This is a genomic window from Streptomyces sp. T12 (genome assembly GCF_028736035.1).
Lineage (GTDB): Bacteria > Actinomycetota > Actinomycetes > Streptomycetales > Streptomycetaceae > Streptomyces.
In genome coordinates this window covers 4,461,904-4,518,864 of record NZ_CP117866.1, presented here as the reverse complement: position 1 = coordinate 4,518,864, position 56,961 = coordinate 4,461,904, and the positions used below count along the sequence as shown (strand labels likewise).

At 69.2% G+C, this 56,961-nt stretch carries 49 protein-coding genes, 1 tRNA gene and 3 pseudogenes (2 of these 53 cut by a window edge); 27 read left to right on the top strand and 26 right to left on the bottom strand.

Annotated features, from left to right (window positions below; genetic code table 11):
* On the bottom strand, window positions 1–741 hold the 5' portion of the coding sequence (locus tag PBV52_RS20030) for a hypothetical protein (protein ID WP_274239900.1). 579 nt of this gene lie to the left of the window's left edge; only the first 741 of its 1,320 coding nucleotides appear in the window; its start codon is at window positions 739–741; its stop codon lies off the left edge, out of view.
* A gap of 124 nt (window positions 742–865) precedes the next feature.
* On the bottom strand, window positions 866–1,084 hold the full coding sequence (locus PBV52_RS20025; protein ID WP_274239899.1) for a hypothetical protein: 219 nt from the start codon (window positions 1,082–1,084) through the stop codon (window positions 866–868).
* A gap of 125 nt (window positions 1,085–1,209) precedes the next feature.
* Here PBV52_RS20025 and PBV52_RS20020 point away from each other — a divergent pair, with 125 nt between their 5' ends.
* The 3 genes from PBV52_RS20020 to PBV52_RS20010 all read left to right on the top strand — a co-directional run bounded on the left by PBV52_RS20020 (window position 1,210) and on the right by PBV52_RS20010 (window position 4,752).
* A complete protein-coding gene (locus PBV52_RS20020; protein ID WP_274239898.1) occupies window positions 1,210–2,205 on the top strand; it encodes an Lrp/AsnC family transcriptional regulator in 996 nt (331 codons plus the stop codon).
* A 73-nt stretch (window positions 2,206–2,278) separates the two neighbouring features.
* A complete protein-coding gene (locus PBV52_RS20015; RefSeq protein ID WP_274239897.1) occupies window positions 2,279–2,836 on the top strand; it encodes a hypothetical protein in 558 nt (185 codons plus the stop codon).
* A gap of 518 nt (window positions 2,837–3,354) precedes the next feature.
* A complete protein-coding gene (locus tag PBV52_RS20010; RefSeq protein ID WP_274239896.1) occupies window positions 3,355–4,752 on the top strand; it encodes an FAD-binding oxidoreductase in 1,398 nt (465 codons plus the stop codon).
* Between the two features lie 136 nt (window positions 4,753–4,888).
* On the opposite strand, the gene PBV52_RS20005 is transcribed toward PBV52_RS20010, so the two are convergent.
* Window positions 4,889–5,104 carry a hypothetical protein gene (locus PBV52_RS20005; RefSeq protein WP_274239895.1) on the bottom strand — a complete coding sequence of 72 codons (216 nt, stop codon included), beginning with the start codon at window positions 5,102–5,104 and terminating at the stop codon, window positions 4,889–4,891.
* A gap of 354 nt (window positions 5,105–5,458) precedes the next feature.
* Here PBV52_RS20005 and PBV52_RS20000 point away from each other — a divergent pair, with 354 nt between their 5' ends.
* The 3 genes from PBV52_RS20000 (at window position 5,459) to PBV52_RS19990 (ending at window position 7,588) form a co-directional block, all read left to right on the top strand.
* On the top strand, window positions 5,459–6,844 hold the full coding sequence (locus tag PBV52_RS20000; RefSeq protein WP_274239894.1) for an FAD-binding oxidoreductase: 1,386 nt from the start codon (window positions 5,459–5,461) through the stop codon (window positions 6,842–6,844).
* A 73-nt stretch (window positions 6,845–6,917) separates the two neighbouring features.
* Window positions 6,918–7,262 carry a hypothetical protein gene (locus PBV52_RS19995; RefSeq protein WP_274239893.1) on the top strand — a complete coding sequence of 115 codons (345 nt, stop codon included), beginning with the start codon at window positions 6,918–6,920 and terminating at the stop codon, window positions 7,260–7,262.
* Window positions 7,263–7,306: 44 nt separating this feature from the next.
* Window positions 7,307–7,588: a hypothetical protein gene (locus PBV52_RS19990; protein ID WP_274239891.1), complete on the top strand. Its 282-nt coding sequence runs from the start codon at window positions 7,307–7,309 to the stop codon at window positions 7,586–7,588.
* A 185-nt stretch (window positions 7,589–7,773) separates the two neighbouring features.
* Here the strand turns inward: PBV52_RS19990 and PBV52_RS19985 are convergent.
* A pseudogene (locus PBV52_RS19985) lies at window positions 7,774–8,786 on the bottom strand (IS5 family transposase).
* A gap of 302 nt (window positions 8,787–9,088) precedes the next feature.
* Window positions 9,089–9,415: a GYD domain-containing protein gene (locus tag PBV52_RS19980; RefSeq protein WP_306801492.1), complete on the bottom strand. Its 327-nt coding sequence runs from the start codon at window positions 9,413–9,415 to the stop codon at window positions 9,089–9,091.
* A 440-nt stretch (window positions 9,416–9,855) separates the two neighbouring features.
* On the opposite strand from PBV52_RS19980, the gene PBV52_RS19975 reads away from it, so the two are divergent.
* On the top strand, window positions 9,856–11,013 hold the full coding sequence (locus tag PBV52_RS19975) for a site-specific integrase (protein ID WP_274249460.1): 1,158 nt from the start codon (window positions 9,856–9,858) through the stop codon (window positions 11,011–11,013).
* A gap of 468 nt (window positions 11,014–11,481) precedes the next feature.
* Here PBV52_RS19975 and PBV52_RS19970 read toward each other — a convergent pair whose 3' ends face one another.
* The 5 genes from PBV52_RS19970 to PBV52_RS19950 all read right to left on the bottom strand — a co-directional run bounded on the left by PBV52_RS19970 (window position 11,482) and on the right by PBV52_RS19950 (window position 17,199).
* A complete protein-coding gene (locus PBV52_RS19970) occupies window positions 11,482–12,180 on the bottom strand; it encodes a polysaccharide deacetylase family protein (protein WP_274239889.1) in 699 nt (232 codons plus the stop codon).
* A 183-nt stretch (window positions 12,181–12,363) separates the two neighbouring features.
* Window positions 12,364–13,032, bottom strand: coding sequence for a glycoside hydrolase family 11 protein (locus PBV52_RS19965; protein WP_274239888.1), 669 nt, complete (start codon window positions 13,030–13,032; stop codon window positions 12,364–12,366).
* Between the two features lie 650 nt (window positions 13,033–13,682).
* The gene (locus PBV52_RS19960; protein WP_274239886.1) at window positions 13,683–14,249 is read right to left on the bottom strand and encodes a Uma2 family endonuclease; all 567 of its coding nucleotides are present in this window, start codon (window positions 14,247–14,249) and stop codon (window positions 13,683–13,685) included.
* A 503-nt stretch (window positions 14,250–14,752) separates the two neighbouring features.
* The gene (locus PBV52_RS19955) at window positions 14,753–16,021 is read right to left on the bottom strand and encodes an MFS transporter (RefSeq protein ID WP_274239885.1); all 1,269 of its coding nucleotides are present in this window, start codon (window positions 16,019–16,021) and stop codon (window positions 14,753–14,755) included.
* A 56-nt stretch (window positions 16,022–16,077) separates the two neighbouring features.
* The gene (locus PBV52_RS19950; RefSeq protein WP_274239884.1) at window positions 16,078–17,199 is read right to left on the bottom strand and encodes a DUF5937 family protein; all 1,122 of its coding nucleotides are present in this window, start codon (window positions 17,197–17,199) and stop codon (window positions 16,078–16,080) included.
* 326 nt (window positions 17,200–17,525) lie between these two features.
* Here PBV52_RS19950 and PBV52_RS51755 point away from each other — a divergent pair, with 326 nt between their 5' ends.
* Window positions 17,526–17,906, top strand: a complete 381-nt coding sequence (locus PBV52_RS51755) for an STAS domain-containing protein (protein WP_373922017.1) — start codon at window positions 17,526–17,528, stop codon at window positions 17,904–17,906.
* Window positions 17,907–18,144: 238 nt separating this feature from the next.
* Here the strand turns inward: PBV52_RS51755 and PBV52_RS19945 are convergent, their stop codons facing one another.
* The gene (locus PBV52_RS19945) at window positions 18,145–18,681 is read right to left on the bottom strand and encodes a GNAT family N-acetyltransferase (protein ID WP_274239882.1); all 537 of its coding nucleotides are present in this window, start codon (window positions 18,679–18,681) and stop codon (window positions 18,145–18,147) included.
* 21 nt (window positions 18,682–18,702) lie between these two features.
* Here PBV52_RS19945 and PBV52_RS19940 point away from each other — a divergent pair, with 21 nt between their 5' ends.
* A complete protein-coding gene (locus PBV52_RS19940; RefSeq protein ID WP_274239880.1) occupies window positions 18,703–18,951 on the top strand; it encodes a hypothetical protein in 249 nt (82 codons plus the stop codon).
* 1,083 nt (window positions 18,952–20,034) lie between these two features.
* The gene (locus PBV52_RS19935) at window positions 20,035–20,343 is read left to right on the top strand and encodes a hypothetical protein (protein WP_274239879.1); all 309 of its coding nucleotides are present in this window, start codon (window positions 20,035–20,037) and stop codon (window positions 20,341–20,343) included.
* 46 nt (window positions 20,344–20,389) lie between these two features.
* Here the strand turns inward: PBV52_RS19935 and PBV52_RS19930 are convergent, their stop codons facing one another.
* Entirely contained in the window at window positions 20,390–21,703 is a 1,314-nt protein-coding gene (locus PBV52_RS19930; RefSeq protein WP_274239878.1) for a sodium:proton antiporter, read from the bottom strand.
* 452 nt (window positions 21,704–22,155) lie between these two features.
* On the opposite strand from PBV52_RS19930, the gene PBV52_RS19925 reads away from it, so the two are divergent.
* The gene (locus PBV52_RS19925) at window positions 22,156–23,493 is read left to right on the top strand and encodes a hypothetical protein (RefSeq protein ID WP_274239877.1); all 1,338 of its coding nucleotides are present in this window, start codon (window positions 22,156–22,158) and stop codon (window positions 23,491–23,493) included.
* Between the two features lie 78 nt (window positions 23,494–23,571).
* Here the strand turns inward: PBV52_RS19925 and PBV52_RS19920 are convergent, their stop codons facing one another.
* The 4 genes and pseudogenes from PBV52_RS19920 to PBV52_RS19905 all read right to left on the bottom strand — a co-directional run.
* Window positions 23,572–25,803 (bottom strand): arylsulfatase, encoded by a 2,232-nt coding sequence (locus PBV52_RS19920; protein ID WP_274239876.1) that lies wholly within the window; start codon window positions 25,801–25,803, stop codon window positions 23,572–23,574.
* A gap of 563 nt (window positions 25,804–26,366) precedes the next feature.
* Window positions 26,367–27,803, bottom strand: a complete 1,437-nt coding sequence (locus PBV52_RS19915) for a DUF2252 domain-containing protein (RefSeq protein ID WP_274239874.1) — start codon at window positions 27,801–27,803, stop codon at window positions 26,367–26,369.
* A gap of 122 nt (window positions 27,804–27,925) precedes the next feature.
* On the bottom strand, window positions 27,926–28,204 hold the full coding sequence (locus PBV52_RS19910) for a hypothetical protein (protein WP_274239872.1): 279 nt from the start codon (window positions 28,202–28,204) through the stop codon (window positions 27,926–27,928).
* A gap of 344 nt (window positions 28,205–28,548) precedes the next feature.
* Window positions 28,549–28,923, bottom strand: a pseudogene (locus PBV52_RS19905) (N-acetyltransferase family protein); the annotation flags it as partial.
* A 428-nt stretch (window positions 28,924–29,351) separates the two neighbouring features.
* Here PBV52_RS19905 and PBV52_RS19900 point away from each other — a divergent pair.
* A complete protein-coding gene (locus tag PBV52_RS19900) occupies window positions 29,352–30,464 on the top strand; it encodes an endonuclease/exonuclease/phosphatase family protein (RefSeq protein ID WP_274239870.1) in 1,113 nt (370 codons plus the stop codon).
* Window positions 30,465–30,565: 101 nt separating this feature from the next.
* The gene (locus PBV52_RS19895; RefSeq protein ID WP_274239869.1) at window positions 30,566–30,772 is read left to right on the top strand and encodes a hypothetical protein; all 207 of its coding nucleotides are present in this window, start codon (window positions 30,566–30,568) and stop codon (window positions 30,770–30,772) included.
* Window positions 30,773–30,922: 150 nt separating this feature from the next.
* Here the strand turns inward: PBV52_RS19895 and PBV52_RS19890 are convergent, their stop codons facing one another.
* From PBV52_RS19890 to PBV52_RS19860, 7 genes and pseudogenes are all read right to left on the bottom strand, one after another.
* Window positions 30,923–31,144: a hypothetical protein gene (locus tag PBV52_RS19890; protein WP_274239868.1), complete on the bottom strand. Its 222-nt coding sequence runs from the start codon at window positions 31,142–31,144 to the stop codon at window positions 30,923–30,925.
* A gap of 113 nt (window positions 31,145–31,257) precedes the next feature.
* Window positions 31,258–31,330, bottom strand: a tRNA-Arg gene (locus PBV52_RS19885).
* Window positions 31,331–31,547: 217 nt separating this feature from the next.
* Window positions 31,548–32,975, bottom strand: coding sequence for a hypothetical protein (locus PBV52_RS19880; RefSeq protein ID WP_274239866.1), 1,428 nt, complete (start codon window positions 32,973–32,975; stop codon window positions 31,548–31,550).
* On the bottom strand, window positions 32,968–33,831 hold the full coding sequence (locus PBV52_RS19875; RefSeq protein ID WP_274239864.1) for a hypothetical protein: 864 nt from the start codon (window positions 33,829–33,831) through the stop codon (window positions 32,968–32,970). The genes PBV52_RS19880 and PBV52_RS19875 overlap by 8 nt, the downstream gene beginning before the upstream one ends.
* A 272-nt stretch (window positions 33,832–34,103) precedes the next feature.
* Complete coding sequence (locus PBV52_RS19870) at window positions 34,104–34,787, bottom strand: hypothetical protein (RefSeq protein WP_274239863.1); 684 nt, start codon at window positions 34,785–34,787, stop codon at window positions 34,104–34,106.
* A 280-nt stretch (window positions 34,788–35,067) separates the two neighbouring features.
* A complete protein-coding gene (locus PBV52_RS19865) occupies window positions 35,068–35,541 on the bottom strand; it encodes a hypothetical protein (protein ID WP_274239862.1) in 474 nt (157 codons plus the stop codon).
* A 394-nt stretch (window positions 35,542–35,935) separates the two neighbouring features.
* Window positions 35,936–36,418 (bottom strand): annotated as a pseudogene (locus tag PBV52_RS19860) (MFS transporter); the annotation flags it as partial.
* A 269-nt stretch (window positions 36,419–36,687) separates the two neighbouring features.
* Here PBV52_RS19860 and PBV52_RS19855 point away from each other — a divergent pair.
* From PBV52_RS19855 to PBV52_RS19830, 6 genes are all read left to right on the top strand, one after another.
* Window positions 36,688–37,587, top strand: a complete 900-nt coding sequence (locus tag PBV52_RS19855; RefSeq protein ID WP_274239861.1) for an NAD(P)-dependent oxidoreductase — start codon at window positions 36,688–36,690, stop codon at window positions 37,585–37,587.
* Window positions 37,584–39,044 (top strand): aldehyde dehydrogenase family protein, encoded by a 1,461-nt coding sequence (locus PBV52_RS19850; RefSeq protein ID WP_274239860.1) that lies wholly within the window; start codon window positions 37,584–37,586, stop codon window positions 39,042–39,044. Before PBV52_RS19855 ends, PBV52_RS19850 begins: the two co-directional genes overlap by 4 nt.
* Window positions 39,045–39,223: 179 nt before the next feature.
* A complete protein-coding gene (locus tag PBV52_RS19845) occupies window positions 39,224–40,723 on the top strand; it encodes an amino acid permease (protein WP_274239858.1) in 1,500 nt (499 codons plus the stop codon).
* Window positions 40,724–40,892: 169 nt separating this feature from the next.
* Complete coding sequence (locus PBV52_RS19840) at window positions 40,893–42,239, top strand: DegT/DnrJ/EryC1/StrS family aminotransferase (RefSeq protein WP_274239857.1); 1,347 nt, start codon at window positions 40,893–40,895, stop codon at window positions 42,237–42,239.
* A 110-nt stretch (window positions 42,240–42,349) separates the two neighbouring features.
* Window positions 42,350–43,564, top strand: coding sequence for a CdaR family transcriptional regulator (locus PBV52_RS19835; protein WP_274239856.1), 1,215 nt, complete (start codon window positions 42,350–42,352; stop codon window positions 43,562–43,564).
* Window positions 43,565–43,637: 73 nt separating this feature from the next.
* The gene (locus tag PBV52_RS19830; protein WP_274239855.1) at window positions 43,638–45,002 is read left to right on the top strand and encodes an L-serine ammonia-lyase; all 1,365 of its coding nucleotides are present in this window, start codon (window positions 43,638–43,640) and stop codon (window positions 45,000–45,002) included.
* A gap of 94 nt (window positions 45,003–45,096) precedes the next feature.
* Here PBV52_RS19830 and PBV52_RS19825 read toward each other — a convergent pair whose 3' ends face one another.
* The 3 genes from PBV52_RS19825 to PBV52_RS19815 form a co-directional block, all read right to left on the bottom strand.
* The gene (locus PBV52_RS19825; RefSeq protein WP_274239854.1) at window positions 45,097–46,557 is read right to left on the bottom strand and encodes an aldehyde dehydrogenase family protein; all 1,461 of its coding nucleotides are present in this window, start codon (window positions 46,555–46,557) and stop codon (window positions 45,097–45,099) included.
* A gap of 54 nt (window positions 46,558–46,611) precedes the next feature.
* Window positions 46,612–47,718, bottom strand: a complete 1,107-nt coding sequence (locus tag PBV52_RS19820) for an NAD(P)-dependent alcohol dehydrogenase (RefSeq protein WP_274239853.1) — start codon at window positions 47,716–47,718, stop codon at window positions 46,612–46,614.
* 180 nt (window positions 47,719–47,898) lie between these two features.
* A complete protein-coding gene (locus tag PBV52_RS19815) occupies window positions 47,899–48,783 on the bottom strand; it encodes an IclR family transcriptional regulator (protein WP_274239852.1) in 885 nt (294 codons plus the stop codon).
* Between the two features lie 104 nt (window positions 48,784–48,887).
* On the opposite strand from PBV52_RS19815, the gene PBV52_RS19810 reads away from it, so the two are divergent.
* The 8 genes from PBV52_RS19810 to PBV52_RS19775 form a co-directional block, all read left to right on the top strand.
* Window positions 48,888–50,228, top strand: coding sequence for an ABC transporter substrate-binding protein (locus PBV52_RS19810; protein ID WP_274239851.1), 1,341 nt, complete (start codon window positions 48,888–48,890; stop codon window positions 50,226–50,228).
* Window positions 50,225–51,001, top strand: a complete 777-nt coding sequence (locus PBV52_RS19805) for an ABC transporter ATP-binding protein (protein WP_274239849.1) — start codon at window positions 50,225–50,227, stop codon at window positions 50,999–51,001. Before PBV52_RS19810 ends, PBV52_RS19805 begins: the two co-directional genes overlap by 4 nt.
* Window positions 50,994–51,761 carry an ABC transporter ATP-binding protein gene (locus PBV52_RS19800; protein WP_274239848.1) on the top strand — a complete coding sequence of 256 codons (768 nt, stop codon included), beginning with the start codon at window positions 50,994–50,996 and terminating at the stop codon, window positions 51,759–51,761. The genes PBV52_RS19805 and PBV52_RS19800 overlap by 8 nt, the downstream gene beginning before the upstream one ends.
* A complete protein-coding gene (locus PBV52_RS19795; protein ID WP_274239847.1) occupies window positions 51,758–52,636 on the top strand; it encodes a branched-chain amino acid ABC transporter permease in 879 nt (292 codons plus the stop codon). Before PBV52_RS19800 ends, PBV52_RS19795 begins: the two co-directional genes overlap by 4 nt.
* The gene (locus PBV52_RS19790; RefSeq protein ID WP_274239846.1) at window positions 52,633–53,679 is read left to right on the top strand and encodes a branched-chain amino acid ABC transporter permease; all 1,047 of its coding nucleotides are present in this window, start codon (window positions 52,633–52,635) and stop codon (window positions 53,677–53,679) included. The genes PBV52_RS19795 and PBV52_RS19790 overlap by 4 nt, the downstream gene beginning before the upstream one ends.
* 4 nt (window positions 53,680–53,683) lie before the next feature.
* The gene (locus tag PBV52_RS19785; protein ID WP_274239845.1) at window positions 53,684–55,186 is read left to right on the top strand and encodes an aldehyde dehydrogenase family protein; all 1,503 of its coding nucleotides are present in this window, start codon (window positions 53,684–53,686) and stop codon (window positions 55,184–55,186) included.
* Between the two features lie 155 nt (window positions 55,187–55,341).
* Window positions 55,342–55,977 carry a TetR/AcrR family transcriptional regulator gene (locus tag PBV52_RS19780; RefSeq protein ID WP_274239844.1) on the top strand — a complete coding sequence of 212 codons (636 nt, stop codon included), beginning with the start codon at window positions 55,342–55,344 and terminating at the stop codon, window positions 55,975–55,977.
* A gap of 748 nt (window positions 55,978–56,725) precedes the next feature.
* Window positions 56,726–56,961 carry the 5' portion of a zinc-binding dehydrogenase gene (locus tag PBV52_RS19775; RefSeq protein ID WP_274239843.1) on the top strand. Its footprint extends 745 nt past the window's final position, so 236 of the gene's 981 nt are visible here — the first part of the coding sequence; it begins with the start codon at window positions 56,726–56,728; its stop codon lies beyond the right edge, outside the window.

Here is a 56,961-nt window from a genome sequence, read left to right as displayed (position 1 = left end):
GAAGTCGGCCTGCTCGGGCTCGTACAAGGCGGGCAGGTAATCCAGGTTCCGGGTGGGAACCGCGTTCTCCAGGTGGTTGATGGGCGCGGCCCGGTTGCCCAGGCGGCGGATGCCGTACTTCTGCCCGGCCTGAACGACCGCGTCGTACACGGCGCCGCCGATGTCGCGCGGGCCCTGCAACTCGAACCCGACCTCGCCGGCCATGCCCTGCCGCAGCGCCCAGACGCGGTGCCCGGCGAGGGTGGTGGGCACCGCATGCATGTACGGGGTGTCCAGCAGCCGCTCGTCGCCGGTGAGTTCCAGCAGCAGCGGGATCGAGGCGGGGCCGGAGACCTGGTACACGAACCAGTCCTCGTCCTCGGCGGTGGCCTTGAAGTCGCCGTGCTCAAGGTTGTACCGGGCCCAGTCGCCGCCCGGCCCATGGAAGACGTAGTCCTCCTCGTCCAGCCGGGTCAGGATGCCCTCGCTCATGACATGGCCGTGCGTGTTGGTATGCACGACGTGCTTGGAGGTGCCCAGCGGGAACTTCCGGAAGGAGTTGACAGAGATGCCCGAGAACAGCTCGGGCACGCCGGGACCGCGGAAGCGGGTCTGCGGCAGGAACGACCAGTCACCGATGTAACAGGTCTGCTTCCACGACAGGCTCTCGTCGAGCCAGTCGGTGTGCTCCGGCTGCCCGAAGAGCTTGGCGAGGATGTCGAACGGGGGTGTCGAGCGGAAGGCGTCGACGGTGAAGTGCACGGGGACGGATGCCTCTCTGGGGATCAGGCGCAGCTCGTGTGTCGTGGTGCGGTCGGCTCGTCGGCACAGCGCCGCTTCATGGCCCGGAGCGCCCGGGGGATGTGAGGAGGGCGCTCCGGGCCGGTCAGGGAGCGGCAGCGACACCCCGCCGGACAGCCGACCCGCAGACGCCCGCAAGCACCGCCGCCGGCACCGGAGCCACGTCACCGACAACCCGCTGGATGCGGGAGGCACCGGTGCGCGACGCCGCCTGGTGGGGTCGCCCCACACCCGCCGTGGTCAGGTGCATCAGTAAGACGAACGTGCCGAGGCAGGCCACCGCCGGTACCAACCGCGTGCTCATGGGAGTCACGTCCTTTCCCTGAGGACACGCCCCAGCATCCGCCTCACCGCCTCCGACCATGAACTTTGCAGCCCGAGACGAACAAAAACCTCTACACCGATCCCACTGGATGGCAGACTCTCTCCGTGAACGACGATGTGGACAGGAAAATCCTCCACGCACTCCAATGCGCGCCCCGCGCCCCGTTCCGGCGCATCGGCGAGGTGACGGGCGTGTCGGAGCAGACCGCCGCCCGCCGCTACCATGCGCTGCGCCGCAGCGGGGTGATGCGGGTGATCGGCCTGGTCAACCCTGCGGTGTACGGGCAGGCCCATTGGGTGGCCCGCGTCCGTTCCCGCCCCGACCGGGTCGGGCCCCTGGCGGACTCCCTGGCCAAGCGGCCGGACATCGCCTACGCCAACCTCGCCTCCGGCGGCTCGGAGATCATCTGCATGATCCGCTCCCCCGTCGAGGCTCAGCGCGACGACGTCCTGCTGCGCCAGCTGCCCCGCTCGGCTTCCGTCCTCGACGTCAGCATCGACCTGCTCCTGCACCCCTTCGGCGAGACCGGCACCAGTGAATGGACCGGCTACGGCGCCGGCCTCACCCCCGACCAGGTACGGCAGCTCACCGGTGACCGGCCACCCACCCCCGCGGGGCCGCCGCGGCCCCCTACGGACGAGGACACCCCGCTGCTGGACGCCCTCGCCGAGGACGGCCGCACCACCCACACCCGCCTCGCCGAGCTCACCGGCTGGTCCAACGCGCGCGTCGCCCGTCGCCTGGAGGCCCTGGAGACTTCCGGCACGCTCTTCTACGACGTGGAACTGCTGCCCGAGCGCCTGGGCCACGCCCTCAACGCCACCCTCTGGCTGCGCGTCGCCCCCGCCCGCCTCAAACAGGCCGGCGAGGAACTCGCCCGGCACGCCGAGGTCGCCTTCGCCGGCGCCATCAGCGGCCGGCACAACCTGATGGTCAGCGTCATCTGCCGCGACGCCGAGGACTTCTACCGCTACCTCACCACCCACGTCGCTGCCATCGACGGCATCGACGCCTACGAGGTCAGCATCCGCGTCCGCCGCCTGAAACAGGCCGCCTCACTCATCTTCCACGGCCGCCTCGTACATCCGACGCCCGGGTAGGAGCCGACACAGCGGGTGGGTCGCACTCCCGCTGTGCGGCGTGTGGCAGGCCGGCTCGTCCTGCGGGCCGCGCATGGACAGCCCGGGCCTGCGCGAGGATGACTGCCTGTACGCACTGTTCCACCTGATCGCGTTCCGCGGACTGCGACGGGGCGAGGCGTGCGGGCAGAAGTGGACCGACACCAACCTGGACGCAGGTCTCAACACCGTCGCCAAGCAACTCGTCGTGGACGGCTGGGAGGTCTACGAGGACGACCCCAAGACCGACACCGGCGCGCGCACCATCGCGCTGGACTCCGACACGGTCCGGGCCCTGCGACGGCACCGCGCCCAGCAGGACAAGGACCGTAGTGAGTGGGAGAGCGCCTGGGTGGAGACCGGCCGGGTCTTCACCCAGGAGAACGGCGAGCTGCTCCAACTCGCCAACGTCACACGGCGGTTCATCGAGCTGTACGAGGAGATCGACCTCCCACCGGTCCGGCTCCAGAGACGGATCTGGCGATCGCTGAGGCCGCTGCTCGGCTCGTCCGCCGCCCGCCCGCGCCACCTCCGAGAGCGGCGCCCCGGAAGCGGAGCCAGAGCCCGACGACAGGTAGAGGCCCGGCCCGGAGGCCGTGTCGGATGGTCCTGAGCCGTTGGGCGATATTCGGGAGATCAACTCTCCGTCCGCTCACGCGAACGGCCCCGGACGAGGAGTCCGAGGCCGAAGTGCCCCGGCAGGATTCGAACCTGCGACACCCGCTTTAGGAGTGGGATCGAATCCCTGACGGGAGGTGCTCGTGTATGCCGCGTGGTGCTGTTCTGCCTGATCAGCGCCGCGCGGCAGGACCCGCTTTCCGGCTCAGAACGGCTCCTGTTACCGCGTCCGCTCACGCGCCGCTCACGCATTCGGCGGCCGTGGCGGGTCCGTCCAGGTCAGTTGGCGGGTCCTCGGGTTTCGTTCACCTGTCAGGGCGATTCTGAGATGCGTCGGCGCTCGCAGGCTGGTCGGCTTGTACTGGTGCGGGAGGTCCGCACCGTGTGCGTGCCGGATGGCCTGGGGGCCGTGGCTGCTCGACTGCTGGGAGGTGCCCGCACGCTACCCGCCGCCTGGTCGCCGTCCCACCCTGCTGACCACTCGACATCCCGGAAGATCCATGGAGGGGCGTCATGTCTCGGCTTGAGGTGAGTACGAGGACGGGCGGCCGGATTGTGCTCAAGGAATCGGCTGCTCAGGGGTTGGCGGAGAGCCTGCGTGGAGAACTGCTCTGCCCCGGCGATGACACATACGACGAGACCCGCAGAGTCTGGAACGGCATGATCGACCACCGGCCTGCGCTGATTGCCCGCTGCGCCGGGACCACCGACGTCGCAGCGGCCGTGGCCTTTGCCCGGGAACACGATCTGCTTGTTTCCGTGCGCGGAGGCGGCCACAACATCGCGGGCAAAGCGGTGTGCGTCGGTGGCCTGATGATCGATCTGTCACGGATGCGCAGCGTTGCAGTCGATTCTGTCAACCGGACGGCCCGGGTCGAAGGCGGTGCGACGCTCGGAGAACTGGACAGTGCCACACAACTGTCGGGCCTGGCCACGACGGCGGGCGTCGTCACCCATACGGGCGTCGCTGGGCTGACACTCGGTGGCGGCGTGGGCCGGCTCGCCCGGAAATATGGTCTCGCTTGCGACAACCTGCTGTCCGCCGACGTCGTCACCGCCGGTGGTCACGTGCTGAGAACCAGCGCCGCGGAGAACTCCGACCTCTTCTGGGGCGTGCGGGGCGCCGGCGCGAATTTCGGTGTCGCGACCTCGCTTGAGTTTCAGCTCCACCCCGTGGGTCCAGAAGTGCTCGGAGGCGTCGTCGTCCACCCCTTGGAGCGGGCGAAGGCGGCACTCAAGTTCTGTTACGAGTACTCGCGTTCGGCCCCGGACGAGCTGACCGCTGACGCTTTCTTCCTGACCTCACCCGACGGCGACCCGGTGCTTGCCATCTCCGTCTTTTACGCCGGATCGATGGAGCAGGGCGAGCGGGTGCTGGAGCCGCTCCGACGGTCCGGCCCACCCCTTGCCGACCAGGTCGGGCCCGTTGCCTACACGGAACTGCAAGCCGCTGGCGACGCCTTCTTCCCTATCGGCCTCCACTACTACTGGAAGTCCCACTTCCTCGAGGAGATCGCCGACGACGCGATCGATGCCACCGTGGACCACTTCGCCGGCGCTCCCTCTCCCCGGTCCCTCATCGTCTTTCAGCAGTACGGCGGCGCCGTCAGCCGCGTCTCGCCATCCGAAACGGCCTTCCGCCACCGGAACGCGCAATACGACAACTTCGCCGCGTCGGTATGGACGGATCCCCGGGAAATGGAAGTGCACAAGCAATGGGCACGGCAGTGGTGGGACATGATGAGCCGCTTCTCAGTCGGAGCCGAGTATGTGAACAACTTGGGGGAGGAAGGCGAGGACCGAGTACGGGCTGCCTACGGCGACAACTATGAACGGCTGGTGGCCCTCAAGAACGAGCACGACCCCGCCAACTTCTTCCGGCTGAACGCGAACATCTCACCCAGTGGGTGAAAGGCACATGTTGCTCGGGCGGGTCATGCTTCCTCCGGGTCCTGTGGGCCGGGGTTATGAGACGTGGTGGTGTCCGCCCAGGCTCGCAGACGGGGCCTGGGCGGAGTCGAGGAAGCGGCACCCTTGGTGACAAAGGTCAGCGCGGGTTCCGGGTGGACAGCCAGAGGCAGACGCCGGGCGGTACGGCACCAGCCAGACCCGCGAGCAGCGCGACCATCGCTATCGGTTCATCGAGGGTGGGGGGCGCTCCGCTGACCACACCAGAGGTGGTGGTCGGGACGGTGATGACGCAGCCCTCCTCGGTCATGGAGATGCCCCCACCTGGAACACCGAGCCCATAGCCGTCGTCCATACACCGCTTTGTCGCGACGGCATCAGCGCCCAGCCACAGCAGCGCGGCGAGTGCGGCGCATACAAATGCGCCCGTAAGGCCAAGTAGCCGAAGGCGGCGAGCACGCCCGGGAGTGTGCAGGTCAGGTGCGGTCATACGGCCATCATCCTCGTCTCCGGCTTGTCAGCGGTTGGCAGGTCAGTCCCTGGCCCGTTCCTGGTCTCGGTCTTTGATCCGGGGGTATGCCACGTCTTCTTCTGGAGAGCCGGCGCTCAATCCGCCGAGCTGGTCCAGATCCTGGACTTTCGTGGGCGCTGCGGGGCGAGGAGGGTGGATATGTGGGGGGCCGGACGGAGCGGGCGGAGGACGATGACGATGCGAGAGATCCAGGGCTTCGCGGGGCAGCTCATCACTCCTCGCGATACGGAGTACGACGGGGCGCGGGCACTGTGGAACGGTGCGATCGACCGGCGGCCGGCAGCGATCGCCCGCTGTGGCGACGCGGCCGACGTCCAGGCGGTGGTCCGGTGCGCCCGCGAGCGCGGTTTGCCACTGTCGGTGCGCGGCGGCGGGCATGGCGTCGGCGGCACCGCGGTGTGCGACGGCGGGCTCGTCGCCGACCTGAGCGGGATGCGCACCGTCCGCGTCGATCCACGCACCCGGTCGGCGACCGCGGCGGGCGGGGTGCTGTGGGGCGAGCTGGACCAGGCCACGCACCGGTTCGGCCTGGCGACCACGGGCGGGATCGTCACCCACACCGGCATCGCCGGCCTGACGCTGGGCGGCGGGATCGGCTGGCTGATGCGCGCCCACGGGCTGACCGCGGACAACCTGCTCCACGCCGAGCTGGTGACCGCCGACGGAGGACGGCTCACCACCGATGACCACCCTCGGCTGCTGTGGGCCCTGCGCGGCGGTGGTGGCAACTTCGGCGTGGTGACCTCTTTCCGGTACCGGCTGCACCCGGTCACCGAGGTACTCGGCGGGCCGGTGCTGTGGCCCCTGGAAGACGCCCCCGGCCTGCTGCGCCACTACCGGGACTGGATCGCAGAGGCGCCCGACGAGCTGACCACGATCGTCGCTCTGCGCAAGGCCCCGCCGCTGCCCGCCCTGCCGGAGACGCTGCACGGCCGTCTGGTGTGTGCGATCAACTCCTGTTGGTGCGGCCCGCCGGAGGCCGGAACCGCCGTGCTGGCACCGCTGCGCTCGTACGGGCGTCCGCTGGCCGACCTGACCGGGTTGCGGCCCTATCCCGAGCACCAGGCGCTGCTGGACCCGACGGTGCCGCACGGCTGGCACTACTACTGGAAGTCCAGCGAGGTGGCGGTACTGGACGACGACCTGATCGACGTGCTGGTCGAGCACACCGCCCGGATCGCCTCACCTCGCTCGTACACGCTCGTCTTCCAGCTCGGCGGCGCGATCGCCCGGGTGCCCGAGGACGGCACAGCCTACCCGCACCGCAACGCGGGCCACGCCATCAACATCGACGGCGCGTGGCTGCCCCAGGAGCCGGTGACCGACCGGGAGACAGCGTGGGTGCGCGACTTCTTCCACGCGGTCGCGCCCCACCAGGTCGGCGTGTACGTGAACTTCCTCGGAAACGAGGGCCAGGAGCGCGTCCTTGCGGCCTACGGTGAGGCGACGTACCGAGAGCTGGCGCGGATCAAACGGATCTACGATCCCGAGAACGTGTTCCGGCACAACCAGAACATCGACCCGGCCCTCGCCCCACTGGCGACAGCGCGGGACGGCTCGTAGAGCCGCGCCGACAACCATGCGTCGAACGGGCCGACTGGTCCGTGCGCGAGCGCAGCATCCACCCCTTCGACACGTGGCAGAACATTCCGGTGCCCCCGAGGCCGGGCGAGACATTCCGGGCAAGGACTCGAACGGCCTGCCGATCCTGCCGGACGAGTGCATGCCCGCGCCCTGCCCGGTGGGCAGCCGGCACAGCCGTATGCGGGACGTCCACTTCTGGCTGGGCAGTGGCGGCGTACCGACGCTGTCGATCCTGAAGCCCGGCCGGCCGATCCGCGGCTGGGATCCGCAAATCGGCAGTGGCTTCTTCTACTTCTTCTACTCGCGTTCTACCCGCGGCTGTCCGAGGCGACGTCGCGGGGCACGGGCGCTTCCGCCGCGTAGTACCCCGCTCGCTGGTTGCGGCGTGTGGACGTAGCGTCGTGTATAGGCGGTCTTCGAGCGTGAATCGAGGAACCTGAGATGACTGTTTTGGTGCACAACCAGGGTGCGGACTGGAACAAAGAGCTTTACCAGGCAACCTTCGACCGTGTGATTCCGGACCGTACGAATCCGCCCGCCGGGCTCATCGCCCACTTCGCCTCGGCCCGCGAAGCGGGTGGCTGGCAGGTCATCGATGTCTGGGAGTCGGAAGACGCGTTCCGGCGCTTCCTGGAGGAGTCGATCATCCCCGCGGCGAAGGACCTCGGGGCACCGCCGTTCGACACGTCGATCGTCGAACTTCACAACTCTCTGATCCCGTAGCGGCTAGCCAGCCTGGGCGGCAGGTGGTCGAGGGCGGAGTGCGGGCGCTCGGTGTTGTACCAGCCGGCCCCTCTGCAAGATGGCGCGTTCGACCTGGCCAGCGTCGCTCCAGGGCCTGTGACACTCGATCAGTTCGGCCTTGAAGGTGCCGTTGAGGGCCTCGGTCATGGCGTTGAACGCAATCCTCACAGTCGTGGCTGTCGGTGACGGAGCCGACCGAGGCAGCAGCGCCGACCTCCAGCAGGTGCTTGCCGCAGCGGAGATCGGCCTCCCGCAGATCCGGCTTCACGACCTGCGCCACGGTGCCGCAACTGGCGCCCCACGCGGCCGGGGTTGACCTGAAGGACATCCAGGAGATGCTCGGCCACTCCTCGATCACCTTCATGGCGGACACGTGTACACAAGCCTGCTCGACTCTTCCGCCTCGTTGGGTTCGGGCGCCGCTGCGCAGGTGGTGTTCTCGGAGGTGGCGCGAGCGCGTGGTACGAGCCGGGCTGCGGCCTCAGCGATGGCGAGGTCGGCCTCAGGGAGATGCTGATCCGTTGGGAGAAATCTCGGAGCCTGGCGGACCGTCCGCTCCGGCACCGCTCACGCAAACGGCCCCGGACGAGGAGCCCGAGGCCGAATAGGAGCTCTCCCTGGGGAAGAAACCCCAGGTCAGAGCGGTATCGCGTTGTGCCCCCGGCAGGATTCGAACCTGCGACACCCGCCAGCGGGATGAGGGCTTGGCTGTCGTGCGTGTTCGCGCCGGAGATGGCGACGGACAGGGGCAGACCGGTCCGCTCGGTGATCAAGTGGATCTTTGAGCCGTACTTGCCTCGGTCCACAGGATTCGGGCCTGTCAGGTCCCCCTTTTCAGGGCTCGCATGTTCACGGAGTCGATTGCGCAGCGGGACCAGTCGAGCTCACCACGGGAGCCGAGCTCGTCGAGGACCAGGCGGTGGAGCTTCGCCCACACCCTGGCCCTCGACCACTCCGTGAAGCGCCGGTGAGCCGTGGCTCCCGACGGCCCGAACGAGACGGACGGCAACTGCTGCCAGGTGCAGCCTGACGTGGCTACGAACACGATCGCAGCCAGCACCGCCCGGTCACCATGCCGACGGCGGCCTCCGCCCTGCGGTCGGGTCGGCGCCTCCGGCACCACCCGCTGGAACAACTCCCACAGCTCGTCCGGCACCAGCCGCTCAATGATCCCCACCGCAGCAACCTAGCGAGCATGCCAAATGAGATGGCCTGTTAGGAGTTCGATCCGAGTTCGCTCCGGCTGCTGCCGTTGGCTGGTGCGACGGCCGGACGGAGCCGCGGGTGTGTGCCCCTGTCCGGCGTCGTTGATGTCAGCCGTGGATGTCAGAAGCCTTCTGATCCGTAGCCCTACAGAGGTCGGTCAATTGCGGGCATGCAGGACGCTATGAGGTCTTCAACGACCACTACCCGACGCGGACCGTTGCTGTGGTTGCTGTACTGATGCCTGAACCTGGTCGCTGCAAGCCGCCTGGACCGCTACGCGCCGGGAGCTCGGTACTGGACTTGCCCGGCTTTACGCAGGGCATCCATGGTCTCGTCGACGGTCAGGAGCACGGTCGTCTCGAACGAGCTGAGTGCGCCGCCTCCGCTGATCGCCACGGCGACCGCGGCCATGGAGACATTGTCGGGGGCCTCCCAGAGGTTGTAGCCGTCGCGGGTACCGAACGCGTACCAGAAGCCGTGGAGCTTGCCGCCGACGGACTCGATGTACGACTGAGCGGCCTTTGCACGGTCCTCGGGGTGGCCGATGAGTCTCGCCCAGGTCTCCGGCGCGTAGCTGAACCTCGATAGATAGAGCGGCATCATGTCTCCCTTTCGTCCCATCAAGGGATGCCACCGATGGGTGGGGTGCGCCCCCGAGACCGCCCGCGTATCCCCCGAACGGCCGGGATGGTGACCGCGTGGCATCTGCCGGTGAGCGACCCAGCTCGCCCCGGAACAACGGCATCGAAGCCCTCAGCTTGGGAAGCTGCGGCACTCAGGGGTGGATGCCTTGGCTGACCTGCGCAGACGGCTACCCACGCGTCTGCAAGTGCTACCCGGCAAGGCCACTGAAACCGAAGCCTGGCTGGCCGAAACCCTCGAACCCGCCCCAGGAACGGAAGGGGAACCCACCCGTGGCTGACCGCTACCTCACCGTGGCGCAGGTGGCCGAACTCCTTGGCACCACAGAACGCTTCCCGCGCCGCCAACACGGTGCAGCCGATCGGCCAGCGGCACAGCGCTCTGCCGAGGGCTGCCTGATGGCCAACAAGAGAGGAAAGCGCCGGAACTTCCGTTCGGTGCGGAAGCTTCCGTCAGGGCGTTGGCAGGTGCGCTACCGCGATCCGGAGACTGGGCAACTGCGTCCAGCCGAGCAGACCTACGCGTCCAAGACTGATGCCCAAGTTGCTCTGACACACATCGAGTCGGACATCACGCGAGGGCAGTGGTCGGACCCGGACGCCGGTGCGGTGAACCTTGGGGACTACGCCGCCGCGTGGCTGCGGGACCGGAAGCTCGCGGACCGTACCCGCAAGCGGAACGAGTCGGTGATGCGACTGCACGTCCTGCCCACCTTTGGGGCCGGGAGCGTGGCTGATGTGACGACGGCTCGGGTGCGCAGCTGGCGCGGCAAGCTCTTGGCGGCCGGCATCGGTGAGCCGACGGTGGTCAAGGCATACCAATTGCTGCGTGCCCTGATGAACACGGCCGTGGATGACGAGCTGATCCGGCGCAACCCGTGCCGCATCAAGGGCGCGGACCGCTACGACGTGCCCGAGCGGCCGGTCCTCGGGGTGACGGAGGTCTTCGCCATCGCCGATTCCATCGCGCCCCGCTACCGGTTGCTCGTGCTCCTGGCGGCTTTCACCACTCTGAGGTTCGGGGAGCTGGCGGCCCTGCGACGGCGGGATATCGACCTGGAAGGGCTGACCGTCACCGTGCGCCGTGCTCAGGCCGAGTTGCAGGACGGCCGGCTCTTCGACAAGGCTCCGAAGTCCGCGGCCGGGGTGCGTGCCATCTCCTTCCCGGCCGAGCTGCTCGACGACGTCAGGCGCCACCTGGAGCAGTTCTCCGCTCCCGGACGTGACGGTCACGTCTTCGTCGGGTCGCAGGGCGGGCAATTGCGGCGAAGCAACTTCAGGGACGACTGGGTCAAGGCCCGGAAGGCTGCGGGCGTCACGGCGGATCTGCACTTTCACGACCTTCGCCACACGGGCAACACGCTCGCCTCCACGGCGGGCGCCAGCACCCGTGAGCTGATGACGCGCATGGGGCACAGCAGCTCGCGGGCTGCGCTGATCTATCAGCACATGACCAGCGACAGGGACCGGGCCATCGCCGACCGGCTCGGGGCCATGATCCGCGAGGGCGGGGGAGGGGGCCTCCGGTTAGGAGATGTGGCATCCGCGTGGCATTAGTGGCACGCGTGTGGCACGGCCTCGAACACGACGAAGGGCCAGCCTGGGAGGAAACCCTCCTGAGCTGGCCCTTTTGCTGTGCCCCCGGCAGGATTCGAACCTGCGACACCCGCTTTAGGAATTTTCCCGGGGCGGCCTCGTGACCTGCAGAAACGTGGCCCACTGGGTGTCTGGGCTGGGAAAACCCCCTCCGTAGTTCTCACTTGTTCGCGGGGTTTCCCGGCCTCATGTGTGCTGAATCCGTTCCGCGGGGCGCCTTCCCGCCGACGCGCGGCGACCGTGGTCACCGCGCCGCCTAGTGCGGTCTTGCGGTTTTTCCGGGGGTTCGGGGTCAGCCTGCGCTGCAGGAGACGGTTGGTCAGGTCCGCTTGCCGTTGCCGTTGCCGTTCGGCTTGACGGTCAGTTCTGGCGCTGGGGTGGTGGCGCTGATGTCCCAGGTCGTGATGACCGTCGCCGGGGACGGTACGTTCATCGTGCCGCTCCCGCCGCCGATGTTGCTGTCGGAGCCACGGCGCGGCCGGTTTGCGGGGAGATCATGCCGGCGCACAGGCTGCGGTTTGCCAGCCCCTGCGCGATGCGGGGGATGGCTGCGCGGGAGTTGGCGGCCCAGTCGTGCATGAGGATGACCTGGCCGCTGGTGAGCCGGCCGGCCGCTGCCACGATCGCGTCGGTGCTCGCGCCGTTCCAGTCCTGCGAGTCGACGTTCCAGATGATCTCGGTTAGGCCGTACCTGGTCGCGACGGCCTTCACCGTCGAGTTGGTCTCGCCGTACGGCGGCCGGAACAGCTTCGGCGTACCGCCGCCCGCGGCCGCGATGGCCTGCTGGGTCCGGGAGATCTCCGAGTCGATCGTCGCCTGGCTCTGCTGGGTCAGATGCGGGTGGGTGTAGCTGTGGTTGCCGACCCACATGCCGGCATTGACCTGCGCCTTGACCTGGGCCGGGTAGGCGGCGGCGTACTGGCCCTGGTTGAACATGGTGGCCCGCAGCCCGTTCTGGGTGAGCGCGTTGAGCAGGGCCGGGGTGTTGCCGGACGGGCCGTCGTCGAAGGTGAGCCCGACGTACCCGTTGCAGGCGGCCTGCGCCGGGGCGGCGGTGTCGACGGTGAGGGTGCCGGCGGCAGCGAGCGCGGCGACGACGATTAGCGAGAGACGTGGTGTGGCTTTCATGAGGAGCGGTCCTCCAGCCTGGGGGATTCGGGAGTCGGCGCCTGGGACTGGGACAGCCGGCGCCGATGTTCCGGATGGAGAGGGGGCAAGGAGCCAGGGGGAGAGGATCCCCACGGACGGCACGTTCGTCGTCACGGTCGCCGCGCGACGGCTGCTCCGCAGCCGCCCCCTCTCCGAACTGGCCTAGCTCACCGTGATGTTGGAGTTCCCGCTGCTCTGGTATCCCTCGGTGGCGAGGATCATGTAATAGCTGAAGCTCCCCAGGCGCATTCCGGCGCGGGCCCAGGCGTCGAAGTGGTTGCCGGTGGTGATGGTGCCGCCGGTCCGCTTCGACTGCCGGACGCTCCAGTACTGGTTGAACGTGCGAATTCCTTCGACGGACGGGGCGTTGTAGCGCGTGGTCTGGTAGATGTCGTACGTGCCGCCGTCGCTGGTGACAGCTCCTTTGTACGTTCCCGTGGGCCGGTAGGTGCCCCAGTTGTCGACGATGTAGTACTCGACGAGCGGGTTGGACGTCCACCCGTAGAGAGTCAGGTAGCCGTTGCCGGACGGGTTGAAGCTGCCGGAGTAAGTCACGGTCCGGCGTGAGCCGTTGCTCCAGCCCTTGCCGGCGACGAAGTTCCCGGTGTTTCTCCACGAGGTGCTGTAGTTGCCGCCGGAGTTCAGGGTCATGGAGACCGTGCCCTGGCTGTCCGTCCAGAACGAGTAGTAGTACCCGTTGTTGGTTCCGGTCTGGTTCGTGGTGATGACCGTGGCCGCCTCGGCGGTGCCGGGCAGGGCCAACGTGGCTCCGGTGGCCAGCAGCAGGGTGCAGACGCTGCGGCGCGTCGGGTGTGCGGGTCCGTCGTTCATGAGCGTGCTTCCTCCTCGTCCTCGTAAGGCTGACGGGGGCTGGGCAACTTGTGTCGACGGGTGGTTCGTGCCAGCCCGCGTCGACAGTGGTTGAGCTCTGTCAACGGCCACAGTTTTGATATGACCCTGCCAACTGTCAATAGTTTCGACATTGATCTCGAAACATTCGATCAGCTGGCAACGTTTTCGGAGGGTGTTCAGCCTGGTCATAGCTGTTATCGATGGAGTGAACCGATATGTTCGTCGCCGCCCGCGATTGTGAGATCCAATTTCCAAGTTCGGCTATTCGAATGTTTCGAAGAGGATTTCCTGCCACGCGCGAGAGGTGTGCATGGCCAGGAAGCAGCGTGCCCCGGTATGCGTAAACGGCCCCGGACGAGGAGTCCGAGGCCGAGTGGAACGCCTCCCTGGGGGAGGAATCCCCAGTCAGGGACTTAACGCATGGTGCCCCCGGCAGGATTCGAACCTGCGACACCCGCTTCAGGAGTGGGATCGCTTCCTTGCCGGGTGGTGCCTGGTACTGCCGCACGATGCTGTTTCCCCTGGTCAGAAACGCGCGGCGAGCCATTTGATCCGGCTCATGCCGCCCTGTATCGGACCGCCCGCTCACGCATCGCTCACGCGCTGCCGGCTGCTGAGCAGCGCGTGGGTCAGATCTGGCCGAGGTCGAGCTCCACCGGGAAGGGGGCCGCTACCTTGAGGACGCCGGTGAACACGTCTCCGTTCCGGTAGGTCCTTGTCGCGGGGTCGAGAACGTAGGTGTAGACGAGAGGAACGCCTGTCGCGGCCTGCTCGATGCGCCAGTAGAAGGCGATGCCTGCCTTGGCGTACTGGTCGACCTTCACGATCCGGTCGGTGGTCTCCGAGCCTGGCGACACCACCTCCGCGACCAGCAGCACGTGCTCGGGGCGGGTTGGGGTGATGTCGATGGTGTCTGCCTGGTACACGACGACGTCGGGGCGGCGATTGGTGAGAGGGACGTCCTGAAGCCGGACGTCGAAGCCGGTGTCGGCGTTCCACTCCGGGCCCGCGGCGGCATCCAGGGCGTTCGCCAGAATCCGGGCCAGACGGTTGAGCCGCTTGGACGCACTGGGGCTCACGACGACCATCCCGTCCACGATCTCGATGCCGGCGCACTGTTCCTCGGACCAGGAGTCGTACTCCTGCGCCGTGATCTGCTCATGCATCCACGCCGGGGCCATCATCTCGGCCGTCATGAAGCACTTCCCGGACACTGTGCTGCGGGCCCGATCCCGATGGGTTCAGCGCACTGTCTGCCCCCTCCAGCACGCCGATGTCGCTCGCACCCCCTCCCTGTCGGCCGGCATCCGCCGCCAAAACTGTTGGGCACTCCGCCGGGCCTACTTGGTGAAGCCCTTGCGCGGAACTTTGTGATCGTGGATCGCGGTTCGCCTCATGCCCGGCCGGCCAGCGTCGTCACCCCAGGTCGCGGAGCCCTCACCTGCGCCGTGGAACGGTCGTATGAGGCTTCGCCCGCCTGTGGAACCGATGCTGGCGCAAGTCCGCGACAGCGTGCCCGCGCCGGGGGCGCTGCCTGGGGGCTCGTTCGAGCCGAAGTGATGGACAGGGTCTGGTGTTGTCCGTTGTTCACTTCTGAACGCCTGATGGGCCCCCTCTTGATGATGGCCCCAACATGCTCGTTGTCAGGCTGCGGCGACCGTGTCCTGAGCTGACCTGCGCACAGCGATGATCCGCGCAGTCACTCCGGTTCGGTCGCGATCACCGCTGTCTCTTCCGACGCCGCGACGCTTGCCGTGCCGTCGGCCGTGGCGAAGGGCTCCCGACCGGGCTGCCGTGCGCCGACGCATGCGAGGGTGAGCGTGGCGGTCACGGCCAGGACGACAACGGCGGCTCCCGAGAGCAGGAAGGCGTTCGCGACTCCGGCGAGGGTGATGGCGGTCGAGGCCACAAAGGGGGAGATCGCCAGGGCTCCTGCCACCCCGGCCTCCCACAGGCCAAGCGCCTTCGCCAGATGATGGCTCGGTATGCGCTGCTGCACCAGTGCGATCAAGGGAATGTCCGTGAGGGCCGAGGCCAGCCCCGTCGCGGTCAGGAGAACCGCCGCCACGGCGGGGGAGGTGACCGTTCCCAGCGGAGCCCGGAAGATCCCGAGCAGGGCCCACGCCAGCACCGCGGCCAGTGCGAGCCTGTGGATGCGCAGGCCGGCCAGGAGCAGGGCGCCCACCACTTCGGCGACCCCGGCGACGCCGAGCAGCAGGCCGTACTGGCCGCCCTGTCCCACGACCGCGACAAGCCCGACGGTCAGGAAACCGTTGGTCAGGGCGAGGGCGAGCACGAAGGTCACTATGACCACAAGTACGTCGGGAGCGGCCCGCACGGCCCTGAGCCCGGCGCTGAGATCGGACCACAGCCCCGTCTGACCGCTGGTCGGGGCGGGGCGGGTCACGCGGATGGCGGCCACGGCGGCCGCCGAGCCCAGGAAGGTGAGTCCGTTCACCACCAGCGCCGACTGCAGCGAGCCGAAGGCCAGCAGCGGCGCGAGCATCAGCGGGCCGACGAAGAAGGCGGCCCGGAAGGCGACTTGCAGCAGTCCGTTGGCCTGCTGGAGGCGGTCGTCCGGCACGATCTGCGTGACGATGGCGTTGCGGGCCGGGGCGAACGGGGCGCCGATCAGCGCCAGCAGCGCCGTGGTCGCCACGAGCAGCGGCAGGTTCAGCAGGTCGAGGGAGAGCAGGACCGAAGCCACGGCCACCACGGCGACCCGGGCCAGGTCGGTGGCGATCATCAGCTTCCGGCGGTCGCGGCGGTCGGCGTACGAGGCGGCGACGAAGGTGGCCACGAACGCGGGCGCGAACGCGGAGACGCTCACCACGGCGACGGCCGTGGGGTCCTTCGTCAGTGACCAGGCCAGCCAGGCGGTCGCGGCGGTGTACAGGCCGTCGCCGAAGCGTGAGATGCCCTGACCGGCGAAGAGAAGCAGGAAGTTGCGGTCCTTCAGCAGTGACATGCGGCCACTGTCGGGGCCCGTCCGGCCCCTGATCCACTTATTAGGCAGATGGCTAATCAGTCGTGCTCAGTCACCTCGCCGTCGCCGTGCAGGAAGCTCTCCAGGCTGGGGGTCAGGCCCGCCACCTGTCCGGGCGCAAGCCGATACAGGACGTAGTAGCCCTCGCGACGGCGCTCCAGCAGGCCCGCGTCCGCCAGCACCCGCAGGTGCTTGGACAGGGCGGCCTCGCTGACGCCGACGAGCGGAGCCAACTCCTGCGTGCTGCGCGGGCGTTCGGCGAGCAGTCGCAGGGAGCGCAGCCGGGTGTCGTCGGCGAGCGCGCGGAGTGTGCCGACGAGCCTGGTCGGCGGAATCCTCGGGCGGGCTTCCCGGACGATCGAGGAGACGGGGAAGACGAGCCCGAGGGGCCACGGACCGTCGCAGTTGACGCGTACGTGCGGCCACACATAGGCGCTGGGGGCGAGCACGAATGTGTCGTCCGGGCCGATGGCGACCTCGTGGTCGTGCGGCCGCTCCAGCCAGAAGCGTTCGGCCTGCCGGTCGCTGCGCACCTCCGGCCACAGGCCACGGAGCATCCCGTACAGGCCGCGCTGCTCGATCTGGTGTCCGGCCTCACTGACGCCGGCGGCGAGTTCGGGTTCGAGCCGTGCCCATTCTTCCTCGAACGCCTCCCGCCAGTAGCGCTCCAGCATGCTCAGGAACCGTTCGAGCAACGCGCGGGGATCGTCGAGGAGCATCGCGGCCATCGCTTCGTCGCTTTCCCGTGCGAGGCGCTCCCGCAACAGGTCGCGTACCTCCGGTTCGTCCAGCACGTGCGGATCCCTGCCCTTGCCGCCGCCCGGCCAGGGCGTGAGCAGGGGGACGGCGAACTCCATGCGGACCAGCTCCGGATCCGCCCCGCGCAAGCCGGCCAGTTCGTCTTCGAAGTCCGCCAGTCCGCCGGTCGGCTGCGGAAAGAGAAACTCGGGGAAGTACGAGCGCACCGCGTAGGAGAACGCCTCGATCTCCCGCTTCAGCGCCGGGGACAGCTTGCGCATCGCACGCACCCAGCCGTGCTGGACGGGGTGGTGCTTGGGCTCCACCAGCACATGAAGACTCAGTACGGCTTCCATCGTCGGCGAGTAGGCGAACCCCACCCGCTCCGCACCACCGGCAGGGACCCGGAACACGATCGTCATGACCCGTCATCCTTGCCTCACGGCATCCGCGACGGGAGCCGCGCCGCGCCGCGTTCTCAGCCTTCGGCCTACACCGATGTTGTGAGCGTGTGCAGGACGGCGTCGGCCATGGCGCGTTCGCCGCGCTCGTTGGGGTGGACGGCGGCCGCGTCGCTGTCGGAGATGAGGGGTTCGATCCAGCGGGTGCCGCGTCCGCCCAGACGTCGTGACCCTCGAGGGGCGTGTAGGTGTCGACGTAGTGGGCTCCAGCGGCTTCGGCGCGCTGCTTCAGCATCGCGTTGAGCTGTTCCTCCTTCTCGCGCAGGTAGTTCACGTCGCCGGGCGTGATGGGCAGTTCGCGGCCGCACTTCGACGTCGGAGGGCAGGATCGCGGGGTAGCCGACGACGTAGACCTCTGCCTCGGGGGCGTGTCGTTTTGCGACTCGGCCGGGCTGCACGTGCTGCTCAGGGCTGCCCGGCAGGCCGCGTCGTGCGATGTTGAGCTGGTTGTGGCGTGTGTACCGGCCGCGCTGCGGCGGATCCTGGAGATGACGGGTGCCGATCAGGTTCTGCAGGTCTTCGACACCGTCGTCGAGGCGGAGGCGACCCTCGGGGTCCGGGGGAATGCCTCTGGTGCAGCAGGCGGCCCGGGACGCCGTGACCCTCAGCTCAATGGGTCCAGCCGTGACTCCCACCGCCGCGGAGTACGCCGCGGCTCCGGCCGCTGACCGTCCAAGGCCCGCCGCACCGTCCGCCACGTGACGTTGTGCTTGCGCTGCAACGCCCTCTGCGACAGCCCGATTTGCTGGTGGTCACGGCGTATTGCGGCGTACAGATCGACCTTCGACTCCGACTTCCTCACTGCTGCCCGCGCTCGACGGTCCCAGCAGGGCGTGGCGGTATGTGGCCGGGGTCGCCGCGTCCAGGCCGCGTCGCCCGGTACTGGTGGGATGTCGCGGGTGCCGGTCAGTGACAGGCGCGGACGATCACGAGGACCGGCGAGGTCGGTGACGGTTGGCTCTGTCCGATGTCCTCGTACTCCCACGACTTGCAGAGCGCGTGGACCTTTCCGTCTCCAGCGGCTGGGTTGACCATGAGCGTGACGTACGGCTCGTCGCGTGTGGCGAGGAGGGCGTCGTGGATGCGCCGGGCAGTGCCGGTCTTCCTCCAGGCCGGCCGGACACCGATCTCCTTCAGGGCCACTGTCGGTCGCTCGGAGTACTTGTCCGTCAGCTCGGGACTGGTGCGCTGCCAGTAGCGGTCACCGTGCTCGATGGCGTTGCCGTAGGCGTAGCCGACCGGATGCCCGTCTGCATACGCGAGGACGGCCGTGAATCCTGGCTCGCCACCGTGTCGGTCCAGGCGCTCGCCGAACGCGGTGACGGCGTCCTTCGGCAGGTGGAGGAGCGGGGTGCGCACATCGGCGTACACGTCGAGGAGATCGCCTCGGACGGTGTCGAGGGTGGTGAACGTGCGCAGTTCGATGGCGGGTGCCGTGGTCATGCGGCGGTCCCCCAGGTGGCGGTGGGTCTGCACGGTGGCGTTGCCGAGCCGCAGCACCGTGCACGGGCACTCGCCCCGCTTGGCTGGCTCGTACCCCTTGCTCCGCCCGAGGTGTACGAGGACGACCCCAAGACCGATGTCGGCGCGCGGACCATCGCGCTGGACTCGGACACGGTCCAGGCTCTCAAGCGGCACCGCGCCCAGCAGGACGAGGACCGTGAGGAGTGGGAGAACGCCTGGGTGGAGACCGGCCGCGTCTTCACCCAGTAGAACGGCGAGATGCTCCACCCCGCCAACGTCACGCGACGGTTCATCGAGCTGTACGAGGGGATCGACCTCCCTCCGGTCCGGCGCCGCGACCCTCGCCCACGCGGCCGGGGCCGACCTGAAGGACATCCAGGAGATGCTCGGCCACTCCTCGATCACCATCACGGTCGACACCTACACGAGCCTGCTCCCCGAAGCGGACCTGGCGATCGCCGAGGCCGCAGCCCGGCTCGTCCCGTGCGCCCGCGCCACCCCCGAGAACACCACTCCCGCAGAGGAGCCAGAGCCCGCCGACGCGGAGAAGCCCGACAGGGACTCTGTGCCGAACGGTGCTGATCCGTTGGGAGGCATTCGGGAGATCAACTCCCCATCCGCTCACGCAAACGGCCCCGGACGAGGAGTCCGAGGCCGAATAGGAGCCCTCCCTGGGGAAGAAACCCCAGGTCAGAGCGGCAATGCGTTGTGCCCCCGGCAGGATTCGAACCTGCGACACCCGCTTTAGGAGTTTTCTCTGATCAAGGCCGTGACCTGCGGAAACGTCGGCTGTAGGATGCCTGGCCTGGGGAAACGCCCCTCCGTAGTTCTCGCGTGTTCACGGAGTTTCCCGGCCTCATGTGTGCTGAATCCGTTCTGGCGGGGGCTGCCCGAGAGGCCGTCACCGGCCCGCTCTGTAAGACAGATGCGAGAAGTCCTGCCGCTCGTGCGGCGATTGGAAGCGGTGGGGTGCTGGCCGGGGGTTTCTCGATCAACTGTTGTGTTGATCTGCGACATGTCACCGGGCCCGGCCAGCTCCTCGCACGCAGCCCCGCCCCCGCTTCCAGTCCGCGCACCAGCCGCTGGTAGTCCGGCGCGAGCTCGTCCACGGCCACGTCCTTCCGCCAGTGCGGCACCACCGGAGCGTCGCCGGGCAGCGGCTGATGCAGGCCGGCAGCGACACCTGACACGCCAGGCAGAAGGTCCTGACGTCCTGGCCCGACCCATGCGTCCCACTGAACACCCGCGCCTGGACGCGCTCCAAGGTGCCCTTTACGATCTGCGCAACATGGCGATTCGCGGAGGGCTTTTCCGATGGTGCGGTCGGCTTCCTTGAGCGATGCGCGTGTGCGCGCGGTGACCGAGGCGCTGAGGCCGTACGCGTGGCGGGGGCTGACCCCCGACATGGTCAGCCGTCTCGCGCTCGCCGCGATCAACGGACATGGAGCGGCCGACGGGGCACCGGTGACCCGCCGTGACGTGCGGATCGGGGTACTCGTGGATGTCCTCGCGGGCTGCCGGTGGCGCTCGCTGACGGCCGGCGCCGTGAGCCGCCAGTTGGTGACCGCTCTGGACACGTGGCGCCACGAGAGCCAATGGCTTGAGATCGAGTTGCGCTGGCTGCTGGACGGAGACGGCTGAGGCTAGGCCGCAATGCCGTGCTGCGGCGTGGCTGAGGGGCGCTGTCTCACGTCTCGGGCCTGTCCAGGGGACCGAGCCTGCGGCGCACGGGGCTCTCGGGTACGGGCGTGCCCTCGCGCAGGTCTCGGGTGGCGGCCGCGGTCTTCTCGTACCAGCGGCCGTACCGCTCGGCGAGGGCCACGGCCGAGACGCCGTGCAGGAGGACGCTGAGGCCGACGGTGATCGCGACGACCCTGCCCAGCAGTTCCACTCCGGGGACGTGTTCCTCCACCACGAGCAGCGCCAGTACGACGGAGGCGAGGCCGCGCGGCCCGAACCACCCGATGTACGCCACCGTGGAGGGCCGCAGTCCGCTCCCGGCGAGCGAGAGCGCCACCGGCAGCATCCTGACGACGGTGAGGCTGAGCACCGCGTACAGGATGATCCGCCAGCTCAGGTGCTCCAGCGCAGGACCGAGCAGCACCGCCCCGAAGACCAGAAGGCTGATCGACGCCAGGAGTCCGCCCAGATTCTCGGCGAACTCGGCCGTGCGGTCCGGGTCTTCCTTCTCGACGCCGGTCCGGTAACGGCGCAGGGCGAACCCGAAGGCGAATCCGGCGACCCAGGCGGCGATGAAGCCGCTGCCGTCCGTCACGACGGCGAGTTCGTACGACGCGACCGCGACAGCCAGCAGGTAGACCTGCCGCCACTCCCGCGTGACCCATCCCCTGGCCCGGGACCATTGCAGCAGCCGGCCGCCGAGGCCACCGACCAGCAGACCCAGCGCGGTGCTCAGCACCAGGGCGCGCCAGAAGACGCCCGCCACGCCCTCTTCCGCATAGTGCGTGCCCGGGATGGCTGCCAGGAACAGGACGAAGAAGGGCAGCACCATGCCGTCGTTCAGGCCGCTTTCGACGTTCAGCCCGTGACGTACGAGCGCCGGGACGCGGGGATGGGAGATGGCGGTCTTTCCGAGGGCGGCGTCGGTGGGGGCGAGGATGGCGCCGACGAGTGCGAGTTCCCACACCGTCAGCCCCGGCAGCAGAGGCCAGGCAAGCAGCCAGCCCGCCCCGATACTCAGCAGCAGTCCGATGCCCAGCAGACGGCCGGGCAGAAAGCCCCCGGCCTGCAGGTCCCTTCTGCGGACCGTCATGGCGTCGGTGAACAGGACGAGCGTCAGGGCGGCTTCGAGAAGCGCGATGATCGGGGCGGGGTCACGCTCCAGGTCGACGAGGTCGAGCACGGCCGGTCCGAGGAGGATCCCCGAGCCGACGAACACGATCGCCGACGACAGCGGCGTCGAGGACAGCCGACGCGAGCACAGTGCGTACGCAGCGGTGACGCCCGCCATCGCCGCGCCGGCCCAGGCGCCACCGCTCATGTGCCGGCCCTCCGGATCCACCCGCCGAACGCCGGCAGATTGTCGACTCCTGCGCCCCTGCGGCAGCGCCGCCCTTCCGCGTGTGTACGCGCCGATGGCCTCCTTCTACAGGTCGGCGAAGGACTGCCCGCTGAAGTCGAAGAGGACACGCCGAGTGGTGCCGCCGGGCAGTGGAACGGCGGGGTGCGCTCGCTCCGGACCAGCCGGCGGCTGTCACGGCCGAGTAAGGGGCCCTCACCCGCCCGGGGCGACGACCTGGCCCCTCGTACGGCGCGGGCGCGGAGACGACGCGCTGCGCGTACGACCGGCGAGGACCTCATCCGTAGAGCAGGGGGGCACGGCCCCAGGCGGTTGACCGCGTTTGGCCCGAACGGCCCACCTGGGCGGGCCGTCCCGCCGTACAGCGGCGGAAATGGGAGTTAGGCAATTCACCCAGGAGCCCTGGAGCCCCCATGACCAGCCCGCACGAGCCGTCCGAGCCGGATGCCGCCTCAGAGGGGGGCGCGGGTGATGCGGCGGGAAGTGAACCCAAGCACGGCTCGACGGCCGTACGCATCACGCGAAATACCGCCTCGGCGGTGCTCATCGTGCTCACCTGCATCCTCGTGCCGGTCGCGCTGCTCACGGTGTGGGTGCACGACATCGCGCTGGACACCGACCGGTACGTGGAAACGGTCTCGCCGCTGGCCTCGGATCCGGCGATCGAGGACGCGGCGGTCAAGCGCATCACCCATGCCGCCGACGTGCGGGTGGACGGTAGCCAGGCCGCCGCGGACATCGCCGCGTGGCTGCAGTCGCAGGGCCTGCCGCCACGCGCCGCGCAGGCCGTGAAGGGACTGGGCCCGCAGCTCGACTCCGCGGTCAACGGCACGGTCGAGAAGGTGGCCACCCGCTTCGTGCAGAGCGACCGCTTCGAGCGGATCTGGACGAACGCCAACCGCAACGCCCACGCCGCGGTCGTGCACGCGCTCACCGGCGAGGGCCGTGGCGCCGTGGGCGTGGACGGCGGGACGGTCACCCTCGACGTCGGCGAAGCCGTCGACCAGGTCAAACAGGCGCTCGTGGACGCCGGGCTGTCCCCGGCCTCCAAGATCCCCGACGTCGACAAGCAGATGGTGCTCTTCCAGTCCGACCAGTTGGAGAAGATCCGCAAGGGCGCCCACTTGCTGGACGTGGTCGGGAACTGGTTTCCCGTGATCGTCGTGGTGATCGGCGCGGCCGGTGTGCTGCTGGCCCACCGGCGCCGCCGGGCCCTGGCCCGTACGGCTCTCGGCGCGGCGTTCGCCTGCCTGGTCGTGGCCATCGTCCTGGTCATCGCCCGCCGCTACTACCTGGATCATCTCCCGCCCCAGGTTCAGTCGGAGGCCGCCGCGGCAGCCGTCTTCGACACCCTGCTGCACTTCCTGAGGGTCAGCCTGCGCACGGCGATCGTGCTAGGTGTGATCATCGCGCTCGGCGCCTACCTGATCGGCCCCGGACGACTGCCGCGCGCTGTCCGGGGTACATCCGAGCGCGCCGCGGGCTCCGCGGCACAGTGGGCGTACGCCCACCAGGTCCGCACCGGCCGGGTGGGCACCTGGACCCAGGCCCACCGCCGGTGGATCGCCCTGGCCGCCCTGCTGATCGTGGCCCTGGTCTTCGCGCTCTGGAACCACCCGACGGCTCTGACCATCCTGCTGCTGGTCGTCATCCTGCTGGCCGTGCTCGCACTGCTCGCACTCCTCGCCGCCACCGGCCGCGCCACCACTGATGCCGAGCGGGTGGCACAGCGGACGGAGGGCGGCGAGTGACGTTCTGCCACGCGAGTTTCCCGCCCTCCGGGGTGCGCCCAGGACAGAGCGGATTCGCACCCCACGAGGGGGAGACGGCTACTGGCGGGCCATGTGCATGCGCATCTCGCTGGGGGCGTCGACGATCAGGTCGCCGGACAGGTCGACGGTGACGGTGTGCAGGGTGCCGGTGAACCGGAACGGTGCCCGGTAGTCCGGGGTGACGGCCGATCCCGGGTTTGCGCCGCAGGCCATGCCGCCCGGGTTGAAGGCGACCGGGGTGGTGAACGGCATGTCGGTCTCGCCGACCAGGCGGCCGTCGATGTACAGCTGGGCCCGGCCGGATGCGCCCTTGCCGTGGGCGATGTCCGGGGCGCCGGTGGGCTCGAACTCGAAGCGCAGTGTGTGCCGTCCTTCGGGCACCTTCTCGCGCGAGCCCACGTGGTACAGGGCCCGTTGGACGTAGTTGTGGGCGTAGTGCAGGTGCCCGTCCTTCACATAGAAGGTCCAGCCGCCGGCGTTGGCGCCCTGGCAGAGAAGGACGCCCGCCGCGCCGCCGGGCGGGATCTCGACGTCGGCGGTGACACTGTGCGGACGGTTGAGGACCCGGGGCGCGACCGCGGCCGGCAGGACCTGGGTGCCAGGGCGGAAGGTGTAGCCGCTCCGGGCCTGCGTGATCTGCGGGCGTTCGAGCATCAGGCGCTCAAGGGCGCTGCCGTCGATCGGTAGCACGTTGTACTTGCCGGCCTCCACGTACCACAGGGCGATCATCTCGATCAGTTTGCTGCGGTGCTCTTCGGCGAGGTTCATGGTTTCGGCGACGTCCTTGTCGACGTGGTAGAGCTCCCAGTGGTGGGCGTCGAGGTCGTCGAGGTCCGCCATGGTGATCGGCGTGCCGAACGGCCGCTCGGCCTCGGCGAAGGAGGGGCCGGGCCAGGGGCAGATCGCCCGCCATCCGTTGTGGTCGATCGCCCGGTGCCCGAACATCTCGTAGTACTGGGTGCGGTGGCGACTCGCCGCGGTGGCATCGTCGAAGGTGTGGGCGAAGCTGACCCCGTGCAGGGGCGACTGGGTGACGCCCCGGATGCTCGCGGGCGGCTCGATCCCGAGCACGTCCAGAACGGTGGGGACCATGTCGATGATGTGCGCGAATTGGGCGCGGACCTCACCGCGGGCCCGGATACCGTCGGGCCAGTGCACGAGGAAGGGATCGCTGACGCCGCCGCGGTAGGTCTCCCGCTTCCACCGCCGGAAGGGGGTGTTGCCCGCCCATGTCCAGCCCCACGGGTAGTGGTTGAACGTGCTGGAGCCGCCGAGCTCGTCGATCCGCGCCAGGCTCTCCTCCAGCGTCTCGGGCGCGTTGTTGAAGAACTGCATCTCGTTGGTGGTGCCGGTCACCCCGCCCTCGGCGCTCGCCCCGTTGTCGGAGACCACCATGATCAGCGTGTTGTCGAACTCGCCGGTCTCCTTCAGGAAGTCCAGCAGCCGCCCGATGTGGTGGTCGGTGTGGGAGAGGAACCCGGCGTAGACCTCCATCATCCGCGCGGCCAGCCGCCGCGCCTCGGGGGCCAGCGACTCCCAAGCGGGCACGTCCGGATCGTGCGGGGACAGCTGTGCGTCCGCGGGCACCACGCCGAGTTGCTTCTGTCGGTCGAAGGTGTGCTCGCGGTAGGCGTCCCAGCCGTCGTCGAACCGTCCCCGGTAGCGGTCCGCCCACTCCGTCGGCACATGGTGCGGGGCATGGGTGGCGCCGGGGCACAGGTTCAGGAAGAACGGCTTGTCCGGGGCGACCTGCTTGGCGTCGGCGATGAACGACATCGCCCGCTCGACCAGGTCCTCCGTCAGGTGGTAGCCCTCCTCCGGCGTCGCCGGCGGCTCGACCTGGTGGTTGTCGTACACCAGGTCCGGATACCACTGGCTGGAATCGCCGCCAAGGAACCCGTAGAACCGCTCGAAGCCCCGCCCCAGCGGCCACCGGTCGTAGGGCCCCGCGGCCGACTCCTGTTCCGAGGGCATCAGGTGCCACTTGCCGACCATGTACGTGTTGTAACCATGCTGCAGCAGCATCTCGGAGAGGAACCCGTTCTCGAACGGGATCTGCCCGTTGTAGCCGGGAAATCCGGTGGCCAGCTCCGTGATCGCCGCCATCCCGTTCGCATGATGGTTGCGGCCCGTCACGATGCACGAACGCGACGGCGAGCACAGCGCGGTGGTGTGCATGTTGTTGTACAGCAGCCCGCCCGCGGCCAGCGCATCCAGATTCGGCGTCTCGATCGGGCTCCCGTAACAGCCGAACTGCCCGTACCCGGTGTCGTCCAACACGATCAGCATCACGTTCGGTGCACCTGGCACCGCCCGCACCGGCTGTGGCCACGCCGGGCTCGACTCCTCCGTCGTCCGCCCCACCACTCCTGGAAACCCTTGCCCCGGCCTGTACTCATTCCACGATGCCTGCGACATTCCGGCCTCCGTCCCACCAGCCGGCGCGAGAACCGGTGATGTGTGTGCATGGGCTGTCACAACAGAGCCCTGTCGCCGACATGCGATCCCGATCGGATGGCCGGGCAACAGGCCCTGTCGTCGGCCGTTGGCTGGGGTGCGACCCGCGCACTTCCACGCTAGGTCGCCACCGTCACCACGGCGACCGGGGGCGTGGTAGGCGGTGTCGGCCTGGAGCGCGTCGTAGGCGAACGACGCAGCAGGGAGGCCGCGTAGTTGTTCTTGCAACCCGTGCTGCACGCCCTCGCCGCGGCCGGCGGCCTGTCCTCCAAGGCAGCCAGTCGGCGGCTTGTCGCGGTGATGTGCTGAATCCGCTCTGGCTGGAGGCCCCTCGGCAGCGGGACTTCCAGGATCTGCTGATGAGCGGCAGGGTGAGCCGGGCGTCCTGTCCCGGGTCAGGCCGTCGGCAGCTCTTCCGCGCGGAGCCGGCCGGCGCGCACGGCGTCGACCAGGGCCTGGTGGTCGCGCTCGTTCTGGTCGGCGTATGCCTCGGCGAAGGTGGCGAGTGCCCGGTCGAAGGAGTCGCCGCTGCCCAGGTACGCGGCGATCGCGATGCGGTCGCCGGACCGCGCGTGCGCACGAGCGAGCGTGTCCCCGCACAGTTCGCCGAACGCCCGCATGTCCTTCGGTCGCATCCTCTCCGGCATGGCGATGCCCTTCCAGTCGCGCAACTGGCGGACGTAGAAGTCGCGTTGCTTGCCGTCGATCCCGTCCACCCGTTCCCAGCCGAGGAAGATGTCGCTCGTGGCCTGCATCAGCCGCTGGCCCGAGACCACCCGTTCGCCCTGGTTGCGGTACCGGCTGGTGCCGACGTGTTCGGCGAGTACGGAGGTGTCGGCCTCCTTGGCCTGGAGGAAGAGCGGGTCCTGGTCGTCCCGGCCGAGGAGGAGGAAGATCCAGCATCGGGTGCCGACGCTGCCGACGCCGACCACCTTGCGGGCGACGTCGGCCAGTCGGTAATCCGCCAGGAGCGTGCGCCGGTCGGAGGCGAGCGTGCGGCCGTACCGCTCGATGAGACCGCGGAACTGGCGCTCCAGCGCGCTGCGTTCGACGTCCGGCAGCAGGTCGCCGGCCGGGATGAGCAGCGGGGGATCCGCCGCGATCCTGGGCTCGCCGTCGACCGTCTCTGTGAGCTTGTCGAAAGCCTGCAGACTGTCGCGGGTACGGGCTTTCGTCATGGCGTGGGCCAGGTTCTTCCGACCGCGCTTCGTTGCGTCGAGCCGGCCCGTGGCCAGGGTCTCGAGGAGGTCCGCGTCGATCTTCGCGTACCAGACGTCGAGGTTGCCCGTGCCCGCGAAGCGGATCATCGCCTCACGGTACGAACGGACCGTGGAGCTCACGATGCGGGCGCGCTCGGCGTCGTCGAAGCCGTTCGCCCGGCCCGCGATGACGAGACTCGCCGAGAGCCGCTTGACGTCCCACTCCCAGGGGCCCGGCAGCGTCTCGTCGAAGTCGTTGATGTCGAACATCAACCGCCTCTCGGGCGAGGCGAGTAGTCGGAAGTTCAGCAGGTGCGCGTCCCCGCACAGCTGGGCCGTGAGTCCCGAGACCGGGCTGTCGGCCAGGTCGGACGCCATGATCGCGGCGGCGCCCCGGTAGAAGCGGAACGGGGACTCCATCATCCGGCCGTAGCGGATCGGGACGAGTTCGGGCACCCGTGCCGCGGACTGGGCCTCCAGGATCGTCAACGGGTCCGGCCGGCCAGGAGACGGGGTGTACGCGGCGTGGCCCGATCGCGGTGAGCGGCGCCGCGCCTCCTTGCCGAGAGCGGCACGGTCCTCGGGCGTGGTGTGGGGTGTCGCGCGCATGGCTGTGGTCGCGTCCTGGGACATCGAAGACCCTCCTGCCTGGTCCTGCGGCCGCTTGGACGCCCGGCACGGGGCACGTCGGACGGAAGGGCAGTTCTGTGGACCCACCGGGCCCGGGACCCGGTGGGTGGAGCGGTTTCGCCGGACTAGCGGGCGAGCGATCCGTTCTGAGCGTCGGACGCGGAATGCCACGCCTGCATACCGGCTCGGGAAGCCTCCTTGGCCTGCTGCCACTTCATGGCCGCCTGCTGGGCCGGGCGCACGTCCATGTCGCGGATCATGCGCCGACCTGCCGTGAACACGGCGAAGGCCCCGATAGCCATGCCGGCGCATGCCACCACGGCACCGGCCGCGGTGAGCACGGCACCGGTCGTGAGGAGCCGGGTGTCGATCTCGATCGTCCGATGGGACTGGTGGTGGTTCATGACTCCACCATCCAACGGGGGGAATCACCGCGCATCCCGACCAACGGCCCAGGACGCCGCCTCCCAGCTCCGTGCTCGACGGAGGACGCGCTTGTGGACCAAGGCGGGTTGCCCCCAGTGGCTCTTCCGGGTCAAGACCACGAGCTGCCGCTTCGCCGGCGCACCGAAGAGACGCGACAAGCGCGAGAACACAGACTGAGAAATCCATGCCGACACCGCTGGCGAGGATCGCGAGGCGCTGAGCTCGCCTCCCGCTCCTTCGAACCTGAAGCTCTGACTACAGCTCGTCAGGAATCGGCGAACGGCCGCTGCTCGCCGACCTTGGCGTATCCCCACGACTCCTACAGGGCCCGGACCTTGGGGTGGGTCACGTCGACCAGGAGCACAGGGCGAGGTCCTCCGTGCGTTCCTTCAGCAGCGCCTCGTGGAGTCGTTCGGAGATGCCCTGCTTGCGACAGCCAGGGCGCACCATGACCTCCGAGACGGCGTAGGTGGAGCTGTAGCCGTTGCTCGGCTTTGTAGTCGGTGGAACGCCACCATTCGCGGCCTGGGGCGAGCGGGGCGCCGTAGACGAAGCCGACCGGCTCGTCCGCGTCGTACGCCACGACGCAGGAGAAGCCGTCCATGCCGGTTCAGTGGTCGACGAACCAGGCGAAGCGCTGGTGGAAGGGGCCGTCCATCTGATCGGCGTCGGCGTCGGCGTGCACGTCGATGAGCATCTGCCGGAAGCCCTCAGGGAGGCTTCCGTGCCGGAAATGACGCAGGTCGATCGATCACGCTCGACTCCATGTGGTCCGCATGCGGTCTGCCCAGTCTCGTGCGTAGGAGGCGGAGGGGGCCAGGACGAACAGGCCCCGGTGGAAGTCGCCGATGAGGGTGCGCATGCGGCCCCGGGGAGAGTGCCGCCGTCCATGATCGTGAACACGTCGGCGGCGGTGGGGTTGCCGGCTCCGGTCTCCCTGGTGGAGCTGGGCGAGCGCGAGTTGGGCGATTGCGAGCGCCCTGTTGCGACGGAAGGCGGTCGGGATCCGGGCCGAAGAGCTTCGGCTACCCGGCCTACATCTGGATCGACACATCGCGGCCGGCCGCCTTAGCTGTTGCCGAAGATAGGCGCTTTAACAGCCTATGCGTCGAAAGGTCTGCTTGTATGTTCCGCCGTTGGTTCACAGCCGCCCTGGGCGCGCTCCTGCTCCTCACACCCGGGTCACTCCCTGCGGCCTCGGCCGCCGAGGCCCCCGCCCCTTTGCGGGTCATGACCCGCAACCTCTACCTGGGTGCCGACCTCGCGCCCGTCCTCGCCGCCGGTAACCCACAAGCGCTCGTCGCCGCGGTGACCGCGGTATACGCGAACGTCCAGGCGACGAACTTCCCCGAGCGCGCCGAGGCACTGGCCGACGAGATCGCCGACAGCGACCCCCACCTCGTGGGCCTCCAGGAAGCCGTGCTGTGGCGCAGCCAGACTCCAGCCGGACCGGGCAGTGCCACCCACGTCGAGTACGACTTCCTGCAGATCCTGCTCGACAAGCTTGCCTCCCGGGGCAAGCACTACGCGGCCGTGGCCACCGTCACCGTCGGCAGCGACTTCGAGGCCCCGCGTTCCCTGCCCGGCGGCGGTCTGCAGGACATCCGGCTCACTGACCGCGACGTGCTCCTGGCCCGCACCGACCTGCCCGCAAGCGTCTTCTCCGTGGCCAACCCTCAGGCGGCCCGGTTCCAGGCCCACGTGCCCATCTGCCGCCCGTTGTTCGGCTGTGTTCCGCCCGGCAACGTCCCCATCCGGGTCGAGCGCGGCTGGGTCGCTGCCGACGCCACCGTGCGCGGCAACACCACCAGGGTGGTCACCACCCATCTGGAGCCCGCCTCTCCCACCGTCCAGGAAGCACAGGCCGACGAACTGCTCTCCGGCGCGCTGAACACCACACTCCCCACTGTGCTTCTCGGCGACCTCAACTCGGCCGCCGGCGGAGTCGGCGCAACACCGGGGACCGCCACCCAGACCTACAACCACCTGCTGGCCGCCGGCTTCACCGACGCTTGGACCGCCACCCGCCCCGGCAACCCCGGCTTCTCCTGCTGCCAGGCCGCCAACCTGATCAACCCCACGTCCAGCCTCGCCCAGCGCATCGACTACGTGCTCTTCCGCGGCAACGTCACCGCACTGGCGAGCAACCGGGTGGGCGACACCCAGGCCGACCGCACTCCGTCAGGACTGTGGCCCTCCGACCACGCCGGGGTCAGGAGCGTGCTCCTGCTGCGTTGAATGACACCCGCACAGGAGCAGGCCCTTCATGAGGGGTTGCCCCATCACGCCCTCCAAACGGGCACCCCTTCGCCATCGGGGGCCTCCGCCTGGGGAATTACGTGACGCTCAAGGCATCGATCGCTCAAGGCATCGATCGTGGGGAAATCCCTGAACGCTCACAGGGAGAGGCCGGCAAGTCCGCGACGCTGACCCTGGGCACGTACGGGTACCTCTTCCCGGACCGTCTGGACGAGGTCTCAAAAAAAGGTGCACAAGCGGCGATCCAAGCAGTTGGCCAAGGCGAAGGCCAAGCTGGAGAAGACTGAGCGGAAGGCCCGCGAGGCCGCCGAGGCGGTGGCCGCCCTGAGGAGGACGTCGCGTGATGCGTGTCCAATCCGTGCCGGGGAGCCGTAACTGAAGGGGCCGCCCCACCGCACTGTTGCGGTGGGGCGGCTCGAGCACGAACAGCCGGCCACCTACGAGACGGGTGGTCGTCTTCCAGCCGAGACGGCGTCCCGCCTCCCGAGCGGCACGCCGACGTCCTTGAGCTTGCCCATCTCCGCAAGGTCATCGCCGCTCAGGATCAGCTGTCCGTAGTAGCCCTGGTACTCGGGCCTGAGGGCGGTCCGCATCAGCGACTCAAGCGGGTCGACCAGCTTCTCGTGCCGGCGTCGGGCCAGTTCATCCTTGACGGGCATCCTGCACAGCTCCCCGCCGTCCGCGCGCACGGCATTTGTGCCATATGTGTGCTGCAAGCGCAGGGGCCCTCCCGTCCGCTGGACGAAAGAGCCCCTGACCTGGTGTTTCTCTGTGCCCCCGGCAGGATTCGAACCTGCGACACCCGCTTTAGGAGAGCGGTGCTCTATCCCCTGAGCTACGAAGGCGGGGCTTGTGCGAAACCTTGCGCGGATCTTGCTGACGAGTCACGGCCAGGTCTCTTGGTCAAGCCCTGAGCGATCTGGGGTAGGCCGCTACGTCGTAGGGTCACGCGGAGCCCGCGTGGTACGGCGCAGCGCCCGCCGGAGCGCTCGATCCACAGGGTACCGGATCGGGGCTCGGGCGGGCGCTGGTGTTGGGGAGCTGGGTGGCGGAGGGGACAGGTCAGGCTGTGTGGCTAAGCATGGGGCCTCCCTTGTGCAGTGTGCGGCTGGTCGAGTTTTGGGCCAGGACGAATCCGAGGGTCAGGAGTTGCTGGGCTTCGACTCCGTAGGAGATGAGACGTCCGTTCCACAGGGAGGCGTCGAGTTGTGAGTGACCCGACTCCGCGTCGCTGCGGTAGGGGTAGACCAGCTGATGGGTGCGGGTGAATTCCGGAATCTGCTGCAGGTGCTCGGCGCGGTGGAAGCCGCGTTCCTCGTCGCTTTCACCGGGCGGACGCTCTCCCTTTCGGCTCGTCGTCCCGACAGCGACTCTGTGCTCGTGGACTCCGTGGCGGCACGGTATGGCCAGAACGTGGTACCAGCGGAATGTCCGGGATCCGCGTCGTTCCAGTCGCTTGATCGGCGCCGGGACGAGTTCTGCCGTTCCGTCCGCGTAGTGGACTTTCTCCGCGATACGTCCGCCGGCCGCCCATAATTCGTGGATGCAGCGACCGGGGCGGAGCGATGCGTAAAACTGCGGCTCGTTGCCCTTGTGCTGTTTGTTGATGATGAGGCCGCCAAATCTGGCGATGGCGTCGCGGTGTACGCCGCGGATGGCACCGTCGTACAGGACGCCCATGCAGCCAGGGGCTGTGGACATGATGTCGATGACCCCTTCGACGGCGACGGCGGCCTCTCCGCCAGGGTGGAGATGGGGTACGTATCGTGAGTCCAGAAAGACCCGCGACAGGTAGTTTTCATCCTTTCGGGCGGAGAAAAAAACGTACTTCGGGCCGTAAACCTCATTTCCTCCGCCTTCCTTCTGCGAGACGGAGGCGGGGTCGACGCGGTGATAGCGGACTTCGCCGGTCGTCATGTCCACGCTTTCACTGGCTCGGGCCAGGGTCGGGGATTTCAGGACCGTGCCGTCGGCGGCTATCAACTGGCGCCGTTGCGGGTTGCTCCAGGACCGGGTTTCGTTCTCGGGAAAGATGCCCTGTTCCAGCGCTTGGTCGAGGGCGAGTACGCGGTAGAAGTCCCACAGATCGTGTGAGTGCTCGCGCAAGCGTTGCTGGGCGCGGAGCCACTGGGAGCGGCTCGGGCCTGCTTCCGGGAGGAGCGCAGATGCCGTGCGGCCGAGTTCTGCGCGTACCCCGGTCTTCAGGATCGCCCACACCTCCGGGTCCTCGAGGTGCGCCGCAGTGCGGCGAGCGGAGGCCAGCACGCTGCGGGCTGCCAGGAAGTAGAGGAACGCGACGTCGGGATAGTCGCGAGGTCTGCCGACTTTGCCGGGTGGCGGGAGTGCCTCGGCGAGTTCGTAGAGGTCGGGGTTGAAGGCGCAGTCGGTGAGACGCTCGTGGAGGGTGCGGCGATCCTGGTCACTGAAGGCCCGTTTGCGTGGGGTGCGCTGGGCCGGCGGGACGGCGTCCCCGAAGATGTCCTCAGGCATGGGCGCTCTGTCCTTCCGGCGCGGGGTTCGCCCAGTCGTAGCCGACAAGGTCGGCGGCACGGTCCAGGGAACGCAGCCCGAGTCCGCGTGCGACGTCCTCGACTTTCCCAGTGCTGTCGAAGATCCGTACTGCGGCGTACGCCGTCAGGGAGGCCGGTTTGACCCGCGGGTCGGCGCCCAGGCCGATGCGGCGGACCAGGTCGGACAGGGCGACACAGGCGCGGGCCTGCATCTGCTCGTCCGGCGCGGGGGCGGAGGAGACGGCGAGCCGAGCGTCGGCTGCTGCTTCGGGGCTGCGCTGCTGCCGGGAGACGAAAGCGGCTCTGCCCTGGAGCACACGCAGCGCCCATGCGTCGAGGGGGCACCAGCGCGGGTCCGTGCGGGTGGAGCCGTGCATCCAGACGGCCGCGGCGTCCGGGTCGAGGTCGCGCACACGGATGTGGCCGATCTCGCCAGTGTGCCCGCCGGAGAGAGCGAGGGCTGCGGCTGCGGCGTGCCGGCTCGGTCTGGTCACGTACTCCGCGGCGTGGCGCAAGGCGATGGCCTCGTCCTCGTCGAGCGGGCGGACCAGGGTCCGGGTGCGCTCGGGCAGACGGATGTCCCGGGCGGGGTCGGCCTCGCTGAGGCCCAGCTCGCGCAGGGTCCGATAGAAGGAGCGCAGGACGGCGCGGCGCTGGTGCTGGGTCGCGGTGGCCGACTCGCCGATCCGTCCGTGCCGGGTGCGGCCCTGGGCGAAGACGAAGTCCTCGGCGAAGTCGGCGGTGACGTCCTCGATGAGGAGGATGCCGCGAGCGTGTGCGTAGTACTGGTAGCGCTCCAGCATTTGCCCGAAGGAGCGGCTGGTCTGTGGGGACATTTGTCCCTGGGAAGTCATGGCGGTCCAAACGGTGATGGTTCGTTCGACGGCATGCGCCAGCGTCACGTCCGCGGGGGTGATCGCGGGCGTGCCGGGGCCGTCGGGCGAGGTTCGATCGGGTCTGGGCGTGCGCGAGACGGGCATAGGCGGCGACCCTCCAAGCGTGGTGTAAGTACACACCAGACTGAGAGGGGGTCCTCACGATGCGCAAACGCTCGCGCGTAAAGAGGTGATGAAGGCGAGGGAGGGGCGCCGGCTCGGCGACGGAGCTGTCAGGCCCGCTGGCGGGACAGCACGTCGTAGATCGTCGCGAGCGAGCGCATGACAGCGCCGTAGTCGTCCGCGGTCAGCTTCACGAGCTGATCCATGCTCAGCGGAAGCACCAGCCCCAGTTGCGGGGCGGACGGATCGGTGGCCGAGGCCTGCGGCTGGTCCCGCTTCTGGTCGTGAGCCGTCTCTTCGGTGCGGGCGTCGACGTCGACAGTTTTCGACAGGCGCAGGTTTCCGTCGCCGTCGCGCTCGACGTAGCGAGCGAGTTCGAGCCAGTCCACCAGGTGGACCCACGGAGACAGGGTGGAGGTCCGGTAGGGCTTCATAGCTTTGGCGATGTCCTCGATGCCGTATGCGACGCCCGGCTGCACGGAGCTGATCAGGAGTCGGTACACCCAGGAGTCACGCCAGACTTCCCCGAAGATCGTCCTGGCGGCCTCGCGGTTGGCGGTCCACGACTGCCCGACGCGCACGCCGGCGATGGTCGGCGCCCATCCGGCCGGGCCCGACGTCAGCAGGCCGGTGTCGGTCAGGAAGCGCAGAGCGGGGCTGATATTGCGCTGCTCCAGCCCTGTCTCACGGACGAAGTCGCGGATCTTGACGGCTGAGCGGCCGGTTGCGCACGTCGCAACCGCGGCGGCCAGAAGGTCCATCTGCCGGTCGGCCTGGATCCCGACGGCAGGCATCCGGTAGGAGGGTTTGGCGCCGGATGTTGCATTTGCGCCGCGGCCTCGGGTGCTCCGATTGTCGGAGCGTCCGGCCCGCCTGGATGAGGAGGCGCTCATTTCGTGGGTCCTTGTCCCTTTGGTCGCCGGGTAGGTCGGCGACTGTTTCGGAAAGGGCTCACGTCGGTCCGACGGGATGGCCTAGGCTGGCCGCCGGTGCGTGAGCCCTTGTCTGGGGGCATGCGCCATCGGCCGCCGTGGGCTCGCGACTTGCGGCGGCCGATCTGCGTGGTGTGGATCTTTATGGGGCCTGGGTGGCCTCCGTTCCTGCCGCGACGAGTGAATACCCGGACTTGTCGTCGCGCTGGAGAGTTCCTCGCTGGATGAGCTTGCTGAGGCGGGCCCGGACGCTGGAGGCAGGACTCGCCAGGCCGAGCGCGTTGACCCCCCGCGCAATGTCCAGCGGGGACAGGGCGTCTTCTGCGCGCAGCACCTGAAGGATGGCCTCCTCGATCGACCGCGGCCGGGTGTCGCCCTGGCCGTTCGCAGGGCCGGTTTCCGTGTCGCTCGTCGCGTCCTGCGCGGTGTCGCCGGCGTAGAACCGCATGGCACGCAGCGCCTCTTCGCTGTCAGCCAGCCGCTTCTCGAGGGTGACGAGCCGTGCTGCTGCCTCGTCGCGCTCACGCCGAGCTGCCTCGACTTCCTTCCTGAACTCTTCGGCCTGACGGCTGAGTTGATCCAGGAAGTCGTGCGTGGAGGCATTGATGTCGGTCACCGCACCTCCCCTTCCCTGCCGACGTCAGCTGTGGCATTCATGATCTGCGGCGACAGCATAGACAACAACAACTCCCGCTGTCCTCCAGTCCGTTGGATGTGCATTCAGCCGCAGGTGCGCTGCGACTGACCGCTTTGGATGCACCTGCGCTGACCAGGGAAGATGAAGATGCGCGCGCTTGAATGCACTTCGCGCAGCGGAGGGGACGCACTCGCACCGCGACCAAGCCGGTGCTCGCGTCGATGCGGATGCTCTGGAACGAGGGAGGTGCCTCGGACTTCAGCGGGCCCATGTGCGAGGACTCCCGACGGACTCCGGCTACGTGGAGCACCTCGTCGATGACATCGCCCTGCCGCTCCTCATGGCCGACGGGAGGGCGGGAGGCGTCGGCTGCCACCATGCTCATCGGGGCCATGACCAGATACGGTCAGCAGGTCCTGGCCCATGCCGTAGCCGGTTTGCTCGGGCAGTTGCAGCAGCTGCGGCATGACCAGGGGCAGCGCGATCGTCGAGAAGCCGATGGCGACGGACGTGAGGTCGGTGAACAGCACCTGGCGACGGGCAGTGGTGGGCAGGTCGACCAGCGGCGCGCTGATGCGCAGTTCGAAACGTCCCCATAGGAGCAGCACGATCGCCGCGGCGGCGAAGAGGCCAAGGGTGGTTCCGCTGCTCCAGCCCCAGTCGGCTCCCTTGGACACGGCCAGCAGCAGACAGACCAGCCCGACCGCGCCCATGAGGCCGAAACGCCCGCCGGTGCGCACCTCGGACTCGGGAACGATCGTCACTACAAGCGCCACGGACACGAGCCGAGGACCGCGGAGGTCCAGAACAGCATGTGCCAGTCGAAGTGATCGGCGATCAGGGTGGCCGCGGGCAGCCGGTCGAGGTTCTTGCTGCTCATCTTGGTGACCCCGCGGTCGATCTGCTCCAGGAGGTCGCCCGTGCTGTGTTCGAACACCTCGGTCATGGTGTTTCCCAGGCCACGACCGGTGTTTCGACAAATGTCGAGTGAACGGCGGGGAAGCTCCCGGCATCGGTCGGTGGTGACCGATTTCAGGCTGGCCGTACGGTCTGCGCACCGTCGGATTCCGCCCCCTGCCGCTGACTGCGGTCGAGGTCGGAGGCCAGCTGAGATCGGAGCTTTGGATGAGTGCAACAGTCGCCTTTGTCGGGCTGGGGAACATTGGGGGGCGTGTGGTCGCCCATCTGGTGAAGGCCGGCCATGACGTGGCGGTTTTCGACCTGAACGCCGCCGCGGTCCAGGCCGCGGTGGAGGCGGGGGCGCGGTCGGTGGCGTCGGCAGCCCAGGCCGCCGAGGGCGCTGAGGCGGTCTTCCTGAGCCTGCCCACGCCGGTGATCGTGGAGTCGGTGGTCGGTGAGATCCTGCCGCACGCCGAGAAGGGTGCGGTGATCGTCGACCACAGCACGATCGACCCGGACACCTCCCGTCGTCTGGCCGCGACGGCCGCCACGGAGGGTGTCGGCTTCCTGGACGCGCCGGTCAGCGGCGGCGTGCAGGGCGCGGAGGCCGGCACCCTCGCGATCATGGTGGGCGGTGACGAGGCCGCCCTGGAGAAGGTACGCCCGCTGCTTCAGACGTACGCCGGAAGCGTCGTACATGTCGGGGGCAGCGGCAGCGGCCAGGTCGTGAAGCTGGCCAACAACCTGATCACGGCGATCAACATCGCCGCGCTCGGCGAGGCACTGACCACGACCGTGCGCCAGGGCGTGGACCTGGACACCGCGGTGAGCGTGCTGACCAAGAGCTCCGCCAACAGCAACGTGCTCTCTAACTACTTCCCGCGCACCCTCTTCACCACCGAGCGGCCGACCGGGTTCGCCCTGGACTTCATGCACAAGGACCTGGGGCTCTTCCTTTCCTCCGCTGCCTCGGGGCCGGTGCCGCTGCCGCTGTCGAACGCGGTGCGGGACCTGTTCTCCATCGGCCGCCAACTGGGGCGTGGCGGCAAGGACTTCACCAGCGTCGTCGAGTTCTACGAGGACTTCGCCGGCGTTCGCCTGCAGACCAAGGAGACCGGCAAGTGAGCACCAGCGTTGAGATTCCCGTCGTCCACCAGCTGATCGGCGGTATGTGGGGACCCGCGGACTCCGGCGAGTGGATCGAGGTGGAGAACCCCGGCCGCCGTGAGATCATCGGCCGGGTCCCGGCGTCCGGCGCCTCGGACGTGGACCGCGCGGTGGCTGCCGCCAAGGAGGCGTTCCCGGCCTGGCGCGCACGGCCCTCGCGCGAGCGCGGCGCCCTGCTGATCAAGCTCGGCGACAAGATCGCGGAACACCAGGAGGAGCTGGCGAGGATCATCGCCTCCGAGACCGGCAACGCCCTGCGCACGCAGGCCCGCGGCGAGGCCGCCTCGGCGGTGGACATCTTCCGCTACTACGGACAGATCGCCTCCGAGCAGAAAGGCGAGACACTCCCGCTGGGCGACGGCCTGCTGTCCTACACCGTGCGTGAACCGCTGGGCGTGGTAGGCGGCATCGTCCCGTGGAACGCCCCGGTGCAGCTGTCCGCGCTGAAGATCGCCATGTCGCTGTCCATGGGCAACACGCTGGTGCTGAAGACCGCGGAGCTGGCCCCGCTCGGGGTGCTGCGGCTGGCGCAGTGGGCGGCGGAGATCCTGCCCGACGGCGTACTGAACGTGCTGTCCGGCTCGGGTGCGGTGGCGGGCGCGCGGATCGCCTCACACCCGGACATCGCCAAGCTGACCTTCACCGGGTCCACCGGGGTCGGGCGCAGCATCCTGGCGGCGGCCGCGGACCGGATCGTTCCGGTCACCCTGGAGCTGGGCGGGAAATCCCCGGTCATCGTCTTCTCCGACTCCGACGACGACACCACCGTCGACGGCGTGATCATGGGCATGCGGTTCACCCGCCAGGGCCAGTCCTGCACTGCCGGCTCCCGCCTGTACCTGCACGAGGACATCTTCGACTCCTTCCTGCAGAAGCTGACCGACAAGCTCGCCCAGCTGAAGATCGGTGACCCGCTGGACGAGGACAGCGACATCGGCGCCATCGTCAGCGAGACGCAGTACGACAAGGTCTGCCGCTACATCCGGTCCGGCCTCGACAAGGGCGGTAAGCTGATCACCGGCGGTGTACACAAGCCCGTCGACCAGGACGGCTACTACGTCGCGCCGACCGTCATCAGCGGCGTCGACGCCGACTGGGAGATCACCCGCGAAGAGGTCTTCGGCCCGGTCCTGGTCGTCATCCCCTGGCGCGACGAGGACGAGGTCGTGGCCTCGGCCAACGACTCCGCCTACGGGCTGGCCGGCTACGTGTGGTCGAAGAACATCGACCAGGCGCTGCGCACCGCCAACCGGCTGGAGGCCGGCTGGATCCAGATCAACCGTGGCGGGGGGCAGATCCCCGGCATGGCCTACGGCGGTATCAAGCAGTCCGGCCTGGGTCGCGAGTACTCCGTGGACGGCGCGCTGGAGAGCTTCACCCAGCACAAGAGCTTCACCATCGCCTACACGGCCTGATCCACCCCGGCCTCACGGGTCGGACCTTCCAGCGCGTCACCCCTGCGCGCACCCGCACCATGCACGGCGTCTGACAGGCGTCGCCCAAGCCCGGACCCGCACCGGACCGCAGTTCCCCAACCCCGCTCCGGCGGCGCCTGTCAGCGCGACGGCTCCGCCGTACCCGAAGGAGTTCCTCCATGGGTGCCACCATCTCTCCGCCGCCGGCCGACGGCGTCGAGCTCACCGATGACGGGCTCGCGCAGAGCCTGACCAAGCGTCACATCCGGATGATCGCCGTCGGCGGCGCCATCGGCGTCGGCCTCTTCCTCGGCGCCGGCGGCGGCATCGCCAAGGCCGGCCCCGCCCTGATCGGCGTCTACGCAGTCACCGGCGTGTTCATCTACATCATCATGCGCGCCCTGGGCGAGCTGCTGATCTACCGTCCGGTCAGCGGCAGCTTCGCCGAGTACGCCCGCGAGTTCATGGGCCCGGCCTACGGCTTCATCACCGGCTGGGGCTACTGGACCACATGGACGGTGATCGGCATGGCCGAGATCACCGCGGCGGGCATCTACGTCCACTTCTGGTTCCCCGCCATCCCTCAGTACGTCACCGCATTCGTCGTCCTGGTGGCGCTGGTGCTGCTGAACCTGCTGAAGGTGGGGGCATTCGGCGAGGCCGAGTTCTGGTTCGCGTCCATCAAGGTCGTGGCGATCCTCGGCCTGATCGTCGGCGGCACCCTCGTCGCGGTCTTCAGCATCGGCGAGGCCGGCGAACAGAGCACACTCGCGCACCTGTGGAACCACGGCGGCGCCGCCCCCAACGGGTGGATGGCCGTGCTTCTCGCCTTCCAGATCGTGGTCTTCTCCTACCAGGGCGTCGAGCTGATCGGCATGACCGCGGCCGAGACCAAGAACCGCGACAAAGTACTGCCCAAGGCCATCAACTCCATCCCGTGGCGGGTGGGCATCTTCTACGTCGGCTCCCTGCTCGTCCTGCTGACGCTGTTCCCTTGGACCGAGTTCCACGCGGGCGAGAGCCCGTTCGTGCAGGCGCTGACCCACATTGGGCTCCCGGCGGCCGGCAGCATCATGAACTTCGTCGTCCTCACGTCCGCCCTGTCCTCCTGCAGCTCCGGCCTGTTCAGCAACGGGCGCCTGCTCAAGCGGCTGGCCTCCGACGGGGTGGCCCCCGCCCGGTTCTCCACCGTCAACAAGGGCCACGTCCCCGCCGCGGCCATCCTGGCCTCAGGCGCCGCCATGATGATCGGTGTGCTGGTCAACGCGGTCGTGCCGGACCAGGCGTTCATCTACATCTCCTCCGTCGCAACCCTCGGTGCGATCTGGAGCTGGCTCGTGATCATCGTCTGCCACATGATCTACCGCCGTCGCCTGACCCGCGGGGAGGTCCACGAGAGCTGGTTCAGACTCCCCATGGCCACCCCGCTGAGCTGGCTCGTGATCGCCTTCCTCGCGTTCGTCACCGTCATCCTCGGCTTCGACGCCGACAACCGGATCGCCCTGTACGCGCTGCCCGTGTGGGCGGCCGCGCTCATCGGCGGCTACCTGTACGCCAAGCCGAAGATCGCCGCCCGCGAAGCCGCCGCAGCGGCCGGGGCCGCCCAGGAGCCGGTCACCAGCCCCTCGGCTGTCGCCGCCGGAACGGGCGACGAGTCCGGGGCGCGCCTCGCGGACTGACCCCCGGCCGGGCCGCCGGGCAACTCCCGGCGGCCCGGCCCACGATCTGTCGCCGACCGCACCGGCGACACGCGGGCCCCTCCCCTTGGCCCGCAGGCGGCGGGCTGCCGAACCACGGCGGCAGCCCGCCCCAACGCTCGTCTTGTCGTCCAGCAAGGAGATCCTCCTCGTGAACACCGCACCGTCTTCCGCCATCGCTCCCTGGGCCGACGCCCCAAGCCGGCAGCGGCTGCACGAACTGGAGACACTGCACTGCGAACAGGGTGCGACGGCCGTTACCGACGCGGTCAGCCGCACCCTGGACGCCCACCACTACCGCTTGGCCGCCGAGGGACTCGTGCTGTACGCCGGGACGAACGTGCTGTCCCCGGCGGTGCGCGCCGCCCATGACGGTGCCCTGTCCACCCGCCCCGCGCTCGGCTGGCCCGGCGGAAAGCTCCAGACCGGGGTTCAGGAGATCGAGGCCCTCGAAGTCATCGCCACCACCCAGGTCGCCCGCGCCATGCGCGCCGCCCATGCCGAGGTCCGCTTCCTGACCGCGACCATGGCCAACCTGGCCCTCTACAGCGCCTTCACCCAGCCCGGCGACACCATCGCCGTGCTCTCCCCGGAGGCCGGCGGCCATGCCAGCCATCATGCCCACGCCACCGCCGGCGTGCGCGGCCTGAACGTCGTCCATCTGCCCTACAGCGGCGCCGACCTCGACGTCGACGCCCGCGTCCTGGACGTCTTCCTCACCACGCACCGGCCCAAGCTGATCCTGGTCGGCGGCAGCGTCACCCTGTTCCCCCACGATCTCGGCGTTCTACGTGAGGCCGCCGACCGCATCGGCGCACTGCTCGCCTACGACGCCTCCCACGCCGCCGGTCTCATCGCCGCCGGCTATGTCCAGGACCCGCTCGCCGAAGGCGCCCACGTGGTCAGCTTCTCCACCTACAAGACCTTCGCCGGGCCCGCCGGAGGCGCCGCCGTCACCAACGACCCACAGTTGGCCGAGGCGATCTCGCACGCCGCCTACCCGGTCCTCAGCTCCAACTACGACCCCGCCCGGCTGGGCCCGCTGGCCATCGCCGCCGCCGAGGCCGCTGAGCAGAAGCCGTCCTGGGCCGCTCCCACCATCACCGCCGCCCAGCATCTGGCCGCGCACCTGGCCGGTCACGGCTACGCCGTCGTCGGCGCCGACCGCGGCTACACCCGTACCCACCAGGTCGTCATCGACGCCACGGCCCTGGGCGGCGGAGTCGGCGCGGTCGCCCGCCTGGCCGCCCATGGCATCTACGCCGGCACCTGCCGACTGCCCTGGCAGCTGCCCGACGCTGCCGCCCAGGGCATCCGGCTGGGCACCCAGGAGATCATCCGGCGCGGAGCCGATGTCGCCGCGATGTCCCAGGTCGCCGCCGTCATCCATCACGCGATGATCAACCGGGGCCCGGCCAGCGCCGATGCAGCGGCCGAACTGCGCGCGAGCCTCGGCCCCGACCTGTGGATCGCCCAGCAGTCCGTACAGCCCGGGTGAAGCGCGCAGCTGTGCCCGTTCCGCCCGCCGCAGATCTAGCCTGGCCAGCAAAGGGCACCCCCGCCCCCGCTCTCCCCGTCTGCACGCCATCACCCAAGGAACAGCGCGGCATGGCCAACAGCGATATCCAGGACATCGTGGACGAGATCGCCACCGCCCTCGGCAAAGGCGTGTCCGTCGACGACCTCAGCGGCCGTCTGGTCACCTACAGCGCCCAGCAGGGCCGCGCCGACGAGGCCCGTATCCGCTCACTGCTCACCCGTGCCGTACCCGACGACATCCGCGCCTGGCAGGACGAGCACGGCGTCGCCACCGCCACCAAGCCCGTCGAAGTCCCCGCCAACCCCGACCTGGGCATGCGCGCCCGCCTCTGCGTCCCCCTCATGCACCACGGCGTGAAGACCGGCACCCTGTGGATCCTCCAGTCCGACGACACCTGGTCCGCCCCGGCCCTCCTCGGCCAACTCGCCCGTCTCACCGACCGGATCGACACCCTGGCCGCCCTCCAGTACGACAAGGCCGACCCGCAACTGGAGGAGCGCCGCAACCGGGAAGCGACCTTTCAGCACGCCTGCCGGGCCGACCCCACCGCCCTGGATGACCTCAGATCCTGGCCCGTGCTGTACGCACTGGACACCGTGCACGTTCTGGTGTGCCTACCCACCTCGGCCCACGACCCCGCCCGCCGCAGCGACGCCGAGGCCACTCAGCTGCGGGTCGCCCTGCACCAGACCCTGGCCGCCCACAGCCACGTACTCGCCACATCCGTGCAGGACACCCACACCACCGTCCTGGTCCGCTCCAGCCGCGACGCCGACACCCCGCTCCAGTTGCACCACGACCTCACCACCGCCGTGGCGACCACCGCGGGCCACGCTGACACGCCACCTCCCGTGTTCGTCGGCGTCAGCAACCCCCTCAAGACCATCGAACGTCTCCCCGAGGCCTTCCAACAGGCCGTCATCGCCGCCCAGGCCGCAGCCGTGGACCCCGAACTCGGCTCCCTCGCAGGGTGGGACGACATCGGCCCGTACCGGTTCCTCGCGAGAAACCTTCGCCGGGAAACCCTCCACCAGTCCGAGCTCCACGACCGCCTGTACGCGGCCGACGACAGCGGCGACCTCCTCCACACCCTGGAGGTCTACTACGACACCGCGAGCGTCAACGAGGTCGCCAGGCGCCTCCACCTCCACCGCACGAGCCTTTACTACCGCCTCGGCCGCATCAAGGACGCGATCGGCACCGACCCGCTGGACGGCCCGACGCGCCTGGAGCTCCACATGGCGATCAAGGCCGCCCGCTGGTCCCGCCGCCCCCGCATCTGACTCCGGCGTCCGCCGACCTCACCCACCGCATCGGATGCGCGTCGCATCCCCTCTTCGACAAGGAGGGTCTCCCGTGGCCATCAGCGTCTTCGACCTCTTCTCCATCGGCATCGGCCCCTCCTCCTCCCACACCGTGGGCCCCATGCGCGCAGCTCGCATGTTCACCCAGCGCCTGACCGCCGAAGGCCTCCTCACCGACACGGCCAGGCTGCACGCCCAGCTCTTCGGCTCGCTCGGCGCGACCGGTCACGGCCACGGCACTCCGAAGGCCGTCATGCTCGGACTGGAAGGCCACGCTCCCGAGACCGTCGACGTGGACCAGGCCGATCTCGATGTCGAACGCATCACCCGCACCCACCGCCTGCACCTGCCCGGCGGCGCCATCGACTTCGACCCCGGCACCGACCTGGTCCTGCACCGACGCCGATCGCTGCCCCACCACCCCAACGGCATGACCCTCACCGCCCGCGTCGCGGACGGGCAGACCCTGATGGAGAAGACGTATTACTCCGTCGGCGGAGGCTTCGTCATCGACGAAGAGGCCATCGGCGCGGACCGCATCAAACCCGACACCACCCTCCTCAAGCACCCCTTCTCCACCGGTGAGGAACTGCTGCGGCGCTGCCGTGAGACGGGGTATTCCATCTCCGGGCTGATGCTGGAGAACGAGAAGGCGTGGCGTACCGAACAGGAGATACGCGACGGCCTGCTGAGGATCTGGGCCGTGATGCGCGACTGCGTGGACGCCGGCCTGTCCCGCGAGGGCGTCCTGCCCGGCGGCCTCAAGGTCCGCCGCCGCGCCGCCTCCGCCGCCCGGTCCCTGCGCGTCCAGGGCGCCCCGCAGTGGCACGCCATGGAATGGGTCACCCTCTATGCCATGGCCGTCAACGAGGAGAACGCCTCCGGCCGCCGCGTGGTTACCGCGCCGACCAACGGCGCCGCCGGCATCATCCCCGCGGTCCTGCACTACTACCGCGACTTCATCCCCGGCGCCGACGACGACAGCATCATCCGCTTCCTGCTCACCGCCGGCGCGATCGGCATCCTCTTCAAGCAGAACGCCTCCATCTCCGGCGCCGAGGTCGGCTGCCAGGGCGAAGTCGGCTCCGCCTGCTCCATGGCGGCCGCTGGCCTGGCCGAAGTCCTCGGCGGCAGCCCCGAGAAGGTCGAGAACGCCGCCGAGATCGGCATCGAACACAACCTCGGCCTCACCTGCGACCCCGTCGGCGGCCTGGTCCAGATCCCCTGCATCGAACGCAACGGCATGGCCGCGGTCAAAGCCGTCACCGCCGCCCGCATGGCCCTGCGCGGGGACGGCCGACACCACGTCTCCCTCGACAAGGCCATCAAGACGATGAAGCAGACCGGCGACGACATGAAGACCAAGTACAAGGAGACCTCGCGCGGTGGCCTCGCCGTCAACGTCATCGAATGCTGACGACGCATCGCGCCCCAACCGGAACCCTTGAGCCTGACCATCCCCGAGGCCTGGGATGCCCCGCAAGCTCTGTCCTGCGCCCGGAGCGGAACGATCAGAAGGGGTAGTGGGCCTGCTGGGTCGCGATCGTCACCCAGCGGGTGTTGGAGAACGCCTCGATGCCCCACCGTCCGCCGAACCGGCCGTATCCGGAGGCCTTCGCGCCACCGAAGGGCGCTTGCGGCTCGTCGGCCACGGACTGGTCGTTGATGTGCACGATGCCCGTCCGGACACGACGGGCGACGCTCAGTCCGTGGGTGGCGTTCTCGGTGATGATGCCGCAGGTCAGACCGTTGTCGGTGTCGTTGGCGACGGCCACGGCGGTGTCGTCGTCGCCGAACGTCTCGACGACGCAGACCGGCCCGAAGGCCTCCGCGTAGTACAGGTCCGCGTCCTTGGGAACGCCGGTGAGCACGGTCGCCGCGTGCACCGCTCCCTCCGGCCGTCCGCCGCCCGTCAGCACGGTGGCTCCCTTGGCGACCGCGTCCTCCACCAGGGCGGCGACGCGCTGTGCGGCGGAGGCGGTGACCAGCGGGCCCAGCACGGTGTGCGGATGAGCGGGGTCCCCGGCCCGGAGGGAGGCGACCTTCGCGGTGAACTTCTGCGTGAACTCCTCGGCCAGCGACTCGTGTACGAGGATGCGGTCGCCGGACATGCAGATCTGCCCGGAGTTCATGAACACGCTGAAGGTGACGGCGTCGACGGCGTAGTCCACGTCCGCGTCGTCCAGGACGATCACCGCGTTCTTGCCGCCCAGTTCGAGCACGGCCGGCTTGAGATGCTTCGCCGCGTGGGTGCCGATGATCCGGCCGACGCCGGTGGAACCGGTGAAGTTCACGGCACGCACCCGGGGATCGGCGATCAGCGCCTCGGCGATCTCCGCCGCGTCCTCACGGGCGTTGGTGACCACGTTGAGCACTCCGTCGGGCAGTCCCGCCTCGCGCAGCACGTCCGCGACGAGCAGTCCGCAGGCGATCGGCGCGTCCTCGCTGGGCTTGACGACGACCGTATTGCCGGCGGCAAGGGGCGCCGCCACGGCCCGGACACCGAGGATGACCGGAGCGTTCCATGGCGCGAACGCCGCGACCACGCCCAGCGGTTCCCGCACGGCCAGGCCCAGCGCGCCCTCCTCCTGCGCGCTGAGCACCTCACCGCGCGGAGCGGTGATGGCGGCGGCCGCCTCCCGCAGGATGTTCGCCGCCAGCCCCACGTTGAAGAACGCCCAGGGGCGGGTGCCGCCGGCCTCGTGGGCCATGATCTCGGCCACCTGCTCCGCACGTGCGTCCAGCAGATCCGCCGCCTTGAGGAAGATCGCGCGACGGGCGAAGGGCGCGATCGCGGCCCATTCGGCGAACGCGGCGTCGGCGGCGTCCACAGCGCGGGTCACGTCCTGCGGGCCGGCCGCGGCGACGGTCGCGTAGACCTCGCCGGTGTAGGGGTTGATGTCCTCGGCGGTGCGGCCGGACAGGGCGGGCAGGTCCTTGCCGCCGATGAGGAGTTCACGGGTGAGAGACATGAAGGGCTTCTTTCGGTACGGGGCAGTCATGGCAGGCCACGGGGCGTGCGCGGCTCAGGCGGGCATGCGGACGATCGGCTTGATGACGTCACCGGCGTACGACGCCTGAAGCGCCTGCTCGATCTGGTCGAAGGTGAACCAGGAGACGAGGCGTTCCATGGGGAAGCGGCCCTGGCGGTACAAGTCGATGAGTGCGCTGATGAGTTGGGTACTGCGACCGCCGCCGCCGAGGACGCCGACGATGCGCTTGCCCCACAGGGTGGTGAGGTGGTCGAGGGTGAACTCGGCTCCCGCCGGGGCGCCGCCGATGAGCGCGCAGGTGCCGAGCATGCCGACCGAGTCGGCGGCCTGGCGCACGACGGAGATGATGCCGGTGCACTCCAGGGCGTTGTCGGCGGGCCCGCCGCAGATGTCGTGCACGGCGGCGACGGGGTCCGTGTCGCCGGCGTTCACGGTGTGCGTGGCGCCGAGTTCCGCTGCCAGCTTCAGCCGGGCGGTGTGCCGGTCGACGGCGATGATCGTGGTGGCGCCGCTGTTGCGGGCGGCCATGACAGCGGCCAGTCCCACCGAGCCCGTGCCGTAGATCACGAGGCTGGAGCCGGTCTGCGGGCGCAGCGTGTTGAGCACGGCACCCGCTCCGGTGGACAGCCCGCAGGCAAGGGGGCCGAGCAGGTCGAGCGGGACGTCCTTCGGTACCTTTACCAGGCTGTTGGCCTGTGTGAGGGCGTGCGTGGCGAACGACGACTGGCCGAAGAAGTGGCCGTGGAGGGTCCCCCCGTCCGCGCGGCTCAGCGCCGAGGCCTCGGTCCCCGGCCGGACTCCGCCGACGAGGAGTTCGCCGAGCCTGGCGCAGTAACGGGGCTCACCGGCCAGGCAGTTGCGGCACTCGCCGCACCAGGGCCAGCCCGCCACGACATGGTCGCCCTCCCGCACCGACGTGACACCGGGACCCACCGCGGACACGACACCGGCGCCTTCGTGGCCGAGCACACCAGGAGCCGGGAAAGGGAGGTCGCCGTGCCGCGCCAGGCCGTCGGTGTGGCAGATCCCGGTGGCCGTGATCCTCACGAGGACCTCACCCGCCCGCGGTTCGTCCAGTTCGATGTCCTCGACACGGAACGGTCCGTCCTGCTTGTCGAACACGGCGGCTTGTATACGCATGGCGGCCTCCCGGGCACAGGGAACAACTCTGTTCGCCTGGTGAAGTGACGTCCACATGACTGTGGCGGCGTGAGTCTGCGCCCCCCCGGAAGCCGGTGTCAACGAAATGCGTCCCTACTGTTTCGTATAGAGAGACTCCAGTTTCAGCTATTCAAACAACACTGCTCGGACGGCTTCGGGTCAGGCTTGCGGCCGGTGACCGAGCCGGGTGGAGATCTCCGTCGTCGCGCGACGCAGGGGAGCTTCCAGGCGCGACATGACGGATTCCACCGAGGCGTTCCACACCGTGAGGTGCACCGCGACATTGACCGCAGCCACGACCGCGCCGGACCGGTCCCTCACCGGCGCGGCCAACGATCGCAGTCCGGGCGCGAGTTCCTCGTCGTTGAGCGCGAATCCGGTACGCCGAACCCGGGTCAGCGCCACCATGAGCTGCTCCCGCGCGGTGATTGTCTTCGGCCCTCGCCGGGCGAGGTCCGTGCGATCGACCAGGTCACGCAGTACGGCCGGCTCCTGGTATGCGAGCAGGACCTTGCCCATCGAGGTGCAGTAGGCAGGAAGGCGGGAGCCGACGTGCAGGTGGAGGCCCATGGCGAAGGTGCCCGCGCGCCCGCTGCGCCGCCGGTCGACGTACACGATGTCCGGGCCGTCGAGCACGGCCATGCTCACCGTGTAGCCGGTCTCGTCCGACAGGGCCTGCAGGAACGGCCCGGCGACACGGGTGATCTCCATGGAGTTGATCGCCGCGAATCCCAGGTCGACGACCCGGGGCCCGAGAGAGTACTTCCGCGAGTCCGGATCCTGTTGCAGGTAGCCGAGTTTGGCCAGTGTCGCCACGTAGCGGTAGGTGGTGCTGCGGTTGAGGCCGACCGCGCGCCCCAGGTCGGAAATGCCCAGCACGGGGCGCGTCTCACTGAACGACGACAGGATCAGCAGTCCGCGTTCCAGGGACTGGGAGAACCCCGCGGCGCTCGCCTTCGGGAGCGTCGCCGCGTCCTCGGCCTCATCGGCTGCGAGGGGGGTTGTGGGCTCGTCGGATGCCGACGGCGGTGTCCGTGAGGTCATGCCGCATGGTAGCGCCGATTGTTTCAGCTATTAGAACGCTGCGTTGACTTTCGTGACAGCCGCTCCTACGTTCCCCCCACCTTTGGTTCACGAGGAGGGCGAACATGCCTAAGTCTCCTATGTCCGAACCGTCTCCCGACCCCAGCAGACGCCGGATTCTGCGTACGGCGGGCCTCGGTATGTCCGGATTGGCCCTGTCGAGTCCGCTTCTCGCCGCGTGCAAGGTGGGTAGCGGCGACAGCGGCAGCGGCGGTGGGACGACCACACTCAAGATCGGATTCGTCAGCCCGCGCACCGGTCCCGCGGCCGGTTTCGGCGAGCCGGACGCGTACGTCCTCAGCCTCGCCCGCAAGGCCTTCGCCGACGGCCTGACCATCGGCGGCAAGAAGTACAACGTCAAGATCATCGACAAGGACGGCCAGTCCAACCCGCAGCGTGGATCCCAGGTGGCCAACGACCTGATCAACGCCGAGGGCGTCGACCTGATGCTCACCACGTCGACGCCGGAGACGGTCAACCCGGTCTCCGACGCGTGCGAGGCGGCCGGCGTCCCGTGCATCTCCACCGTCGTCCCCTGGGAGGCCTGGTACTTCGGCAGGGGAGCCAAGCCGGCCCAGAAGCAGGCCTACCAGTACACCTTCCACTTCTGCTTCGGCGTCGAGCAGTTCCACCAGGCCTACACGAAGCTGTGGCCGCAGGTGAAGACGAACAAGAAGACCGGCGTCATGTGGCCCAACGACTCCGACGGCAACGCCATCCGGCAGGCACTCGGCCCCCTGCTGAAGAAGGACGGCTACGACATCGTCGATCCCGGCGCCTACACCAACGGCACCAACGACTACTCGTCGCAGATCGCCAGGTTCAAGTCCGAGGACTGCGAGATCTTCAACACCTTCCCCATCCCCTCCGACTTCGCCACCTTCTGGCGGCAGGCGGCGCAGCAGGGCTACAAGCCCAAGATCGTGCAGGTCGCCAAGACGGGCCTGTTCCCCTCGCAGGTCGAGGCGCTGGGTTCCATAGGTATCGGCATAGCGGGGGGCGCCTACTGGACCCCGACCTTCCCCTACAGCTCCTCCCTCACCAAGGTCTCCTCCGAGGACCTGGCCGACGGCTACCAGAAGTCGTCCGGCAAGCAGTGGACCCAGCAACTCGGCCCCAGCCTCGCCCTGTTCGACGCCGCCGCGGCCGCGTTCCAGGCCGCCACCGACCCCAAGGACAAGAAGGCCGTCGCCAAGGCGATCGCCGGTCTCGACGTGGAGACCCCGGTCGGCAGGCTCCAGTGGGGCAAGGGACCCAACGCCAACGTCGTCGCCACCCCCATCCTCGGTGGCCAGTGGGTGCAGGCGGCCAAGGGCAGTCCGTACAAGCTGGACTTCGTCCTGTGCGAGAACTCCAGCGACCCCAACGTCCCCGTCGCCGCGCGTCTGCGCCCTTACACCTCATGAGTGCCGTGCGCACCCCGGCAGCGGACGCCACGAGGACGGAGGACTCACCGCCCGTCCTCGTGGGCGCCGGCCTGACCCTGAATTACAGCGACCTGCGTGTCCTCGACGGAGTCGACTTCCGCGTCGGCGCCGGTGAGGCGGTCGGCATCGTCGGCCCCAACGGCGCCGGGAAGACCACCCTGTTGAACGCCCTGGCCGGATCGGTGACACCGGACCGGGGCACCATCCACCTCGACGGCAACGAAGTCACCTCACTCCGGCCGGAGTCGAGGTGCCGCCAGGGGATCGGCCGGGCGTTCCAGATCCCGCGCCCCTTCGGCGGGATGACCGTTCTCGAGAACGTCCTCGTCGGCGCCTCGTACGGCACCCGGCTGTCACGGCGCGCCGCCCACCAGCGGTGCGTCGAGGTCCTGGAACTCTGCGGTCTGATCGACCTCGCCAACCGGCGCGCCGAGAGCCTCGGCCTGTTGCACCGCAAACGGCTCGAACTCGCCCGCTCCCTGGCGACCGACCCGCGCGTCCTGCTCCTCGACGAGATCGGTGGCGGCCTCACCGACGCCGAGGCCGCCGAACTCGTCGGCACCATCAAGCAGTTGCGGACCCTCGGCATCAGCATCGTGTGGATCGAGCACATCGTCCACATCCTGGTGCAGGTCATCGACCGCCTGGTGTGCATGGACGCCGGACGGGTCCTCGCCGAGGGCGAGCCTCAGGCGGTCCTGCGCGACGCCCACGTCGTCGACGCCTACCTGGGAAGGGGCAGCCATGGCTGACCTGCTGCACGTCTCCCGCCTCGACGCCCGCCACGGACTCCTCCCCGCGGTACGGGAACTGTTGCTGACGGTGTCCGACGGCGAGGCCGTCGCCCTGGTGGGCGCCAACGGGGCCGGAAAATCAACCCTGTTGCGCACAGTGGCCGGGGCCCACCCGGCCGCCGGGGGAACCGTCACCTTCGACGGAGACGACATCACCGGCCTGGTGGCGCACCGACGCGTGGCACGTGGCCTGGCCCTCGTCCCCGAAGGCCGCAAGCTCTTCCCCGACCTCACCGTCGAGGAGAACCTGCTTGTCGCCGGCCGACGCGCCAGGCCCGGACCATGGAGCGTCGACACCGTCCTGGACGCCTTCCCACTCCTGCGGCCGATCCGCCACAAGCGGGCCGGCAGTCTGTCCGGTGGCCAGCAGCAGGCCACCTCCATCGGCCGCGCCCTGATGACCAACCCCAGGCTGCTGCTGGTCGACGAGGTCTCGCTCGGCCTCGCACCGGTCGCCGTCGACGCCGTCTACGAGTCGCTCACGGCACTCATCGCCGACGGCGCCACCGTCGTCCTGGTCGAGCAGGACCTCAGCCGCGCGATGTCGGTGGCGGACCGCGTGGTCTGCATGCTCGAGGGCCGCGCCGTCCTCGACGCCCCCGTCGGCGAGGTCACCCGCGACCAGGTCACCGACGCCTACTTCGGCCTCGGCCGTGTCAGTCCGGCCTCCGCCGCGGTCGACACACCGGCGGCCCACCCCACTCCGGAGCGGACATGAGCTGGATCAACGCCATCGTCCAGGGCCTCTTCCTCGGCGGCCTGTACGCACTCTTCGCCTGCGGCCTGTCCCTGCTGTTCGGCGTCATGCGCATCATCAACCTCGCCCACGGCGACCTCGCCGTCCTCGGCGCGTTCGGGGTCTGGTGGGTCTCCACCCAGGCCGACGTGTCACCGTTCCTGGCGCTGCTCGCGGTCCTCCCGGTGATGCTCGCCCTCGGCTACGTCCTCCAGCGCACCGTCCTGGCCCGCAGCCTGCGCGGCGGAGAACTCACCCCTCTGCTGACGACCTTCGGACTCGCCATCGTCCTGCAGAACGCCCTGCTGCAGATCTTCTCCCCGGACGTGCGCTCCCTGGGCCCGTCCGTGGGCTCACTGTCGACCGGCAGCTGGAAGATCACCGACCAGTTGTCCGTCCCGTACCTCGGCGTGCTGATCCTCGCCGTCGCCGTCGCGGTCCTCGGCGCACTCCAGTTCCTGCTGCAACGCACCGGATTCGGCCGGGAGATGCGTGCCACCGCCCAGGACCCGGACACCGCGGCGCTCGTGGGCGTACCGGCGGCGTCCGTCTACGCCCGCGCCGCCGCGATCGCCGTCGCGGTGGCCGCCCTGGCCGGGACCTTCCTGGCCCTCCACTCCACCTTCGACGCCTCCAGCGGCCCGACCCAGCTCGTCTTCGCCTTTGAAGCGGTCGTCATCGGCGGTCTCGGTTCCCTGTGGGGCACGCTGACCGGCGGCGTCGTCCTCGGCGTCGCCCAGACCCTCGGCGCCCAGATCGATCCGCAGTACTCGATCCTCGCCGGCCACCTGGTCTTCCTCGTCATCCTGGCCGGCCCCCGCGGCCGGTTCATCGCCACCCGGAGAGCCCACGCATGACCACAGCAGCCGCCCCCGCCCCGCCCGGCGCATGGTCCGTCCAGCGTGCCGGCCTGGCGTCCCGCATCGGTTCCAGTGCCCTCGTCCTCGTCGCGATCGCCCTGTTCGCCGTTCCCCAGGTGCTCAGCGCGAACGTCGTCCAGCAGCTCACCAGCCTGCTGATCTTCCTCATCCTCGCCGTCATGTGGAACGCCCTGGCCGGGTACGCCGGGCTCGTCTCGGTCGGCCAGCAGGCGTTCATCGGATTCGGCGCGTACGGCACCATCTTCCTCACCCAGCACGGCGTACACCCGTACCTCGCCGTCGTCTTGGCATCCCTGGCCTCCGCCGTGCTCGCGGCGGTGCTCTCCCTGCTCGTCCTGCGGCTGCGCGGCGGCCAGTTCGCCGTGGGCACCTGGGTCGTCGCCGAGGCGATCGCCCTGTTCGTCATGCTCGACCAGAGCCTCGGAGGCGGAACCGGAGTCTCCCTTCAGGGGCTGAACGGTTATGCCCCCGAGGTGCGCCGCGCCTTCACCTACTGGCTCACCCTCGCCTTCGCCGTCCTCCTGCTCGTCCTGCTCTCTCTCCTGCTGCGGCACCGCATCGGAGCCGCCCTGCAGGCGATCCGCGATGACGAGGACGCCGCCGCCTCGCTCGGCGTGCGGGTCAGGCCGCTCAAGCTCATGCTGGTCGTCCTCGCCGGCTTCGGATGCGGTGCTGCGGGCGCCCTCACGCTGGCCAACACCCTGTTCATCCAGCCCCAGTCGATCTTCGGGGTGCAGTGGTCGGCGTACATGATCTTCATGGTGCTGGTCGGTGGCATCGGCACCTTCGAGGGACCGATCATCGGCGCCGTCCTCTTCTTCGCCGTGCAGTACTTCCTCGCCGACCAGGGAGCCTGGTACCTCATCGGGCTCGGCCTGACCGCCGTCGCCTTCGCCCTCTTCCTCCCACGCGGGCTGTGGAGTCTGCTGAACGACCGGCTGCACGTCCAGTTGCTACCCGTCGGTTACCATCTGCGGCGGCAGGGGGCCCGTCCCCAGCCGTCATCGAGGGAGACTTGACCAGGTGAACGTCCCTGACCCCACGGCGACGGACGCGGGCCGACCGGCCCGCCCGGTCACGGTGCGCCACCACATCGGCGGTGAGTGGACCGAGCCGCTGGGCGGAGGAACCTACCCCGACCATGACCCCTGGACCGGATCCGTCATGGCGACGGTCGCCGCGGGCGACGCCGAGGACGCCCGCCGGGCGGTGGACGCCGCCCAGGCGGCCTTCGCCGGGTGGGCCGACGCGCCGCCGGCCGAGCGGCAGCGGGTCCTGCTGCGCGCGAGCGACATCCTCGACCGCCGCCGCGAGGAGGTCCTTGGCCTGCTGACCAGGGAGACGGGGTGCGGCCGCCACTACGCGACGGTCCAGCTGGACTTCAGCGTCTCGCTGCTCCGCCAGGCCGCCGGACTCCCCTACAGCGCCGTCGGACAGGTGCTCCCCTCGGACATCCCCGGCACCCGTGCGCTCGCCGTCCGCCAGCCGGTCGGAGTCGTCGCGGCCATCGCCCCGTGGAACGCCTCCCTGGTGCTGTCCGGCCGCAGCATCGTCGGCCCGATCGCCCTCGGCAACACGGTCGTCCTCAAGCCGTCCGAGGAATCCCCCCTCACCGGCGGCACACTCTGGGCGGAGATCTTCGCCGAGGCCGGACTCCCGCCGGGCGTCCTCAACGTGATCACCCACGCCCCCGGCGGCGCCGGCGCCATAGCGGACGTGCTCCTCTCCCATCCCGCGGTTCGCCGCGTCAACTTCACCGGCTCCACACCCACCGGCCGCCGCCTCGCCGAGACGGCCGGCCGCCACCTCAAGCGCATCGTCCTCCAGCTCAGCGGCCAGAACCCGCTCCTCGTCCTCGCCGACGCCGACCTGTCCTACGCGGTCGACGCCGCGATCTACGGCGCGTTCGTGCACCAGGGGCAGGTGTGCATGTGCGCCCGCCGTATCTACGTCGAGAGGCCGATCGCGGAGGAGTTCACCCGCCTCTTCACCGAGAAGGCGGCGGCTCTGCCCGTCGGCGACCCGCACGATCCTCGCACCGTGGTCGGGCCGGTGATCAACAAATGGGCGCTGTCCCTCCTGGATCGCCGCGTCGAGGAGGCCGTCTCGATGGGCGCCCGTCTCCTCACCGGGGGCACGGCCGCCCCGCCGTGTTACCCGCCCACCGTCCTGACCGATGTGCCCGAGGACGCCGAACTCGCCTTCGACGAGACCTTCGGCCCGGTCGTGATCCTGGAGACGGTCGACGACGCCGACCATGCGGTGCAGCGCGCGAACGCCTCCCGCTACGGGCTGACCGCAGGTGTCCTGACCAGCGGCACCCATCGTGGACTGGACATCGCTCGCCGTCTCGAGGCGGGGATCGTGCATGTCAACGACCAACCGGTCAACGACGAGCCGAACATGCCCTTCGGGGGTGTGAAGGAGAGCGGCTGGGGCCGATTCGGCACGACCTTCGCGGCAGACGAATTCACCGAACTCCGCTGGATCACGCTGCGCGGAGAGCCTCGCGACTTCCCGTTCTGACGGGGCCGCGTCATGCTCTGCCGGAGACGCGCCACTTCATCCAGGTAGCGCTTCGACCCTAGCCGACGATCTGCGCGGGCCGTCTGCGAGCCCTGGATGAAGGGCGTCAGTCGCTGGTGACAGTTGCTGTCATCTTGGGTGTCACTTTCAACTAGGTGCGTGCTACCGTCTTGACTGTGACTGGTAAGCCGGATCTACGAGAACGCCGTCGGCTGGCAACCCAGACCGACATCGAAGACGCAGCTCTCGACTTGTTCGAGAGGCAGGGGTACGAGCGCACCACGGTGCAAGAGATCGCGGCGGCGGCCGGTGTCTCGCAGAGCACCTTCTTCAGGCACTTCGCGACGAAGGAGGACGCGGCGCTGGGGCCGAACCGGGCCTTCGAGTCCGCACTCGTCGCGCGTCTGGGCGATACCAAGGCCGGTGTGTTGACCTTTCGGGACGTCGAGGAGGCCGTTGCCGGAGTCCTGGGTGCGCTGAGCGCCGACCCGGGCGACGTGATCGGTCGCATGCGACGGGTCCGCGGTCTGCTCACGCGGGACATGGCCCTGCGCAGCGCGGCACTGCGGCGGGAGGCCGAACAATGTCAACGGTTCCAACGGCTCCTGGCGGATGCCACCGGCGCCGAGACCGTGGACCTGCGAGCCCGGGTGATGGCCGAGACCGTGAGCGCAACGCTGCGCGCCGCGTTCGACGAGTGGGTCTCACGCCGGGCGCCGGAGGGCGGCGCCGATCTGGTCGAGGTCTATCGCATCACCTGCGCCCGCCTGCGTGACGTGGCCTCGGACTGACCCGTCCGAAACTCCCGGCCGCGGCCCGCGAGCTTCCCTGACCCGTCTGCTGGAGGTACAGCATGAGAGCAGTGCTCATCACGGCCGTGAACAGGTCGGGTCCAAGGACTCCTCGCTGCCGGAGACGGCCGGGCCCGGCACGGTTGTCGCGGGAAGCGGAAGGCGCGGGGTGTGAGGGTCCGACGTCACGGCGTGCGGAGCGGGAGAGCCGTATCCGCCGTTCCTCTCCGGGCAGCAGTGGAGCGGAACAGTGCCGGCTGGTCGGCCACGGTGTCACGGTGCGCGATGTGCCGCGAGGGCCGTGACGCGCGGTGCGAGAGCCTGACCTCACTCGCCTTCGGAACCCGTCCGCCCCGACCGGGCGGGACGGCGGTGATGCCGGGCGGGTGATCGCGTCGGAACCCTTGGAGCACAGTGGGCCGTACGGGACCTGGCGAGCGGTACGAGCACGCCCTGTGTTCGACTGCGTCGGCAATCAGGGCGTTCACCGCCGCCACGCAACTGTGCCGCCCCCGCCGCGACGATCATGATCGTCGGTGCGGAGGCGGGTTCCTTCGGTGTTCTCGTCCCTCGGCCGGCTGGGCAGGAAACCCACGATCGACACGTCGCTCGCCCACCTCGACCACGAGAGCCGGCTCCCGGACATGACTACGTCAAAGTCCTTGAGGATCCCGGTAAGCAGCCGTTGTGCCCGGCGGAGAGCGGCATTCCACGCATCCATGACGACACCCAAGGAGCAGAATCCTTCATGCGCGCTCTGGTTCTCGACCGGCCCGGCCCATGCGACACCCTGCGGCTCGCGAACCTGCCGGTCCCCGAGCCCGGACCGGGGCAGGTGCGCATCAGGGTCGAGGCCTGCGGACTGAACCCGTCGGACTACCAGCGGGCCGCCTACGGCATCCCGGAGTGGACCTGGCCGGCCGTTCTCGGACTGGACGTCGTGGGCACTGTGCACACACTCGGTCCGGGAGTGACGAACGTCCG

Excerpts from the sequence above, each read along its gene's own strand:
- PBV52_RS19980 (WP_306801492.1), bottom strand. The coding sequence starts at position 9,415 with ATGCCGCTCTATCTATCGAGGTTCAGCTACGCGCCGGAGACCTGGGCG.
- PBV52_RS19815 (WP_274239852.1), bottom strand. The coding sequence starts at position 48,783 with ATGACCTCACGGACACCGCCGTCGGCATCCGACGAGCCCACAACCCCC.
- PBV52_RS19955 (WP_274239885.1), bottom strand. The coding sequence starts at position 16,021 with ATGTCACTGCTGAAGGACCGCAACTTCCTGCTTCTCTTCGCCGGTCAG.
- PBV52_RS19805 (WP_274239849.1), top strand. The coding sequence starts at position 50,225 with ATGAGTGCCGTGCGCACCCCGGCAGCGGACGCCACGAGGACGGAGGAC.
- PBV52_RS20000 (WP_274239894.1), top strand. The coding sequence starts at position 5,459 with ATGCGAGAGATCCAGGGCTTCGCGGGGCAGCTCATCACTCCTCGCGAT.
- PBV52_RS19920 (WP_274239876.1), bottom strand. The coding sequence starts at position 25,803 with ATGCTGATCGTGTTGGACGACACCGGGTACGGGCAGTTCGGCTGTTAC.
- PBV52_RS19835 (WP_274239856.1), top strand. The coding sequence starts at position 42,350 with ATGGCCAACAGCGATATCCAGGACATCGTGGACGAGATCGCCACCGCC.
- PBV52_RS19965 (WP_274239888.1), bottom strand. The coding sequence starts at position 13,032 with ATGAACGACGGACCCGCACACCCGACGCGCCGCAGCGTCTGCACCCTG.
- PBV52_RS19845 (WP_274239858.1), top strand. The coding sequence starts at position 39,224 with ATGGGTGCCACCATCTCTCCGCCGCCGGCCGACGGCGTCGAGCTCACC.
- PBV52_RS19875 (WP_274239864.1), bottom strand. The coding sequence starts at position 33,831 with ATGTCCCCACAGACCAGCCGCTCCTTCGGGCAAATGCTGGAGCGCTAC.
- PBV52_RS19795 (WP_274239847.1), top strand. The coding sequence starts at position 51,758 with ATGAGCTGGATCAACGCCATCGTCCAGGGCCTCTTCCTCGGCGGCCTG.
- PBV52_RS20025 (WP_274239899.1), bottom strand. The coding sequence starts at position 1,084 with ATGAGCACGCGGTTGGTACCGGCGGTGGCCTGCCTCGGCACGTTCGTC.
- PBV52_RS19950 (WP_274239884.1), bottom strand. The coding sequence starts at position 17,199 with ATGACGATCGTGTTCCGGGTCCCTGCCGGTGGTGCGGAGCGGGTGGGG.
- PBV52_RS19790 (WP_274239846.1), top strand. The coding sequence starts at position 52,633 with ATGACCACAGCAGCCGCCCCCGCCCCGCCCGGCGCATGGTCCGTCCAG.
- PBV52_RS20010 (WP_274239896.1), top strand. The coding sequence starts at position 3,355 with ATGTCTCGGCTTGAGGTGAGTACGAGGACGGGCGGCCGGATTGTGCTC.
- PBV52_RS51755 (WP_373922017.1), top strand. The coding sequence starts at position 17,526 with ATGGGCAGTTCGCGGCCGCACTTCGACGTCGGAGGGCAGGATCGCGGG.
- PBV52_RS19870 (WP_274239863.1), bottom strand. The coding sequence starts at position 34,787 with ATGCCTGCCGTCGGGATCCAGGCCGACCGGCAGATGGACCTTCTGGCC.
- PBV52_RS19890 (WP_274239868.1), bottom strand. The coding sequence starts at position 31,144 with ATGCCCGTCAAGGATGAACTGGCCCGACGCCGGCACGAGAAGCTGGTC.
- PBV52_RS20015 (WP_274239897.1), top strand. The coding sequence starts at position 2,279 with ATGGACAGCCCGGGCCTGCGCGAGGATGACTGCCTGTACGCACTGTTC.
- PBV52_RS19800 (WP_274239848.1), top strand. The coding sequence starts at position 50,994 with ATGGCTGACCTGCTGCACGTCTCCCGCCTCGACGCCCGCCACGGACTC.
- PBV52_RS19990 (WP_274239891.1), top strand. The coding sequence starts at position 7,307 with ATGACTGTTTTGGTGCACAACCAGGGTGCGGACTGGAACAAAGAGCTT.
- PBV52_RS19960 (WP_274239886.1), bottom strand. The coding sequence starts at position 14,249 with ATGACGGCCGAGATGATGGCCCCGGCGTGGATGCATGAGCAGATCACG.
- PBV52_RS19930 (WP_274239878.1), bottom strand. The coding sequence starts at position 21,703 with ATGAGCGGTGGCGCCTGGGCCGGCGCGGCGATGGCGGGCGTCACCGCT.
- PBV52_RS19855 (WP_274239861.1), top strand. The coding sequence starts at position 36,688 with ATGAGTGCAACAGTCGCCTTTGTCGGGCTGGGGAACATTGGGGGGCGT.
- PBV52_RS19820 (WP_274239853.1), bottom strand. The coding sequence starts at position 47,718 with ATGCGTATACAAGCCGCCGTGTTCGACAAGCAGGACGGACCGTTCCGT.
- PBV52_RS19970 (WP_274239889.1), bottom strand. The coding sequence starts at position 12,180 with ATGAAAGCCACACCACGTCTCTCGCTAATCGTCGTCGCCGCGCTCGCT.
- PBV52_RS19945 (WP_274239882.1), bottom strand. The coding sequence starts at position 18,681 with ATGACCACGGCACCCGCCATCGAACTGCGCACGTTCACCACCCTCGAC.
- PBV52_RS19925 (WP_274239877.1), top strand. The coding sequence starts at position 22,156 with ATGACCAGCCCGCACGAGCCGTCCGAGCCGGATGCCGCCTCAGAGGGG.
- PBV52_RS19810 (WP_274239851.1), top strand. The coding sequence starts at position 48,888 with ATGCCTAAGTCTCCTATGTCCGAACCGTCTCCCGACCCCAGCAGACGC.
- PBV52_RS19825 (WP_274239854.1), bottom strand. The coding sequence starts at position 46,557 with ATGTCTCTCACCCGTGAACTCCTCATCGGCGGCAAGGACCTGCCCGCC.
- PBV52_RS19915 (WP_274239874.1), bottom strand. The coding sequence starts at position 27,803 with ATGTCCCAGGACGCGACCACAGCCATGCGCGCGACACCCCACACCACG.
- PBV52_RS20005 (WP_274239895.1), bottom strand. The coding sequence starts at position 5,104 with ATGGACGACGGCTATGGGCTCGGTGTTCCAGGTGGGGGCATCTCCATG.
- PBV52_RS19900 (WP_274239870.1), top strand. The coding sequence starts at position 29,352 with ATGTTCCGCCGTTGGTTCACAGCCGCCCTGGGCGCGCTCCTGCTCCTC.
- PBV52_RS19910 (WP_274239872.1), bottom strand. The coding sequence starts at position 28,204 with ATGAACCACCACCAGTCCCATCGGACGATCGAGATCGACACCCGGCTC.
- PBV52_RS19975 (WP_274249460.1), top strand. The coding sequence starts at position 9,856 with ATGGCCAACAAGAGAGGAAAGCGCCGGAACTTCCGTTCGGTGCGGAAG.
- PBV52_RS19880 (WP_274239866.1), bottom strand. The coding sequence starts at position 32,975 with ATGCCTGAGGACATCTTCGGGGACGCCGTCCCGCCGGCCCAGCGCACC.